Source organism: Stenotrophomonas sp. 1337 (genome assembly GCF_031455455.1).
GTDB lineage: Bacteria > Pseudomonadota > Gammaproteobacteria > Xanthomonadales > Xanthomonadaceae > Stenotrophomonas > Stenotrophomonas indicatrix.
In genome coordinates this window covers 56553-111409 of the sequence record NZ_JAVDSR010000012.1, presented here as the reverse complement: position 1 = coordinate 111409, position 54857 = coordinate 56553, and the positions used below count along the sequence as shown (strand labels likewise).

General features: G+C 66.4%; 55 protein-coding genes (2 of these 55 cut by a window edge). 36 read left to right on the top strand and 19 right to left on the bottom strand.

Going from position 1 to position 54857, the window contains the following annotated elements; genetic code table 11:
• Together J2X70_RS16390 and J2X70_RS16385 are read left to right on the top strand one after the other, a co-directional pair.
• Positions 1 to 884, top strand: partial view of an MBL fold metallo-hydrolase gene (locus J2X70_RS16390; RefSeq protein ID WP_105164699.1) — the 3' portion only. Its footprint begins 37 nt before the window's first position; only the last 884 of its 921 coding nucleotides appear in the window; its start codon lies beyond the left edge, outside the window; it ends in the stop codon at positions 882 to 884.
• 91 nt (positions 885 to 975) lie between these two features.
• The gene (locus J2X70_RS16385; RefSeq protein ID WP_032976695.1) at positions 976 to 1929 is read left to right on the top strand and encodes an alpha/beta hydrolase; all 954 of its coding nucleotides are present in this window, start codon (positions 976 to 978) and stop codon (positions 1927 to 1929) included.
• A gap of 197 nt (positions 1930 to 2126) precedes the next feature.
• Here J2X70_RS16385 and J2X70_RS16380 read toward each other — a convergent pair whose 3' ends face one another.
• The 3 genes from J2X70_RS16380 to J2X70_RS16370 form a co-directional block, all read right to left on the bottom strand.
• Positions 2127 to 3008 (bottom strand): RNA polymerase sigma-70 factor, encoded by an 882-nt coding sequence (locus J2X70_RS16380; protein WP_025879027.1) that lies wholly within the window; start codon positions 3006 to 3008, stop codon positions 2127 to 2129.
• An 83-nt stretch (positions 3009 to 3091) separates the two neighbouring features.
• The gene (locus tag J2X70_RS16375) at positions 3092 to 3499 is read right to left on the bottom strand and encodes a cupin domain-containing protein (RefSeq protein WP_025879026.1); all 408 of its coding nucleotides are present in this window, start codon (positions 3497 to 3499) and stop codon (positions 3092 to 3094) included.
• A 35-nt stretch (positions 3500 to 3534) separates the two neighbouring features.
• Positions 3535 to 4014, bottom strand: a complete 480-nt coding sequence (locus tag J2X70_RS16370; RefSeq protein ID WP_309911245.1) for a carboxymuconolactone decarboxylase family protein — start codon at positions 4012 to 4014, stop codon at positions 3535 to 3537.
• 144 nt (positions 4015 to 4158) lie between these two features.
• On the opposite strand from J2X70_RS16370, the gene J2X70_RS16365 reads away from it, so the two are divergent.
• The 5 genes from J2X70_RS16365 to J2X70_RS16345 all read left to right on the top strand — a co-directional run bounded on the left by J2X70_RS16365 (position 4159) and on the right by J2X70_RS16345 (position 7519).
• The gene (locus J2X70_RS16365) at positions 4159 to 4416 is read left to right on the top strand and encodes a sigma factor-like helix-turn-helix DNA-binding protein (RefSeq protein ID WP_227416521.1); all 258 of its coding nucleotides are present in this window, start codon (positions 4159 to 4161) and stop codon (positions 4414 to 4416) included.
• Positions 4413 to 5444, top strand: a complete 1032-nt coding sequence (locus J2X70_RS16360; RefSeq protein ID WP_051501663.1) for a LysR family transcriptional regulator — start codon at positions 4413 to 4415, stop codon at positions 5442 to 5444. The genes J2X70_RS16365 and J2X70_RS16360 overlap by 4 nt, the downstream gene beginning before the upstream one ends.
• Before the next feature lie 115 nt (positions 5445 to 5559).
• Positions 5560 to 6327: an SDR family oxidoreductase gene (locus J2X70_RS16355; RefSeq protein ID WP_309911241.1), complete on the top strand. Its 768-nt coding sequence runs from the start codon at positions 5560 to 5562 to the stop codon at positions 6325 to 6327.
• A gap of 32 nt (positions 6328 to 6359) precedes the next feature.
• The gene (locus J2X70_RS16350) at positions 6360 to 6857 is read left to right on the top strand and encodes an Ohr family peroxiredoxin (protein WP_025879021.1); all 498 of its coding nucleotides are present in this window, start codon (positions 6360 to 6362) and stop codon (positions 6855 to 6857) included.
• Between the two features lie 209 nt (positions 6858 to 7066).
• A complete protein-coding gene (locus J2X70_RS16345; RefSeq protein WP_032952113.1) occupies positions 7067 to 7519 on the top strand; it encodes a PA2169 family four-helix-bundle protein in 453 nt (150 codons plus the stop codon).
• Between the two features lie 84 nt (positions 7520 to 7603).
• Here the strand turns inward: J2X70_RS16345 and J2X70_RS16340 are convergent, their stop codons facing one another.
• On the bottom strand, positions 7604 to 9070 hold the full coding sequence (locus J2X70_RS16340; protein ID WP_238582213.1) for an MFS transporter: 1467 nt from the start codon (positions 9068 to 9070) through the stop codon (positions 7604 to 7606).
• A gap of 109 nt (positions 9071 to 9179) precedes the next feature.
• Here J2X70_RS16340 and J2X70_RS16335 point away from each other — a divergent pair, with 109 nt between their 5' ends.
• From J2X70_RS16335 to J2X70_RS16315, 5 genes are all read left to right on the top strand, one after another.
• The gene (locus J2X70_RS16335; protein ID WP_059065226.1) at positions 9180 to 10085 is read left to right on the top strand and encodes a LysR substrate-binding domain-containing protein; all 906 of its coding nucleotides are present in this window, start codon (positions 9180 to 9182) and stop codon (positions 10083 to 10085) included.
• 216 nt (positions 10086 to 10301) lie between these two features.
• Positions 10302 to 11483: a CmlA/FloR family chloramphenicol efflux MFS transporter gene (gene cml, locus J2X70_RS16330; protein ID WP_309911236.1), complete on the top strand. Its 1182-nt coding sequence runs from the start codon at positions 10302 to 10304 to the stop codon at positions 11481 to 11483.
• A gap of 36 nt (positions 11484 to 11519) precedes the next feature.
• A complete protein-coding gene (locus tag J2X70_RS16325; RefSeq protein WP_223486721.1) occupies positions 11520 to 12143 on the top strand; it encodes a Rossmann fold nucleotide-binding protein in 624 nt (207 codons plus the stop codon).
• A gap of 83 nt (positions 12144 to 12226) precedes the next feature.
• Positions 12227 to 12427, top strand: a complete 201-nt coding sequence (locus J2X70_RS16320; RefSeq protein WP_309911234.1) for a hypothetical protein — start codon at positions 12227 to 12229, stop codon at positions 12425 to 12427.
• Between the two features lie 99 nt (positions 12428 to 12526).
• The gene (locus J2X70_RS16315) at positions 12527 to 12877 is read left to right on the top strand and encodes a VOC family protein (protein ID WP_309911233.1); all 351 of its coding nucleotides are present in this window, start codon (positions 12527 to 12529) and stop codon (positions 12875 to 12877) included.
• Positions 12878 to 12980: 103 nt separating this feature from the next.
• Here J2X70_RS16315 and J2X70_RS16310 read toward each other — a convergent pair whose 3' ends face one another.
• Entirely contained in the window at positions 12981 to 13277 is a 297-nt protein-coding gene (locus J2X70_RS16310) for a KGG domain-containing protein (protein WP_025879016.1), read from the bottom strand.
• Between the two features lie 329 nt (positions 13278 to 13606).
• Between J2X70_RS16310 and J2X70_RS16305 the strand changes: the two genes are divergently transcribed.
• Positions 13607 to 14500 carry an NAD(P)-dependent oxidoreductase gene (locus J2X70_RS16305; protein WP_080149788.1) on the top strand — a complete coding sequence of 298 codons (894 nt, stop codon included), beginning with the start codon at positions 13607 to 13609 and terminating at the stop codon, positions 14498 to 14500.
• A 222-nt stretch (positions 14501 to 14722) separates the two neighbouring features.
• A complete protein-coding gene (locus J2X70_RS16300) occupies positions 14723 to 17257 on the top strand; it encodes a methyl-accepting chemotaxis protein (protein WP_309911230.1) in 2535 nt (844 codons plus the stop codon).
• A 72-nt stretch (positions 17258 to 17329) separates the two neighbouring features.
• Here J2X70_RS16300 and J2X70_RS16295 read toward each other — a convergent pair whose 3' ends face one another.
• Entirely contained in the window at positions 17330 to 17716 is a 387-nt protein-coding gene (locus J2X70_RS16295) for a DUF2628 domain-containing protein (RefSeq protein ID WP_025879013.1), read from the bottom strand.
• A gap of 216 nt (positions 17717 to 17932) precedes the next feature.
• Between J2X70_RS16295 and J2X70_RS16290 the strand changes: the two genes are divergently transcribed.
• Positions 17933 to 18103, top strand: a complete 171-nt coding sequence (locus J2X70_RS16290) for a hypothetical protein (protein WP_162887695.1) — start codon at positions 17933 to 17935, stop codon at positions 18101 to 18103.
• Positions 18104 to 18160: 57 nt separating this feature from the next.
• On the opposite strand, the gene J2X70_RS16285 is transcribed toward J2X70_RS16290, so the two are convergent.
• Positions 18161 to 20197 (bottom strand): TonB-dependent receptor, encoded by a 2037-nt coding sequence (locus J2X70_RS16285; RefSeq protein WP_309911227.1) that lies wholly within the window; start codon positions 20195 to 20197, stop codon positions 18161 to 18163.
• Between the two features lie 495 nt (positions 20198 to 20692).
• Here J2X70_RS16285 and mdoH point away from each other — a divergent pair, with 495 nt between their 5' ends.
• The 5 genes from mdoH to hemC all read left to right on the top strand — a co-directional run bounded on the left by mdoH (position 20693) and on the right by hemC (position 26605).
• Positions 20693 to 22618 (top strand): glucans biosynthesis glucosyltransferase MdoH, encoded by a 1926-nt coding sequence (gene mdoH, locus J2X70_RS16280; protein WP_051501661.1) that lies wholly within the window; start codon positions 20693 to 20695, stop codon positions 22616 to 22618.
• 50 nt (positions 22619 to 22668) lie between these two features.
• The gene (locus tag J2X70_RS16275) at positions 22669 to 23328 is read left to right on the top strand and encodes an alpha/beta hydrolase (protein WP_059065212.1); all 660 of its coding nucleotides are present in this window, start codon (positions 22669 to 22671) and stop codon (positions 23326 to 23328) included.
• 3 nt (positions 23329 to 23331) lie between these two features.
• Positions 23332 to 24375: a sensor histidine kinase gene (locus J2X70_RS16270; protein WP_032976712.1), complete on the top strand. Its 1044-nt coding sequence runs from the start codon at positions 23332 to 23334 to the stop codon at positions 24373 to 24375.
• A 10-nt stretch (positions 24376 to 24385) separates the two neighbouring features.
• Positions 24386 to 25114: a LytTR family DNA-binding domain-containing protein gene (locus tag J2X70_RS16265; RefSeq protein WP_025879008.1), complete on the top strand. Its 729-nt coding sequence runs from the start codon at positions 24386 to 24388 to the stop codon at positions 25112 to 25114.
• Between the two features lie 579 nt (positions 25115 to 25693).
• Positions 25694 to 26605, top strand: a complete 912-nt coding sequence (gene hemC, locus J2X70_RS16260; RefSeq protein ID WP_309911222.1) for a hydroxymethylbilane synthase — start codon at positions 25694 to 25696, stop codon at positions 26603 to 26605.
• 71 nt (positions 26606 to 26676) lie between these two features.
• Here the strand turns inward: hemC and J2X70_RS16255 are convergent, their stop codons facing one another.
• On the bottom strand, positions 26677 to 27453 hold the full coding sequence (locus tag J2X70_RS16255; RefSeq protein WP_025877391.1) for a DUF481 domain-containing protein: 777 nt from the start codon (positions 27451 to 27453) through the stop codon (positions 26677 to 26679).
• 107 nt (positions 27454 to 27560) lie between these two features.
• Complete coding sequence (locus J2X70_RS16250) at positions 27561 to 28163, bottom strand: hypothetical protein (protein ID WP_032976576.1); 603 nt, start codon at positions 28161 to 28163, stop codon at positions 27561 to 27563.
• An 81-nt stretch (positions 28164 to 28244) separates the two neighbouring features.
• Between J2X70_RS16250 and J2X70_RS16245 the strand changes: the two genes are divergently transcribed.
• Together J2X70_RS16245 and J2X70_RS16240 are read left to right on the top strand one after the other, a co-directional pair.
• Entirely contained in the window at positions 28245 to 29216 is a 972-nt protein-coding gene (locus J2X70_RS16245) for a YafY family protein (protein WP_025877388.1), read from the top strand.
• A 26-nt stretch (positions 29217 to 29242) separates the two neighbouring features.
• Positions 29243 to 30037, top strand: coding sequence for a MetQ/NlpA family ABC transporter substrate-binding protein (locus J2X70_RS16240; protein ID WP_059065208.1), 795 nt, complete (start codon positions 29243 to 29245; stop codon positions 30035 to 30037).
• A gap of 86 nt (positions 30038 to 30123) precedes the next feature.
• Here J2X70_RS16240 and glpK read toward each other — a convergent pair whose 3' ends face one another.
• The 3 genes from glpK to J2X70_RS16225 form a co-directional block, all read right to left on the bottom strand.
• Positions 30124 to 31623: a glycerol kinase GlpK gene (gene glpK / locus J2X70_RS16235; RefSeq protein WP_088101921.1), complete on the bottom strand. Its 1500-nt coding sequence runs from the start codon at positions 31621 to 31623 to the stop codon at positions 30124 to 30126.
• Positions 31624 to 31686: 63 nt separating this feature from the next.
• On the bottom strand, positions 31687 to 33171 hold the full coding sequence (gene glpD / locus J2X70_RS16230; RefSeq protein WP_309911216.1) for a glycerol-3-phosphate dehydrogenase: 1485 nt from the start codon (positions 33169 to 33171) through the stop codon (positions 31687 to 31689).
• Between the two features lie 120 nt (positions 33172 to 33291).
• A complete protein-coding gene (locus J2X70_RS16225; protein WP_309911213.1) occupies positions 33292 to 33927 on the bottom strand; it encodes an OmpW family outer membrane protein in 636 nt (211 codons plus the stop codon).
• Between the two features lie 186 nt (positions 33928 to 34113).
• Here J2X70_RS16225 and J2X70_RS16220 point away from each other — a divergent pair, with 186 nt between their 5' ends.
• The 3 genes from J2X70_RS16220 to lpdA all read left to right on the top strand — a co-directional run bounded on the left by J2X70_RS16220 (position 34114) and on the right by lpdA (position 38443).
• Entirely contained in the window at positions 34114 to 34683 is a 570-nt protein-coding gene (locus J2X70_RS16220) for a DNA-deoxyinosine glycosylase (RefSeq protein WP_025877378.1), read from the top strand.
• A 113-nt stretch (positions 34684 to 34796) separates the two neighbouring features.
• Positions 34797 to 36527 carry a dihydrolipoyllysine-residue acetyltransferase gene (gene aceF, locus J2X70_RS16215; RefSeq protein ID WP_309911211.1) on the top strand — a complete coding sequence of 577 codons (1731 nt, stop codon included), beginning with the start codon at positions 34797 to 34799 and terminating at the stop codon, positions 36525 to 36527.
• A 107-nt stretch (positions 36528 to 36634) separates the two neighbouring features.
• Positions 36635 to 38443, top strand: a complete 1809-nt coding sequence (gene lpdA, locus J2X70_RS16210; protein ID WP_180831950.1) for a dihydrolipoyl dehydrogenase — start codon at positions 36635 to 36637, stop codon at positions 38441 to 38443.
• 463 nt (positions 38444 to 38906) lie between these two features.
• Here the strand turns inward: lpdA and J2X70_RS16205 are convergent, their stop codons facing one another.
• Positions 38907 to 39725: a hypothetical protein gene (locus J2X70_RS16205; RefSeq protein ID WP_025877373.1), complete on the bottom strand. Its 819-nt coding sequence runs from the start codon at positions 39723 to 39725 to the stop codon at positions 38907 to 38909.
• 496 nt (positions 39726 to 40221) lie between these two features.
• On the opposite strand from J2X70_RS16205, the gene J2X70_RS16200 reads away from it, so the two are divergent.
• The 9 genes from J2X70_RS16200 to J2X70_RS16160 all read left to right on the top strand — a co-directional run bounded on the left by J2X70_RS16200 (position 40222) and on the right by J2X70_RS16160 (position 47387).
• Positions 40222 to 40554, top strand: coding sequence for a hypothetical protein (locus J2X70_RS16200; RefSeq protein ID WP_032952006.1), 333 nt, complete (start codon positions 40222 to 40224; stop codon positions 40552 to 40554).
• 31 nt (positions 40555 to 40585) lie between these two features.
• Positions 40586 to 41374: a F0F1 ATP synthase subunit A gene (gene atpB, locus J2X70_RS16195; RefSeq protein ID WP_025877369.1), complete on the top strand. Its 789-nt coding sequence runs from the start codon at positions 40586 to 40588 to the stop codon at positions 41372 to 41374.
• Between the two features lie 64 nt (positions 41375 to 41438).
• The gene (atpE, locus tag J2X70_RS16190) at positions 41439 to 41741 is read left to right on the top strand and encodes a F0F1 ATP synthase subunit C (RefSeq protein ID WP_025877367.1); all 303 of its coding nucleotides are present in this window, start codon (positions 41439 to 41441) and stop codon (positions 41739 to 41741) included.
• Positions 41742 to 41855: 114 nt separating this feature from the next.
• A complete protein-coding gene (locus J2X70_RS16185) occupies positions 41856 to 42326 on the top strand; it encodes a F0F1 ATP synthase subunit B (RefSeq protein WP_025877365.1) in 471 nt (156 codons plus the stop codon).
• A 2-nt stretch (positions 42327 to 42328) separates the two neighbouring features.
• A complete protein-coding gene (locus J2X70_RS16180; protein ID WP_025877363.1) occupies positions 42329 to 42856 on the top strand; it encodes a F0F1 ATP synthase subunit delta in 528 nt (175 codons plus the stop codon).
• A gap of 44 nt (positions 42857 to 42900) precedes the next feature.
• Positions 42901 to 44448, top strand: a complete 1548-nt coding sequence (atpA, locus tag J2X70_RS16175; protein ID WP_025877361.1) for a F0F1 ATP synthase subunit alpha — start codon at positions 42901 to 42903, stop codon at positions 44446 to 44448.
• A 95-nt stretch (positions 44449 to 44543) separates the two neighbouring features.
• Positions 44544 to 45407 (top strand): F0F1 ATP synthase subunit gamma, encoded by an 864-nt coding sequence (gene atpG, locus J2X70_RS16170; protein WP_025877359.1) that lies wholly within the window; start codon positions 44544 to 44546, stop codon positions 45405 to 45407.
• A 38-nt stretch (positions 45408 to 45445) separates the two neighbouring features.
• Positions 45446 to 46852: a F0F1 ATP synthase subunit beta gene (atpD, locus tag J2X70_RS16165; RefSeq protein WP_025877357.1), complete on the top strand. Its 1407-nt coding sequence runs from the start codon at positions 45446 to 45448 to the stop codon at positions 46850 to 46852.
• Between the two features lie 112 nt (positions 46853 to 46964).
• Positions 46965 to 47387, top strand: coding sequence for a F0F1 ATP synthase subunit epsilon (locus J2X70_RS16160; protein ID WP_025877355.1), 423 nt, complete (start codon positions 46965 to 46967; stop codon positions 47385 to 47387).
• 77 nt (positions 47388 to 47464) lie between these two features.
• Here the strand turns inward: J2X70_RS16160 and J2X70_RS16155 are convergent, their stop codons facing one another.
• Positions 47465 to 47848: a GtrA family protein gene (locus J2X70_RS16155; protein WP_100436938.1), complete on the bottom strand. Its 384-nt coding sequence runs from the start codon at positions 47846 to 47848 to the stop codon at positions 47465 to 47467.
• A gap of 79 nt (positions 47849 to 47927) precedes the next feature.
• Here J2X70_RS16155 and glmU point away from each other — a divergent pair, with 79 nt between their 5' ends.
• Both glmU and J2X70_RS16145 read left to right on the top strand, forming a co-directional pair.
• The gene (gene glmU / locus J2X70_RS16150) at positions 47928 to 49295 is read left to right on the top strand and encodes a bifunctional UDP-N-acetylglucosamine diphosphorylase/glucosamine-1-phosphate N-acetyltransferase GlmU (protein ID WP_032976569.1); all 1368 of its coding nucleotides are present in this window, start codon (positions 47928 to 47930) and stop codon (positions 49293 to 49295) included.
• Complete coding sequence (locus J2X70_RS16145; protein ID WP_309911202.1) at positions 49264 to 49797, top strand: GNAT family N-acetyltransferase; 534 nt, start codon at positions 49264 to 49266, stop codon at positions 49795 to 49797. The genes glmU and J2X70_RS16145 overlap by 32 nt, the downstream gene beginning before the upstream one ends.
• A gap of 468 nt (positions 49798 to 50265) precedes the next feature.
• Here the strand turns inward: J2X70_RS16145 and J2X70_RS16140 are convergent, their stop codons facing one another.
• The 5 genes from J2X70_RS16140 to J2X70_RS16120 form a co-directional block, all read right to left on the bottom strand.
• Positions 50266 to 51627, bottom strand: coding sequence for an ATP-binding protein (locus J2X70_RS16140; RefSeq protein WP_025877347.1), 1362 nt, complete (start codon positions 51625 to 51627; stop codon positions 50266 to 50268).
• The gene (locus J2X70_RS16135) at positions 51624 to 52970 is read right to left on the bottom strand and encodes a sigma-54 dependent transcriptional regulator (RefSeq protein WP_223483519.1); all 1347 of its coding nucleotides are present in this window, start codon (positions 52968 to 52970) and stop codon (positions 51624 to 51626) included. The genes J2X70_RS16140 and J2X70_RS16135 overlap by 4 nt, the downstream gene beginning before the upstream one ends.
• Before the next feature lie 140 nt (positions 52971 to 53110).
• Complete coding sequence (locus tag J2X70_RS16130; RefSeq protein ID WP_218788011.1) at positions 53111 to 53500, bottom strand: PDZ domain-containing protein; 390 nt, start codon at positions 53498 to 53500, stop codon at positions 53111 to 53113.
• 1 nt (position 53501) lies between these two features.
• Positions 53502 to 54716 (bottom strand): FtsX-like permease family protein, encoded by a 1215-nt coding sequence (locus J2X70_RS16125; RefSeq protein ID WP_309911198.1) that lies wholly within the window; start codon positions 54714 to 54716, stop codon positions 53502 to 53504.
• 21 nt (positions 54717 to 54737) lie between these two features.
• Positions 54738 to 54857: the 3' portion of an ABC transporter permease gene (locus J2X70_RS16120; RefSeq protein ID WP_025877340.1), read on the bottom strand. The gene runs 1185 nt beyond the window's last position; 120 of the gene's 1305 nt are visible here — the last part of the coding sequence; its start codon lies off the right edge, out of view — the gene reads right to left on this strand; it ends in the stop codon at positions 54738 to 54740.

Below are 54857 nucleotides of genomic sequence, written 5' to 3'. Positions count from 1 at the left end.
CCGCGCTCGACGAGCTTGTTCCCTCGCGCTACGCCCTGAAAGTCGGTGATATCGATGTGCTGGTGGTCAGCGACGGCGTGCTGCCGCTGCCGACGCAGATGCTCGGCCACAACGTGCAGGCGTCCGAGCGCGCCGAATGGTTCGACGAGATGTACCTGCCACAGGATGCGTTCGACTGGGCGTTGAACGTGATGGTGGTGCACAGCGGTGAGCGCACCATCCTGATCGATGCCGGCCTGGGCATGGACCCGGACCTGCAGCTGCCGCGCGCCGGCCAGTTGATCCGCCGCCTCGGCGCTGCCGGTATCGATCTGCGCGAGATCACCGACGTGGTGATCACCCACATGCACATGGACCACATCGGTGGCCTGCTGGTGGACGGAGTGAAAGCACAGCTGCGGCCGGATCTGAAGATCCATGTCGCGGCGTCGGAAGTGGCGTTCTGGAAGTCGCCCGACTTCACCCGCACCAACATGCCACAGGGGTTCCCGGACGCGCTTCGCGCAACGGCCACGCATTTCTGGGCCGAGTACGGCAGTTTCGTGCACACCTTCGAGGATGAGCATGAGATCGCACCGGGCGTAGTCGCGCGCCGCACCGGCGGCCACACGCCGGGCCACTGCGTGGTGCGCGTTGCTTCGGGGGGCCAGGCGCTGACCTTTGCTGGCGATGCCGTGTTCGCCGTCGGTTTTGATCAACCGAACTGGCACAACGGTTTCGAGCACGACCCGGAGGAAGCGGCGCGGGTGCGCATTGAACTGCTCAATGCGCTGGCCGGCACCGGCGAGATGCTGGTGGCCACGCACCTGCCGTTCCCGTCGGTGGGCCGGGTGTCCCGCGAGGGCGAGGCGTTCCGCTGGGTGCCGGTGTTCTGGGATTTCTGATCAAGTTTTATGGACTTCAGGTCACCAATGGTCCCGGGCAGGGGCGCAAAGTAGCCCCTGTCGAAACCCACCCATCCGCTGGAGGTCCACCATGAACACCGTTACCCGCACCCTCGCTGCAACTGCCCTGGCCCTGTCGATGCAGGCGGGCCTGTCCGCCCAGGCCGCCGCGCCGGCACACCCGTCCGCACCCAGCGCTGTCACGCGCACCGCCAGCACCATCACCACCGCCGATGGTGTGCAGCTGTACTACAAGGACTGGGGCCCGAAGAACGGGCCGGTGGTGACCTTCAGCCATGGCTGGCCACTGGATTCGGACAGCTGGGAATCGCAGATGATGTTCCTGGCGGACCACGGTTACCGGGTGGTCGCACACGACCGCCGTGGCCACGGTCGTTCCAGCCAGCCTTGGGATGGCAACGACATGGATCACTATGCCGATGATCTGGCCACGGTGATCAATACGCTGGACCTGAAGGACGTCACGCTGGTGGGCTTCTCCACCGGCGGCGGCGAAGTGGCGCGCTACATCGGTCGCCATGGCACGGGACGGGTGAAGAAGGCCGTGCTGATCAGTTCGGTGCCGCCGTTCATGCTGAAAACCGCAGACAACCCGGGTGGCGTTCCGATCGAAGTGTTCGACGGCATCCGCAAGGCGCAGCTGGAGAACCGCTCGCAGCTGTACAAGGACATTCCGTCTGGTCCGTTCTATGGATTCAACCGACCGGGCGCGAAGGTCAACCAGGCGATGGTCGATGCATGGTGGGCGCAGGGCATGCTGGGTGGGCAGAAGAACACCTACGACTCGATCGCCGCGTTCTCGGCGACCGACTTCCGCGCTGACCTGCAGAAGTTCGATGTGCCGACCCTGGTGATCCACGGCGACGACGATCAGATCGTGCCGATCGACGTGGCGGGACGGATGTCGGCCAAGCTGATCAAGGGCGCCAGGCTGATCGTCTACCCGGGCGCGCCGCATGGTCTGACCGAGACCCACAAGGACAAGGTCAACCAGGACCTGCTGGCCTTCCTGCAGCAGAAGTAGCCACAAGGGCAGCCGTCAGCCAGCACGGAGACCGGTAGAGCCACGCCATGCGTGGCTTTGCCGTGCATGAAGGCAACCGCATCCACGCATGGCGTGGATCTACTGGATTGACGCAGGGTGGAGAGCCCGCCGGCAGAGCCACGCCATGCGCGGCTTTGCTGTGCATGAAGGCAACCGCATCCACGCATGGCGTGGATCTACTGGATCGAGGTTGGCTGGTTCAGGCCCTGCAGCTTGTGCGGGTTGCGCTGCACCAGGATCTGCACGATCTGCTCGCCGTTGGTATCGAAGGCCATTGCCGATTCCAGCACGTCGTCGAAGTAACGCAGCAGCCCCAGGCGTCCGTTGATCATACTCGGCACCATGCGCAGCTGGTCCTTGCGCCGCAGGTGCGGAGCGTACAGCAGCTGTGCGATGCGTGCGCCGCCGACCATCGGTTTCGGGAAGCTGGTGACGATGCCGCCGCCATCGCCGATCAGCACGGCCGATTCGGCCATCAGGGTTTTCATCGTCCTGAAGTCGCCATTGGCGATGGCCTCTGCGAAACGCCGCATCAGTTTCTGGTGCACGTCCTGCGGCACGTTGTAGCGCGGTCGCTCCTGCCGCAGCTGCAGGCGTGCGCGGTGCACGATCTGCCGGCAGGCGGCTTCGGTCTTGTCCAGCGTGCGTGCCACCACGTCGTAATCCTGGTCGAACACATCGTGCAGCAGGAACGCGGCACGCGCGTCCGGGGCCAGCCGCTCCAGCACGTTGAGGAAGGCCACCGACAGATCACTGGCCGTTTCCAGCATGTACTCGGGTGTGCCGGTGTCTTCGGTGAGCAGCGGCTCGGGCAGCCACATGCCGACATAGTGCTCGCGCGTGCGCCGAGCCAGGCGCAGGCCATCGATGGCGCGGCGGGTGGTGGTGGCCACCAGCCAGGCTTCGGCGTTCTCGATGTCCTGCTGGTTGGCGCCATGCCAGCGCAGCCAGACATCCTGCACCACGTCCTCGGCCTCGTGCGAGGAGCCGAGCATGCGGTAGGCCACGCCGAACAGGCGCGGGCGTAGTCGGGTGAACAGTGCGGTGGGGTCGTCCATGCCAGCAGAGACGGGACAGGTCCGCCGATTGTGACACCGGCGGACCTGTGGGAGTGGCGGGTACTGCCCCGGACCGGTGGCGGTCAGCGTGGTGGCAGTACCGCCGGCTTGCCGATGTCCTTGATCAGGAACACGACGAATGTCGCCGGTTCGGTCTGGCTGGCATTGCGGCCGACGGTATGCAGATCGTCCGGGCCCTCATGGAAGGCCTCCCCCGGGCCGAGGGTAACCTCGCGGCCGCCAGCCACGCCCATCACGATGCGGCCCTGCAGCACATAGACGAAGCCGTGGGCATCGTGCCGGTGTACGGGATCGGCGCCGCCGGGTGGGTACTGCACCGTCAGGATCAGTGCTTCCTTGCCCGGCTGTTCCGGCAACGGACGGGTCATGACCTCGCGCACGATGGGCTCGGGCGCGGTGGGCGGCGGCGTGGCGGCGATGCTGGTCAACGGCAGCAGGGCCAGCAGCGCCAGGGAACGGAGAGAACGCATGGCAGGTCTCCAGCAGGGAAGTGTGCAGTCGACGCTCAGGCCAGACCGGCCTTGTCCAGGCCAAAGGCCTGGTCCAGCGAGCCGGGTTGCGTACGGAAGGCGACGTTGGCGCGGTTCCAGGCATTGATCGCCATCACCGCGTAGGTCAGATCGACGATTTCCTGTTCGGACAGCTGACTACGCACGCGCTCATACACGTCGTCCGCAACCCCCTGCGCAGGGAGGTGGGTGAGTACGTCGGTCCACGCCAGGCAGGCCCGTTCGCGCGCACTGAATAGGTTCGATTCGCGCCACGCCGCGACATGGTGCAGGCGCAGCGCGCGCTCGCCACGGATCGTCGCTTCCTTCACGTGCATGTCCAGGCAGAACCCGCAGCCGTTGAGCTGCGAGGCGCGGATGTTGACCAGGTCGATGATGGCCGCTTCGATCGAGCTGTTGTGCGCGGCGTGGGAGAAGGTGCCGAGCTTCCTGAAGAGTTCCGGCGACTGTGCGGCGTAGTCCAAGCGTTGGCTCATGACGGTGTTCCGATGGGAGTTGAGGGACGCAGCGAGGCTAGGCCCGCTGCATGCGGGGCGGTAGGCGAGGGCAGGGCTGCACGGTGTTGCACGAAAAACACCAATGGACTGTCACAGCGGCGGATGCTCGCCCGTCTGCCGGGCATGGACACCTCATCCGCCCCGAACCGCGCAGCAGCCTGCCCCGCCAGTGAGCGGGTCTGGCAGGCCTTCCTTGCCGCATTGCACGAACTGCCACCGGACATGCGGGCCGTGCTGTTGCTGCATGACGTGCTGGGCGCGGGCTTTGAAGACATCGCGCCGCTGCTTGGGCTGGAGCTGCCGGCATGCCGCCAGCGACTGGCCCGTGCACGCGCCCACCTGCTTGCCCGACGCGACTTCCAGGAGCCCGGAACACCATGAATGTCATGCCGCAGTCCTGCCTGGCCAGCGACGGCCGCGATTCCCTCACGGCGTCCTTCTCCGCCAGCTATGCCGGGGTCCTGGCATTCATCGCGGTAGCCGCCGAGGGCAGCTTCGCCCGCGCCGGTGATCGCCTCGGCATCGGTCGTTCGGCCGTCAGCCGCAGCGTGCAGAAGCTGGAGGGACAACTGGGCGTGCGCCTGTTCCTGCGCACCACGCGCTCGACAACACTCACCCGCGAAGGCGAGCTGTTCCTGGAGGGCTGCAGCCCGGGCGTTGCCAGCATCCTGCAGGCGCTGGATGAAATGCGCGACCTGCGCGAAGGACCGCCGCGCGGGCATCTGCGGATCAGTGCGACCCATGGCTTCGGACGCCGGGTGATCGCGCCGCTGCTGTCTGCGTTCCGCGCGGAGTATCCAGAGGTCTCTGTGGAGTTGCTGCTGGACGAGCAGGCACCGGACCTGGCCGCCGATCGCATCGATGTGGCGTTCCGCGATGGCGTGCTGGAAGACAGCCAGGTGATCGCCAAGCAGCTGGTGCCGATGCAGCTGGTGGTCTGTGCATCGCCCGCGTATGTGCAGGCGCATGGCCTGGCAGACACCATCGAAGTGTTGTCCACCCATGCCTGCATCGGTCGACGCCTTCCCGGTGGGCGCCTGCAGCGCTGGGACTTCCGTGTGGACGGCCAGGATGTGAATCTGCAGCCGCCGGCGGAGGTGGTGTTCAATGATGCCGATCTTGTCCTGCAGGCAGTGATCGACGGGTTGGGGATCGCCCAGCTGCCCAGCTACCAGGTAAGTGATGCGTTGCGCGCAGGCGCTGTAGTGACCTGCCTGGACCGCTACGCGCCGCACGATCGTGGCCACTATCTGTGCTATCTCAGCCGACGCCAGCTGCCCAAGCGGATCCGCGCGTTCATCGATTTCAGCACCCAGCGCATACGCGCGCTGGATCTGGATGTGTTCTCGCACTGGGAAGCGCGGCAGCAGGCGGCAGCGCAGCGCGATGCGGCCCCGGCATGGGCATGACCGCATTGGTGCCGATGCGGCAACAGTGCGTGGCCCGCTGCGGATCTACTGCGCCGGCCAATGCGTTCCTAGCATGCAGCCACATCCGAACTTTCCACGTTCCAGGAGACCTGTCATGAAGATTCTCGTCATCGGTGGCACCGGCCGCATCGGCAGCAAGGTGGTTGATCGCCTGCATGCGGCCGACCATGACGTCGTCGTCGCTGCACCCTCCACCGGTATCGATGTGCTGAGCGGCGAGGGCCTGGCCGCTGCGATGGCGGGCACCGAGGTAGTGGTCGACCTGGCCAACTCGCCCTCGTTCGAAGATGCGGCGGTGCTGTCGTTCTTCGTGACGGCCGGCCACAACATCCTGGCGGCCGCGGCGCAGGCAGGCGTACGCCATCATGTCGCGCTGTCGGTGGTGGGTACCGACAAGCTGGCGGCCAGCGGCTATTTCCGCGGCAAGATCGCCCAGGAACGCCTGATCCGCGATTCGGGCCTGGCGTACACGATCATCCACTCGACACAGTTCTTCGAGTTCCTGCCGGGCATCCTCCAGGCAGCCGGTGACGGCCAGACCCTGCAGCTGCCGACCGCCGCAGTGCAGCCGATCGCCGCCGAGGATGTGGCCGATGCGGTTGCGCGCATCGCGCTGCAGGCACCAGCCAATGGCGTGGTGGAGATCGCCGGCCCGGAACGCGAATCGATGGCGGTGCTGGCGCAGCGCTTCCTGCAGGCAACCGGTGACGCGCGTGAAGTGGTTGGCGATGCCCAGGCGCGCTACTTCGGTGCGCAGCTGCAGCAGGACACGCTGGTGCCGGTGGGCCAGGCATGGTTCGGCACGATCGGCTTCGAGCGCTGGTTGCAGCAGTCCGGGCTGGCACAGGGCCAGCCGGCCTGATCGGCGGTGGACGCTGACAGCAGGAACCTGCGATGACCGGGCTGAAACCGCCTCCGCACACGGTGCTCGACAAGTACCACGGTGATGAGGTGCGCCCGCTGTACACCGGGCGGGTGCGGGTCAGTGGTGGCGTGGCACAGCATGGCCGCGCGTCGGGCGTGGTGCGGTCCGATGATGGTGCGCTGTCAGTGGACCTGCGGTTGCCTGCTGAGCTGGGTGGACCCGGTGGCGGTACCAATCCCGAGCAGTTGCTGGCGGCGGGCTACGCCGGCTGCTTCCACGGTGCGATGGTGCTGGTGGCTGCGCGTGCGGGAATGGAACTGGTCGAGCCGAGCATCGAGGTAGCGGTGACGTTCGCGCGAGATCCCGTGGACGGCCTGTACCTGCTGTCGGCCGAGATCGTGGTGTGCCTGCCTGGCATGGACCCGATACGTGCAGCCGAACTGGTGCGCAACACCGAGCGGGTCTGTCCGTACGCGAAGATGTTCCATCGGGGCATCAGCCACGTGGTGCGGGTAGCGGTGGACTAGACATGCGGTGCGGATGATCGGGCAGGTCATTGCCAGGATTCAGATGCGGTGAAGACGCCGCGTCGCCCGTGTGAGTGGGTGGGGCGCCGTTGGGCAGCATGATCACCGCATCAATCGATGCTCACCCGCGAACCACACCCGGTCGGCCAGTCTGGGCTCGCAGGCAACGGATTCCACTGTTGCCCTTTTTCCCCCAGAGGAGACTACACATGAGCACCCAGTCCACCATCGAGCATCGCCTCAACGACCTGATCGAGATCGCACGTGATGGCAAGTCCTTCTACGAGGAAGCCGCAACCAAGGTGAAGGATGCCGAGCTGTCGGCATTGTTCGTCCGCATCGCCGGCGTGAAGGGCCGCATCGTGTCCTCGCTGAGCAGCTCGGTGGCCGCTACCGGCGGCAAGCCGGCCGAGCACGGCACCATGGTCGGTTCCATGCAGCAGTTCTACGGCAAGGTGCGCGCGGCCTTCGGTGACACCAACTACGGTTACGTGGCCGAACTTGAAGAGTCCGAGGATCGCCTGCTGGGCGCGTTCAAGGACGTGCTGAAGGACAACGACCTGCCGCCGGCGGTGCGCCAGGAAGTGACCCAGTGGCTGCCGGAAGTGCAGGAATGCCACTCGGTCATGCGCGATCGCAAGCATGCGATGAAGGCTGCCTGATCGCATCCGGCGATCGTCCCCCACATCGCCGCGACCAGGGCAGCCCAGTGCTGCCCTGGTCGTTTCTGCGTCTGCCATCTGCGATCAGGCGCGTGGCCTGAGCAGGGCAACGGCCAGGCTGGCCAGCGTCGCTGCTGCGGCGGCAGTCCACAGGGACGCGGCAAAGCCCTGGCTGTAGATCGCCCGCGCCAGATCAACCTGGGCTCCTCGGGTCAGTGCACCGGTGGCGATGGTGTCGGCCAGACGCATGACTTCATCTGCAGGAACGCGTGCTGAGAGTCCGGCGCGGATGCCGACGGTCAGGGCGCTGGAGAGGACCGTGAAGCCGAGCAGGATGCCGACGAAGCGCGTCGTCGCACTGATGCCCGAGGCCATGCCTGCGCGGTCGCGGGGCGCCGAACCGATGATCGCCTTGGATGTTTCGCCGTTGAGGATGCCACCGCCTGCGCCGATGATGACCATCGCCAGCAGCGCCACCGTCGGCTGGTTGTGCCATGCACCGACACCGGCCAGCGCATTGCCGGCGGCAGTGATGGACAGGCCGATGGCCAGCACCATCCCGCTCGACAATCGTCTGCCCAAGCGCCTGCCCACGCTGGGGAACAGCAGCATCGCCGCAGCGAACGGCAGCATGCCGGCGCCCGTGGCCAGCGCACTCAGGCCGACGCCGTTCTGCAGGTACTGCGGCAGCATCGAGGCCATCACCTGCGCACTGACCGCGTAGCCGACCATGGCGATCAGTGCACCGACAAAGCGCGGGCTGGCAAGCAGCCGCAGGTCGACCATCGGATGCCGACGCGTGAGCTCGATGCAGGTGAACAGCGCGGCCATCGCGATGCCCAGGCCCAGGCCGGCCAGCGCCACCGCTGATGTCCATCCCTGCGCGAGTCCTTCCACGAGGAAGAACACGATGCCGAAGATCGCCACGCTGAAGGTGATGATGCCGGGCGGATCGAGCGGGCGTACCACCGTGTCGGCAGTGTCGGGAACCCAGCGGATCGCACCATAGGCCAGGAAGGCGAGGAAGGGCAGGATCGCGATGAACACCGAGCGCCATCCCCACAGCGAGGACAACAGCCCACCGATAAGCGGCGAGAGCACCATCATCATGCCCATTGCCGTGCCCCAGAAGGCCCAGGCATCGTCGCGTTGCTTGCCCTCGTGGAATTCGTGGCCGATCACCGACAGTGATGGGGCCAGCAGGAAAGCGGCACCCACGCCCTGCAACGCTCGGGCCACATACAGCGCACTGGCCGTGGGGGCCAGCGCGCAGGTCAGCGATGAGAGGGCGAACAGTGCGATGCCGATCAGCAGCACCCGCCTGCGGCCATGACGATCGGCGATGGCACCGGCGGGCAGAAGCAGCGAGGTGAAGGTCAGGATGTAGCAGCTGATCACCCATTCGATGTCGGCGAAGTCAGCCTGCAGATCCCGCGCGATGGTCGGCAGGGCGACGGCCACGGCGTTGGTTTCCAGCACCGTCATCGTGCAGCCGAGCGAGGCGATGATCAGGATCCAGTTGGGCGGTCTGCGGCGGGGGAAGAGAGACACCGGGCACTCGGGTGGGGAAGGAAGAAGGCCCATTCAAGCAACTTCGACTGTTTGTTTCATTGCCGGTGTTCTTCAAGTACGTTAGGCCAAAGCTAACGAGCCGGTGCGCATGGACCGTCGACATCTGCAGTACTACGTCGCACTGGCCGAGGAGCTGCATTTCGGGCGCGCCGCGCTGCGCCTGGGCATCGCCACGCCGACGCTGAGCGTTCAGATCCAGCAGATCGAGCGTCGCCTGGGCACCCCCTTGTTCGATCGCAGTAGGCGCGAGGTCACGCTGACCTCTGCCGGTGCGATCTTCCTGGCCGAAGCACGCAACGTGCTGCGCCAGTTCGAGCAGGCAGAGGCCGTGGGCCGCCGCGCTGGTCGCGGGGAAATCGGCAGGATCGAGATCGGCTACGTAGGTTCGGCGGTCCATGCCGGCGCGCTGCAGGAGCAGTTGCAGCGGTTCCGCAGCGCATCGCCCGACGTGGAGCTGAAGGTCGGCGAATGGCCGATGGCCGACCTGCCGGACCTCCTGCTGGACGGTCGCATCGATGTGGTGTTCTGCCGGCTTCCGATGGAGGTGCCCGATGCGCTCGGTTCGCACATCCTGATCGAAGATCAGTTCTGCGTGGCGTTGCCGGCATCGCATGCGCTGGCCCACGCGGGGGTGCCGGTGCAGCCGGCGCTGCTGGCGAAGGAGGCGTTCATCATGCCGGAGCAGCCCGCCGGCACGCTGGAAGTCGCCCGCCGTGGCGGATTCGTGCCGGACATCCGCTCCCGTCCCGGTCATCTTGTCGCGGTGCTCGCGCAGGTCTCGGTGGGCGATGGCGCCGTGGCGATCGTGCCGTCGGTGCTGCAGCGGACGCTGCTGCTGCCAGGCGTGGTTTATCTGCCGATCGCCGGGCCGGTCATCGCCTCGACCATCGCTGCGCTGTACCGAGAACAGGAAACATCGCCAGCGGTCCGCCGGCTCATCGAGCAGGTGCGGCGTACCCCCTCCCGGCGCATCGACATGCTGCCCTTGCCCTGAGGCCCTGCCGGACGACGTTGCCGGGCTGCCCCGCAATGGCCTTGCTACACTGGCCGCACTCGATCTTCCACCGGATCATCAGATGAACGGGAACGGTCCGCAGACAGTCCGCTGAGCCGCAACAACGGTACGCACGTTGTTGCGGTGATCTTGTCCTGCGATTTCCACGCACTGGGTTGATCACCGCCGGATTCCCTCCTGAGCGGATGTTTCCCCATGTCTGATCGAAAAGCCCTTCGCTGGGCCCATTCCCTGCCGGGCGCCATCGTGTTGATGGCCCCCTTCGACCTCCTGGCCTCGCTGGCCATGGATATCTACCTGCCGGTCGTATCGGCCATGCCGCAGGCACTCGGCACGTCGCCCGCCCTCATCCAGTTGACGCTGAGCCTGTACATGCTCGTGCTGGGGCTGGGCCAGCTGATCTTCGGCCCGCTGTCGGACCGGATCGGGCGACGGCCGGTGCTCCTGATGGGCGCGCTGTTGTTCACGCTGGCGTCGTTCGCGCTGGCCGCGTGCAGCGGTGGTGCGGCATTCCTTGCGTGGCGCGGCGTGCAGGCGGTTGGGGCGTCGGCCGCACTGGTGGCCACCTTCGCCACGGTGCGCGACGTGTATGCCGACACGGCCGAGGGCGCTACGCTCTATGGCCTGTTCGCCTCGATGTTGGCGTTCGTGCCGGCGCTCGGTCCGATCCTCGGCGCATTGATCGCCTATACGCTGGGCTGGCGGGCCATTTTCATCGCGCTGGGTGTGCTGGGATTGCTGGCGGGTGCACGCGCATGCCGCGGCTGGCAGGAGACACGGCCACCGCAGCATGTCCACGCATCGCCAGCCTTCGCGCGCATCCTCGGCAATGCCGGCTTCTGGGTTCATGCATTGGGATTCAGTGCGGCGATGGGCACGTTCTTCGTGTTTTTCTCGATCGCCCCGCGGGTGCTGATGGGGAGGGCCGGCTATTCGGCGATGGGCTTCAGCCTGGCCTTCGCGACGGTGGCACTGGTGATGATCGTCACCTCGCGCTTCGCTGCTCGATTCATCGGGCGATGGGGCATTGGTGGCAGTTTCCAGCGTGGGCTGATGGTGATGATCGGCGGCGCGCTGGTCATGGCGATGACGGCGATGCTGCCGCCATCCTTTGCCAGTGTCGTGTTGCCGATGTGGCTGGTGGCCATCGGCATCGTGATGGTGGCTGCGGTGGCGGCCAACGGTGCGCTGCGCGATTTTGCCGATGCCTCCGGCACGGCAGTGGCGCTGTACTACGCCGTGCAGAGCCTGATCGTGGCAACGCTTGGCACGCTCGCGACGCTGCTGCTGCCGGGCGATACGGTCTGGCCGCTGGTGGCCTTTGGGCTGCTGCTGCCGTCGCTGAGCCTGGGTGGCCTGGTGATGCTGAGGCGGTGAACTGTGCAATCAGCATCAGAAAGACAAACTGCTGGCGTGATACGTTCCCGCGTCGGGCAATTGAACAGTGGCTGCCCGGATCGGTTCCGTCTCCATGCTGTCCTTCCGTTCGGTCACCCAGGTCGCTTCATGACACCAACCTCCCGCAAGTCCTTCCGCAAGCCCCAGATCGCCATCCTGGGGAGTGCCGATCCTGGCTCACCGGCGTTCGACCTCGCTGCACAGGCGGGCAGGTTCCTCGCCGAAAATGGAATCACCCTGGTCAGCGGCTGTGGCAGCCCAGCCACGCGGGTGGCAGCCGAGCATGCAGTCGCAGCCGGCGGCACGGTGCTGAGCGTGATTCCGGAAGGCAGCATGCCCGCAGCAGACTGGCCGGCAACGGTGGTGGTGCCATGCGGCATGGGCGATGCCCGCAACCTGATCATGGCCTTGGCCGGCGATGCCTGCATTGTCATCGGCGGGCGCGCGGGCACGATTTCCGAAGTGTGTCTGGCCTGGCTGCACAAGCGGCCTTTGCTGCCGCTGGTGGGCGCGGGTGGCTGGTCGGAGGGGCTTCCGGGCAACCCTCCCGATGAGCGCGGGAACTCGCCGATACTGCCGTGGCATGACCTCGCGGAGCTGCGCGCGCAGCTGCGTGATCTGCAATTGCTGGCAGGCTGAACCGGCGCCTTCACTTCCTATCCCGCACGCACGGCTACGGTGATGCAGCCTGGAATCACCAGGCCTATCAGGGAGTGATATCGATGCGAGCCATCAGGAAAGTGATCGTTGCTGCAGTGTTTGCACTTGCGTGTACCGGTTCGGTGGCGGTGGCCGGTCCGGTCCAGCCGTGCGACTTCCCGTGCTGGAAGGCCTACCAGGCCTGCGTTTCCGGCGGCGGCGATGCCATGGAGTGCCAGTTCGAATACGATCGCTGTGTCGTGGACAGGTGCGGCGCCGTCTGAGGCCTGCATACCGTTCGCAATGGGGGGCCGGATCCAGGGGCCCCTTTTCACCTGGCCGCAGGCACGAAGTCCGCGGTCCTGATCGTCTGGAGCCGCAACATGGCCGTCAAACGTGTCGTCGCCAACATCGCCAGTGCCGATCCTGCGCAGGCGGCCGCGTTCTACGGCGACATCCTCGGCATGGACATCGTGATGGACCACGGCTGGATCGTCACCTACGGTGGGCAGGGCACTGCGCTGGCACAGCTCAGCGTTGCCAGCGAAGGCGGATCGGGTACCCCGGTGCCGGATCTTTCGATCGAGGTGGATGATCTGGACGACGTGCTCGAACGCCTGCGACACGCGGAGATTGCGCTTGAATATGGCCCGGCCGAAGAGCCATGGGGTGTACGTCGCTTCTACGTGCGCGACCCGTTCGGGCGCCTGTTGAACATCCTCGCCCACACCTAGCCGGCGCGCGCCAGCTCAGCGGCGCTTTCCACTGTGCTGGCAGTGCTGAGTGCTGATCGACGTCGGCCGCACCGCCGGTACGCGGCGCAGTGACCGCAGCACGTCAACGTTGTTGACCGCTGTCAGGTTTGTCGGCCATGTCCTGCTGTTGCTGTTGCTGGCGGCTGCTGGCGTGCCGCGCATGGCCGCCCTCACGGCCGATCGCGGCCATGTGTTGGCGGTCCTGGCTGATCGCTTCACCGCCTTTCCGGCCCGCCACCCGGGCCTCGGCCGGGCTGAACTGGTGTGCATTGCCGGATGCGTGGGCAGCACGTCCCCCTTTGGCCGCGATCGCGCGCTGTTTGTCTTCGTCCATCGAGGCAAAGCCCCGATTGCTGTTGCCATTGCGTGAGTTGGTCATTACCGGTCTCCGGTGTGAACATGGGTCGCTGCCATCAGTGACGGTCCCATGTTGCACAGTGCAGGCTAAAGACAGGTCGAAGTGGGCTGTACGAGGCTCACATGGCCTGCGCACGCGTTTGACAACCGGTTACCGTGCAGGAAGCGCCGGGCTCTGCAATCGGTCGTCACGGCAGCCACCCGTAGCGCCCTGGCAAGGGAGAGTCCAAGCGGTTGGCCGGATGTGGATGGCATGCAGAATGTCATCGTCTGCTATCGCCGATGCCATCGTGCATGCCTAGAATCAAGTCATCCCGGTAGGTCCCGGGCGCTGTCGAGTGAATGGATTCAATGAAGATTCTGTTGACCGGAAGTTCCGGGCGGATAGGGCGGGCGATCTTTGGTGCGCTGGCCGCTGCCAATGAGGTGGTGGGGCTGGATCGCAGTCCGTTCGCCACCACGCGCGTCATTGCCGATGTCACCGATCGCCGGGCGCTGGAACGCGCCGTGCAGGGGGTCGACGCGGTGATCCACACCGCGGCCCTGCACGCCCCGCACGTGGGCCTGGTACCTGACGCGGTGTTCCAGCAGATCAACGTGGAGGCCACCGCGAACCTGCTGCAGCTGGCGCGCGAGGCCGGCGTGCAGCGCTTCGTGCTGACCAGTACCACGGCGTTGTACGGCCATGCCGTGGTGTCCGGCGGCTGCCGTTGGATCGACGAGGACACCGAGCCGCTGCCGCGCACGATCTACCACCGCACCAAGCTGCAGGCTGAGGCGGCTGCCGAAGCGGCGGCCAGTGCAACATTCACCGTGCGCGTGCTGCGGATGGCACGTTGCTTCCCCGAACCGCCTGACCGCATGGCGATGTTCCGCCTGCACCGTGGGATCGACGCGCGCGATGTGGCCAGCGCGCATGCCGCGCTGCTGCACGATGAAGGCGCGGCCTTCCAGCGTTACCTCGCCTGTGCGCCGACGCCCTTCCGGCGCGAGGACTGCCTGCAGCTGGCCGCCGATCCGCGCCAGGTGCTGGCGCGCCGCGCACCGCAGCTGCTGGCCGAGTTCGAGCGCCGTGGCTGGCCACTGCCGCTCAGCATTGATCGGGTCTATGACAGCAGCCGGATGCGTGCAGCGCTGGGCTGGCAGCCACGTTTCGGTCCGGAGGACGTGCTGCAACAGTACGCCGCGGGCAGCATCGAGGTCCTGCCCCGTGCGGAGTGGATCCGCGACCGCGTCGCCGAATAGCGCAGGCGAGCAGCACAGGCCTGGGTCGACGGCCGCAGCTGAGCGGGTTCAGGTTTTGTGCGTGCGGCGAGCCTCAACCTCGCCCGGCCATGGCCGCTAACCCGGTGCGCGCCTTCCCGCGCCGGGTTCCGATCCGGCGGGCAGGCGGCCCGCGCGACGGATCGCGCATCTGCGCGGTGCCCTGGTGGCACCGGTCGACCTGAACTGCCTGCGGATCCTCCCATGTCTTCTTCCCGTTCCGTCGCTGCCCGTCGCCCCGGCAGCATCGCCCACAAGCTGATGCTGGGCACCGCGGTGATCGCGTTGCTGTGCTTCGGCGCGACCGCGTTCCTGATCTATCACCAGGCCAGTTCGGCGCTGGTGTCGTCCTCGCGGCAGACCATGGCCAGCGAAGCCCGTGCCGAGGCGCGGCAGGTGGCTGCCGACCTGGGCACGGCCTTTGCCAGCAACGATGCGATGGTGGAAACCGTGCTGGCCCAGCGTGCGCGCGGTGATGCCCCTGATCGCGCCAGCCTGGCCAATGTCATCGGCGAGCAGCTGCACGCGCACCCGGAATGGCTGGGCAAGAGCACCATGTGGGAGGCCAATGCCTTCGACGGCAAGGACGCCGAGTTCGTCAACAGCGAGGCGCACGACGCCACCGGCCGCTACATGAGCTACTGGGCCTGGCAGGACGGCAAGCCGCAGCAGTCGACGATGACCGACTACACCGAGACGCCCAGCGGCTCGGGCAACTGGTACATGGTGCCCAGCCGCGACAAGCTGCCGCTGGTCAGCGAACCGTATGCCTACGACATCGGCGGCAAGCAGGTGCTGATGAGCACGCTGAGCACGCCGATCGTCGAGAACGGTACCTTCCTCGGTGTCTTCACCGTCGACTTCTCGCTGGACGCGCTGCAGAAGCACCTGGCCACGCTGACGCCGATGGGCGCCGGCCGCGTCGAACTGCTGTCGCCGAAGGGCGTGGTGCTGGCCTCGGCCGACGCTGCCGAGATCGGCAAGCCGCGTACCGATGCCGCCACCCGCGGCATGCTGGCGCAGATCGCCGCCGACAAGACCTACGAAGCGTTCGAGCCCGACGCTGCCGGCAACGTCCGCCTGTACGTGCCGCTGCAGGTCGGTGACGCGCCGCAGCGTTTCGCGCTGGGCGTGGTGGTGCCTCATGCGGTGATCATCGCGCAGGCCCGCGAGCTGCTGTGGATCATCCTGCTGGTGGGTGTGGTGGCTGCGCTGGTGCTCAGTGGTGGTGTCTACCTGCTGCTGCAGCGCCTGGCCGTGCGACCGCTGGCGCAGGCCGTGCGCATCGCCGGCGACGTGGCTGCGGGCAAGCTGGATACCGCCATGCCGGCGCTGGGCAACGACGAAGTGGGCCGCCTGCTGGACGCCATGCAGGGCATGCGTGGCCAGCTGCAGGCAGTGATGGCCGCACAGGCGGAGATGGCGCGCCGCCATGATGCCGGTGAAATCAGCTACCGCATGGATGCCTCGGTGTTCCCGGGCGAATATGGCCGCATGGTGGCCGACAGCAACCAGCTGGTGGCCGACAGCAATGCAGTCACCCAACGCCTGGTCGAGGTGATGCAGCGCTACGCGGTGGGTGACCTGAGCGTGGACATGGAGGCACTGCCGGGCGAAAAGGCGATATTCACCGCTGCCATGGCAACCACCAAGACCAACCTGGCGGCGATCAACGAGCAGATCCAGCAGCTGGCCGCTGCGGCGGCGGCAGGTGATTTCGCCGTGCGTGGCGATGCCCAGCGCTTCGAGCATGACTTCCGCCGCATGGTGGAAACGCTCAACACCATGATGCAGGTCAGCGACCAGAACCTGGCTGCGCTGTCGACGCTGCTGCGCGCCATCGCCGCCGGTGACCTGAGTACACGGATGGAGGGTGACTTCCACGGCGTGTTCGCGGTGATGCGCGACGATGCCAACAGCACCGTGCAGCAGTTGACCCAGATCGTCGGCCAGATCCAGCAGTCTGCGGCCAGCATCCGCCTGGCCGCAGGCGAGATCGCGTCGGGCAACAGCGACCTGTCACGCCGTACCGAGCAGCAGGCGGCCAACTTGGAAGAGACCGCCGCGTCGATGGAGGAACTGACCTCCACCGTGCGCCAGAACGCCGATCATGCCCTGCAGGCCAACAAGCTGGCGGCCTCGGCCGCAGGCGTTGCCAGCGAAGGCGGGCAGGTGGTCAGCCAGGTGGTGCAGACCATGGAGCAGATCGAGACCTCTTCCCAGCGCATCGCCGAGATCATCTCGGTGATCGACGGCATCGCTTTCCAGACCAACATCCTGGCCCTGAACGCAGCGGTGGAAGCGGCGCGCGCCGGTGAACAGGGCCGTGGCTTTGCGGTGGTCGCCAGCGAAGTGCGCGCGCTGGCACAGCGCTCGGCGGGCGCGGCCAAGGAGATCAAGGAGCTGATCGACGCTTCGGTCGGCCATGTCGGCGCCGGCGCGCAGCTGGTGCACGGTGCGGGCCGCACGATGCAGGAGATCGTCGGCCAGGTCGGCCGGGTCAACGAGATCATGGCCGAGATTTCGGCCGCCTCGCGCGAGCAGTCGGCCGGTATCGAGCAGGTCAACCAGACGGTGGTGCAGATGGACGAGACCACCCAGCAGAATGCTGCGCTGGTGGAAGAAGCCACCGCTGCGGCGCGGGCGATGGAAGAACAGGCCGAGCAGCTGGCGGTGGCGGTGTCCCGCTTCCGCCTGCAGGCCGACACCCGACCGGCTGCCGCGTTGCGCGCCGCCTGAGCCGGGGCATGAACGACGACGCCCGGCCAAGGCCGGGCGTCGATGTGCCACTGCGTGTGTGGTGCGCTGGGCTTAGAACATGCCTTCGAAGGGGTTCCAGCTGGTGTTGCCCTTCACCTGTTCCAGGTAATAGCTGTAGTTGGTGCTCGAGGCGACCAGGAAGTTCATTGCAATGAACAGTGCGCGGGCCACGATGTCCGGCAGCACCAGGCTGACCGCGATCAGCACGATGTTGATGCCGATCACCACCAGCGCCTTGCGCCACATGCCCAGGATGAACAGATAGATCGCGCCGAAGAAGAAGGCGAAGAAGTTCAGGTTGATCTTCAGGCGGTCGCCGAAGGACAGCGCCTTCCAGGCTTGCTTGAAGCCGGGCTCCTTGGGAGCGCCGTGCTGCTGGAAGAAGTTGAAGCGGAACTGCCACTTCGGGCTGAAGCGGGTCAGGTCAACGGTGTTCATGTATAGGGACTTCCCTGTTAGGAAAACGTTTTCATGATAAGTGAGTCACATTCAGCAAACCAGCTTGGAGCGTCAAAAATGTGACGTTCCTACGGCAAAGGGCTTGCGTCCCGGTGCCGCACCGTCACCCATCCGCCTTGTTTTTAGGATAGGGTGCGCAGTTCCGCTGCCACCCCGGTTGTTCACGGGTAGCAGCGGTATGTCCATGGAGGTTGCATGACCACACCAGCTACACCGGAAAACGCACCCGGACCGGTGCTCCTGCCGACACCCGAAGTGGTGCAGGCACAACAACTGCTCGCCCGCCAGCAACTGGCGGTGGCGATGGACCGTGCACGCATCGCGGCCAGCCGCGACGCTGCGCCGGCGGTTCTGGAAAACGACTGAGCCTGGGAAACCAGCCGCGATCGCGCTGGCCTGCTGCCAGCGCGATCGCAGTGCGCATCAGAAGCGCGCGGTCATGCTGAGGAAGTAGCTGCGGCCGGCGACGAAGTAGTCGGTAGAGCCGTCGGCGTACAGCTTCTTGTCGGCCAGGTTGCTGACGCCGCCACGCAGGGTCAACACCTCATTGACGTTCCAGGCAGCGGTCAGGTCATACAGCGTGTAGGCCTTCAGGAAGGTATTGACCACGCCGGTCTGCTTGCCGGTGTACTGCGCCGACAGGCTGCTGGAGAACGTGGTGTTCGGGGTCCAGTCCAGCGACGAATAGCCTGAGAACTCCGGGGTGTCGATCAGGTTGCGGCCAGTGGTCAGGTTCTTGGCTTCCTTCATCCAGGTCGCCGACGTGCGCCAGCGCCAGTGATCGCCGAAGCGGAAGTTGAGGTTGCCTTCCATGCCGCTGGTGCGCGCGCGCTGCACGTTGCTCATGCGCGTCCACCAGTAGCCGTTGAAGAAGCCCAGCGCTTCATACTCGATCTTGTTCCTGAAGTCGGTATGGAAGTAGGTCAGGCCGGCGTCGACCAGGTCGTTGTCGAAGCTGATGCCGATCTCGCGGTTGGTGCTGGTTTCCGGGTCCAGGTCCGGGTTGCCGGCCATGTAGCAACCGCCGCGGGTATAGCCCAGCGGGATCAGCGAGGTGCAGCCGCGGCCGCCGGACTGGGTCGCCGCGCTGGGCGAATTCTCGGTCAGGCTCGGCGCGCGGAAGCCCTTGGACACGCCGCCACGGATCGTCCACTGCTCGCTCGGGTGCCAGACCAGGTAGGCACGCGGACTGACATGGCTGCCGAACTGTTCATGGTGGTCCAGGCGCGCGCCCAGGGTCAGTGCCAGGGTACGGTGCAGCTTCAGCTCGTCTTCGACAAACAGCGCCCAGGTGTCCACTTCCAGGCTGGAGCCGACCACCGGGTTGCCGGCATAGTCCACCGGCGCCTGGCCGATGGTGTCGGTGTTGGTCAACTCCTGGCGCTTCCACTGGCCGCCCACCGCGAACTGGTGGTCCACGCCCAGAGTGAAGGGCGTGCTCAGGCTGCCTTCGATGATCGTATCGGTTGCCTCGGAGCGACCGGTGGCGCCGATGTCGTTCTTGTACTCGGTCCAGTACGCGCTGAGCTTGGAAGTACCGAAATCCCACTTGCCGTCGTGGTTCAGCGCCAGCGAACTGCGCTTGAGCTCACTGGCACCCCAGGCGCCTTCGTCCTGCTTTTCCAGCGCCTGGGCGATGAAGGCCTGCTGCACACCGTGGCCAGCTTCCAGTGACACTTCCTGTGCCTCGCTCAGCTTCCACTGCAGCAGCGCGTCGACATTGCGGTCCTTCTCGCCGGCGTAGGCGTTGCCATACACGCCGCCGTTAGAGCGGTCCGAGTCGCGGCGCATGCTGTTGGCACCGATGCGCAGGCCGAAGCGCTCGCCCAGCGGGCCGGAGAAGGTCGCGCCGATCTGCTGGGTGTCGCCACGGTCGCCATCCTGCGGCCGGGTGTAGCTGTGGGTCGCGCTGCCGTTCCAGCTGTCACCGATGCGCCTGGTGATGATGTTGATCACCCCGCCCATCGCGTCCGAGCCATACAGCGAGGACATCGGGCCACGCACCACTTCGATGCGCTCGATCTGGTCGGGGGAAATCCAGTTCAGGTCCTGGCGGCCCAGGTCGGGGCGATAGTTGGTCGAGGCCGAGCTGCCCATGCGCTTGCCGTCCACCAGCACCAGCGTGTAGTTGGACGGCATGCCGCGCAGCTTGATCTTGGACTGCTCGCCAATGGCGCTGAGCCCACCGGTCACGCCCGGAATACGGCTGAGCAGGGTAGCCAGGTCGTGCACCGGCTGGCGTTCGATGTCTTCGCGGCTGATCACGCTGATGCTGGCCGGGGCATCCTTGATCCACTGCTGGTTGCCCGAGGCGGTAACCACCACGGTATCCAGGTCCTTGGTCGAGGCATCGGCGCTGGCTTCAGCGGCGGCGAGGGCAGGCAGGGCCAGCAGGCAGGCGGCGGCCAGGGCGCTGGCCAGGCGGGTGCGCGACAGGCGCGCGGAACGGAGAGGGGACATGACGGCTTCCAAGGGAGAGGAGAGACCCGGTGGAAGCAGCAGGCGCACGCAGACAGCAGGCAGCCAACCCCTTCCCTGGGTCGTCGGGCGCGCGGAGGGTCCGGCGCAGCTGGGTGGGTCCGGTGCGCGGAGCACGGCGACCTGCCTGGTTAACGTAATGATAACCGTTCTCGTTTGTTACGATCCAGTACTTTCCGGGATGGATCGACACCCGCGGGGCGCACGGCGTGGTTCGCCTGCTGATTGCTGAATGGGGAGATTTTCCGGCGTAGACCTTCGCACCCGGCTTACATTCGGGGCCATAGACTGGGCCGCATTTTTCGATTCCGCCCCGTTGGAGATCGTGTGGGTTCTGGTAGTGACAGACAGCGACTGCGCGGCATGACGCCGTGGCAGACAGGACAAGTGCGGACGCCTGGAATGCGGGCTATGAACCTTGGTGCATGCAGCCTGGCCGGGACGGCCGGTCCTGCGGCCTGCAGGGAGTAGGCGGCCATGGGGAGTGAAACCATCGACACGGAACCGGTCACGGCCGGTCCCGACGCGGGCTGGGCCCTGCTGCCGGCCGAAGCACCGCTGGTGATGCCCGAACAGACGCTGCGGCAAGGCTCGCTGAAGGTCCGGCGCCATCGCACCTCGCCACGCATGATCGGCCTGCGTCGCCTGTACATCCTCGGCGGCACCGTGGCGATGACCGCCGTGGCCACCCGGATGATGTGGCGGGTGCTGTCCGGCAATGGCATCAGCGTGCTGGAGGCCTGCCTGCTGGTGCTGTTCGTCGGCCTGTTCGCCTGGATCGCGCTGTCCTTTGCCAGTGCGGTGGCCGGCTTCCTGACGGCCGTGTTCGACCGGGGCTACCGCCTGGGCATCGATCCGGACAAGCCGCTGCCCACCGTGCACAGCCGCACCGCGCTGCTGATGCCCACCTACAACGAAGACCCGCGCCGGCTGCTGGCCGGCCTGCGCGCGATCTACGAATCGGTGGCGGCCACCGGCCAGCTGCAGCGGTTTGATTTCTTCGTGCTCAGCGATACCCGTCGCGAGGACATCGCGCGGGCCGAAGAACAGGTGTTCGCCGAACTGCGCGAGCTGGTGCCCGATGGGCGTGCGCGACTGTTCTATCGCCGCCGTGGCGACAACAGCGCGCGCAAGGCCGGCAACATCGCCGACTGGGTACGCCGTTTCGGCGGTGCCTACCCGCAGATGCTGATCCTGGATGCCGACAGCCTGATGACCGGTGACAGCATCGTGCGCCTGGTCGCCGGCATGGAGCACAACGCCGACGTCGGCCTGATCCAGACCCTGCCGTCGGTGATCGGCGGCCGCACCCTGTTCTCGCGCATGCAGCAGTTCGGCGGGCGCGTGTACGGGCCGGTGATCGCCCGTGGCGTGGCCTGGTGGCACGGTGCCGAAAGCAATTACTGGGGGCACAACGCGATCATCCGCACCCGTGCCTTCGCCGACCACGCTGGCCTGCCGGAGCTGCCGGGGCGCAAGCCGTTCGGCGGCCACGTGCTCAGCCATGATTTCGTGGAAGCGGCGCTGATGCGCCGTGGTGGCTGGGCCGCGCACATGGTGCCCTACCTGGGCGGCAGCTACGAGGAAGGCCCGCCGACGCTGACCGACCTGCTGGTGCGCGACCGCCGCTGGTGCCAGGGCAACCTGCAGCACGGCAAGGTGGTGGGCAGCCGTGGCCTGCACTGGATCAGCCGCGTGCACATGCTGATCGGCATCGGCCATTACTTCACCGCACCGATGTGGGCGATGCTGATGCTGATCGGCATCGCCATCCCGCTGTTCCAGGAAGGCATCGATTTCAACGCCCTGCTGCACCTGTCGCCCAGCGTGTACTGGCGTGCGCAGGATGAAGAACAGGTGGTGCGCCTGTTCGCCGCCACCATGGCGGTGCTGCTGATGCCCAAGGTGCTGGGTTACTTTGCGATGCTGCTCGATCCGGTTGAACGCCGTGGCTGTGGTGGCGCGATCCGGGCGTTCCTGTCGATGCTGGTGGAAACCGTGCTGGCCGCGCTGATGGCGCCGGTGGTGATGTACGTGCAGTCGCGCGGGGTGGCCGAAGTGCTGTCCGGGCGTGACTCGGGCTGGGATGCACAGCAGCGCGATGACGGTGGCATCTCGTGGATTTCGCTGGTGCGCGGCTACGGCGGCCTTGGCGTGTTTGGCGCCTTCATGGGCGTGCTGGCGTGGGCGGTGTCGCCGTCGCTGGCGGCCTGGATGGCGCCGGTGGTGATCGGCATGGTGCTGGCGGTGCCGGTGGTGGCACTGACCTCGCTGCGCGGGCCGGGCGCCTTCCTGCATCGCCTGGGCCTGCTCGACATTCCCGAAGAGAACATCCCGCCGCCGGTGCTGGTGCGCGCCGCACAGCTGCGCCGGGAAGCGGCCGAGCAACCGCCGCTGTACTGATCGCACCGTGCCAGCGGCATAATGCGGCTCGAACGTACAGGAGCCGCAACATGCTGCAAACGGTGGAACAGGAAACCGGCGCCTCGCCGCAGTGGTCGGTGATCTGGCTGCACGGCCTCGGTGCCGACGGCCATGATTTCGCGCCGATCGTGCCCGAACTGGTGCGTCCGCACTGGCCGGCGCTTCGCTTCGTGTTCCCGCACGCACCGGTGCGGCCGATCACGATCAACAACGGCGTGCCGATGCGTGGCTGGTACGACATCGTCGGCATGGACTTCCGTTCGCGCGCCGACATGGCCGGCGTGCAGGAGTCGGTGGTGCAGCTGGATGCGCTGATCGCCCGTGAGATCGAACGCGGTGTCGCCGCTGATCACATCTTCCTGGCCGGCTTCTCGCAGGGCGGGGCGGTGATCCTCAGCGCCGCGCTGGCACGCACTGCCCCCTTGGCCGGACTGATCGCACTGTCGACCTACCTGCCGGAGGCCGAAACCGCGTCGCGCGTTGATGGTGCGGTGGATGTGCCGGTGTTCATGGCCCACGGCAGCAGCGATCCGGTGATCCCGCAGGCGGTGGCCGCGCACAGCGCCGAGACGTTGCGCACGCTTGGGCTGGACGTGCAGTGGCACAGCTACCCGATGGCCCACCAGGTCTGCGCCGAGGAAATCGACGCGCTGGGCGACTGGCTGCAGGCACGCCTGGGCGTCGCCTGACCCATGGCCGCGAGCGCTGCCACCCCGTGGATGCCGGAACTGTGCCGTTTGCCGCGGTTGGCAGCGATGCTCGGCCTGGCCGAACTGGTGGTGGTGGTGCTGGCGCTGGCGCCCGATGGCAGCCGCCACTGGACGATGGGGGAACTGGCCTCGGCCAGCGGTTTCGCGCTGTGGCTGGCGCTGGCGGTCACCGCCAGCCTGTGCCTGCTGCGGCAGGCGCTGTCGAAGCTGCCGGAACTGCTGGGCGCCGTCGCCGCCGTTGGCCTGGCTGCGCTGATCGCCATCCTGTGCGCGGGCATCATCCATGCCCTGTATGGCGTGCTGGGCGACAACTTCGCGCGCGGCATCGGCTTCTGGCGCTTCACCCTGGGCAGCGCGGCCACCACGGCGCTGATTACCGCGTTGGCGCTGCGCTACTTCTATGTCAGCGACCGCTGGGCGGCGCAGGTACAGGCCAATGCCCGCGCGCAGGCCGACGCCCTGCAGGCGCGCATCCGCCCGCACTTCCTGTTCAACAGCATGAACCTGATCGCCAGCCTGCTGCATCGCGACCCAGCGGTGGCCGAGCGTGCCGTGCTCGACCTGTCCGATCTGTTCCGTGCCGCGCTGGGTGCCGGCGAGGGCGATTCGACCCTGCGCGATGAGTGCGAACTGGCCGAACGCTATCTGTCGATTGAATCACTGCGCCTGGGCGACCGCCTGCGGGTGCATTGGCAGCGCGATGAACCCCTGCCCTGGGACCTGCCGATGCCGCGGCTGGTGCTGCAGCCGCTGGTGGAAAACGCGGTGCTGCACGGCATCTCGCGCCTGCCCGAAGGCGGCACCATCGAGCTGCATCTGGCCTGTGTGGGCAGCGAGCTGCAGATCCGCGTACGCAATCCTGCACCGGATCCGCAGGTGCCCGGGCTGGCCCTGGCCCAGGGAGCGGGCCACGCCCAGCACAGCATCGGCCATCGCCTGAGCTGGCGCTTCGGCCGCGCCGCGCGGATGACGGCTGGCTGGAGCGAGGGCTACTATGCCTGCCAGGTGACAGTGCCGATCCAGTGAGGGGACGATCGTGAGGGTAGTCATCGCCGATGACGAACCGCTGGCGCGCGAGCGCCTGCGCAGCCTGTTGGCCGCGCAGGAAGGGGTGGACGTAGTGGCCGAGGCCGGCAACGGCGAGCAGGCCCTGCACGCGTGCGCCGAACTGCAGCCGGACCTGGTGCTGCTGGATATCGCCATGCCCGGCCTGGACGGGCTGGAAGCGGCCCGCCACCTGGCCAGTTTCGAGCCCAGGCCGGCGGTGGTGTTCTGCACCGCCTACGATGCGCACGCGCTGTCGGCGTTCGAGGCAGCGGCCATCGATTACCTGATGAAGCCGGTGCGCGCCGAGCGGCTGGCAGCGGCGATCGCACGCGCCCGCACCTTCCTGGCCGGCCGTGACGGGCAACCCCAGCACACCGGCGGCCAGGCCCGCAGCATGCTGTGTGCCCGCCTGCGCGGCAGCCTGCGATTGATTCCGCTGGACGATATCCACTATCTGCAGGCCGAAGAAAAGTACGTGGTGGTGCATCACGCGCGTGGCGAGGACCTGATCGAGGAATCGTTGAAGTCGCTGGAGGAGGAGTTCGCCAGCCGCTTCGTGCGCATCCATCGCAACTGCCTGGTGGCGCGCCACGAGCTGGTGGAGCTGCGGCGTGGCAGCGGAGGCCAGGTGCAGGCGGTGCTGCGGCATGGCAAGCAGCCGCTGGAAGTGAGCCGGCGCTGCGTGGCGACGCTGAAGCAGGAATTGCGGCATCTGTAGGTTTTCCGCGCGGCCTGCGGCCGCGACTGCTTCGACATCAACAGCAACAGCAACAGCAACAGCAACAGCGGGTTGTCGGCTCTGTGTTGTTGCGTGTTGGGTGAGGCGGGATGGGCGGGCGGGACACGCCGTAAACCCATCCATGGGGGCTCGATGGCGCCATCCATGGCGCCAACGGTCCCGCCCGCCCATCCCGCCTCGCCCTCGCGAATTTCCCGGTGACGGACAGCAAGAGCGTTGGTGTTATCGGGTGGGGAAAGAGGGGTCAGATCCCTTTTCCTGCGGAAAAGGGATCTGACCCCGGAAGTCGCCGGCTGTTGCTTCTGCTTCTGCTCTTTCTTTTTTCTTTTGATCTTCCGTGGCTGACGCACACGGAAACTGTCAGAGGCCGGGCGGGATGGGCTGCGTGGGGGTGTCCGCGGCATGGATGCCGCGGCCAAGCCCCCAGGGATGGGTTTACGGCGTCCCCCGCGCAGCCCACCCCGCCCGGCCAAGCGCAGCTGTTGCTTGCACGACCACACCAGCCACGAGGGGCTCCGCCGTTGGCCGTATCCCGCCGATAGGCGCGATAATGAAAGGATGGAAACCGTCCGCATCGCCACCCGCAAGAGCCCGCTCGCCCTCTGGCAGAGCGAACACGTCGCCGACCGCCTGCGCCAGGCACATCCCGATCTGCACGTGGAACTGGTGCCGATGAGCACCCGCGGCGATGAAGTGCTTGACCGCTCGCTGGCTGCCATCGGTGGCAAGGGCCTGTTCCTCAAGGAGCTGGAACTGGCCATGCTGCGTGGCGAGGCCGACTGCGCGGTGCACTCGTTGAAGGATGTGCCGATGGAACTGGATGCGCCGTTCGCGCTGCCGGCAATGCTGACCCGCCACGATCCGGCCGATGGTTTCGTCTCCAACCTGTATGCCTCGCTGGATGCACTGCCGATCGGTGCGCGCGTCGGTACCTCGTCACTGCGCCGCCAGGCCCAGCTGCGTGCGCTGCGCCCGGACCTGGAACTGCTGGACCTGCGCGGCAACGTCAACACCCGTCTGGCCAAGCTCGACAACGGCGGCTACGACGCCATCGTGCTGGCCGTGGCCGGGCTGGAACGGCTGGGCCTGGGCAATCGCATCGTCGCCCGCCTGCAGCCGCCGCAGTGGTTGCCGGCGCCGGCGCAGGGCGCGGTGGCGGTGGAGTGCGATGGCGGCAATGCCGCGCTGATGGCGCTGTTTGCAGGCCTGGATGACGCCGCCACGCGCGCCTGTGTGGAAGCGGAGCGGGCCATGAACCGCGCGCTGCATGGCAGCTGCCATGTGCCGGTGGCGGCGATCGCGCAGTGGCATGGCCAGGACCTGCATCTGCAGGGGCTGGTCGGCAGCGCCAGTGACGGCCGCGCGGTGCGTGCCGACGCCGTGGGCCCGGCCAGCGACCCGGAAGCGCTGGGCCAGCGCGTGGCGAAGATGCTGCTGGATGCGGGTGCTGGCGAGCTGTTGAACGTCTGAGCCACCGCAGGTAATGCCGGCCGGCGGCCGGTACTACCAAAAGCAGAACGGGCGCCAGGCGCCCGTTTCGCTTATTTGAACTTGTAGACCACGTTCATCGTGGTCAGCGTATCGGTCTTGCGCTTGTCCTCGGCGACGTCGCTGTTGTAACGCGCCTGCCAGCCGGCCTTCAGCGCCAGGTGCTCGTTCATGCTCACCGAGACACCGAAATCGTTCTGGCCGAAGGTGTTGTACGAACCCGATTCGACCAGCAGCGTGTTGATCAGGTCGGTGTTGTCGGTCAGCGAGTACTTCAGGTCGAACAGGCCGCGACCGATCAGGCCGGTGCGGGTGCGGTCGTCCTCGGTGCTGTGGGTGCGGCGCACACCGGGGCCGATCTGCGCATCGAACGAGAAACGCTCGGTGTTCCACAGCCGGGTGCCGTAACCCAGACCGAACGAGCTCTGCCGGTCGTAGGTGGCGAAATCATCACGCTCGGTACGTACCGTGGCCGTCAGCTGGCGATGTTCGCCCAGCTGCAGCGCGCTGCCTGCACTGCCGGTGTAGCGGTTGGCGGTGGTGTTGTTGCGGCGCGTGGTGGTGCCGTCGTCGCTGGTTTCGGTCACCTTGGAGCTGGAGCGCAGGCCGAACAGGTCCATGCTGTGCACCCAGTCGCCATCGGTGTAGCGCAGCCGCAGGCGGCCGTTGAAGCTCTCGGTGCTGCTGTTGCCACGTGCCGACGCGAAGCCGAGTTCGCCACCACTGCCGCTCCACGGCGAGGACATCGCCGCCAGTTCGGAGGCATCCTGCGCATACGCCAGCGGGGCGCAGAGCAGCAAGGGGACCAGCAGGGACACGCGCAGGGACATCGAGGCTTCTCCGAAGCGGTTGGCAGCCGGTGATGATACTGGAAGCGTGATGACCGTCCGAATCGCCCGTCCCGCCTGCTTCAGCAGGCGTTGTCGGCAAGGCCCATTCAGGGCAGGTCGACCTGCAGGGCAGGATCGTTGAAGCGCGAGTACCGCAGCCGCAGCTGGAAGGGCTTGCCGTTGTTGTGGCCGCTGCGCACGATCTGCCGCGGCAGGCCCTGCGCATCCACCCAGTACTCCAGGCGCTCACCGGCCGTGGCGCCACGCAGGCGGTAGTGGCGGGTGCTGACGCCGTCCAGCGTCTGCTCGCCCAGGTCTTCGGCCTGCAGGGCCTGTGCAGGGATATCGGCGGGCAGCGGGCTGCGCCATTGCTCCAGCAGCCCCGGCGGGGTCGGCACCTGGCGGATCGCATCGTCGGCCTGCAGGAACATGGTGTCGCCGATGATCACCTGTGGTCCGGCAGGGGTCTGCACGCGGAACCGGTCCGGGGCGACGAAGTCCATCGCGGTACGCACCGGCTGCTGCGCGCCCAGCACCTCCAGCTCGGCATGGAAGCTGCGCAGGGCGGCAAAGCGCTGGCTGGCAGACAGCACCGCCTGCGCCGGATCGGCAGCGGGGACGGGCGTCGCAGCGTCGGTGGGCGCCGGTGCGCGGTCGCAGGCGGCCAGCAGCAGGCAGGCCAGCAGGGGCAGGACAGACAACCGGCGCATCGGGCGCTCCACGGGGCAGGGGGCGCCCACGATAGCCCAATCGTCCGCCACAACGCCCGAGACTCGGACATAATCGGGGGCATGGACCGATACGAACGCATCACCGCCCTGCATCGTCTGCTCAAGTCCGCACGCTATCCGGTGACGGTGGCGACCCTGCAGGACAAGCTCGGTTGCTCCCGGGCCACCGTCTACCGCGACCTGGCGTTCCTGCGCGATGCGCTGATGGCGCCGATCGAGGGCGATGGCGAGGCCGGCTTCCGCTACCTGGCCGACGAGAGCGACCGCTTCGAGCTGCCCGGCCTGTGGCTGAGCTCGGAGGAGCTGCACGCCCTGCTGGCCTCGCAGCACCTGCTGGCCCGTACCGGCGGCGGCGTGCTGTCTTCGGTGCTGGCGCCGCTGCAGCAGCGCATCGAGAGCCTGCTGGCCGCCCAGGCCGGTGTTTCCAGCTGGCCGGTGGATCGGGTGCGGGTGATTCCGCACCGTGGCCGCAAGTTCGATGAAGCCAGCTTCCGTTCGGTGGCCTCGGCGGTGCTGGAGCGCAAGCAGCTGGGCTTTGAGTACCGCGCCCGCTCGACCGACGAAGCGACCAAGCGCACCGTATCGCCGCAACGGCTGACCCATTACCGCGACAACTGGTACCTGGACGGCTGGGACCATGATCGCGAGGCCCTGCGCAGCTTCGCGGTGGACCGCATCTACAAGGCGCGGGTGATCGACAGCACCGCCCGCGATGTCGCCGACAGCGAACTGGACGAGCAGCTCGGCGCCAGCTACGGCATCTTCTCCGGTGCGCCCAAGGGCTGGGCAACCATCCTGTTCAGTGCCAAGGCCGCGCGCTGGGTGGCCGACGAGCACTGGCACTCCAAGCAGCAGGGACGCTTCCTCGCTGATGGCCGCTACGAACTGAAAGTACCCTACAGCGTGTCGCGCGAACTGTTGATGGACGTGTTGCATTACGGGTCCGATGCCGAGATCGTCGAGCCGATGATGCTGCGCGAGCAGGCCAAGGCACTGCTGGAACTGGCCCTGACCAACTACGAAAAATCCTGATACCTCCCCCGAGATCGATTGCGCCCATGAAGAAGACCCTGTTGCTGCCCCTGTTCGCCGCTGCGCTGGCCCTGACCGCCTGCGGCAAGTCCGGTGAGCCTTCGCAGAAGCTGGTGGTGGCCGCCACCGCCGTGCCGCACGCCGAGATCCTGGAAGTGGTCAAGCCGATCCTCAAGCAGGAAGGCGTGGAGCTGGACGTGCGCGTGTTCAACGACTACGTGCAGCCCAACGACCAGCTGGTGCAGAAGCAGGTGGATGCCAACTACTTCCAGACCGAACCGTACCTGGACGCCTACAACCGTGATCGCAAGACCGACCTGACCAAGGTGGTGGGCGTGCACATCGAGCCGTTCGGTGCCTACTCGCGCAAGATCAAGTCGCTGGCCGAACTGCGTGAAGGGGCCGATGTGGTGATCCCCAACGACCCCAGCAACAACAGCCGCGCGCTGATCCTGCTGCACAAGGCCGGCGTGATCGAGCTGAAGGACCCGACCAATGCGCTGGCCACCCAGCGCGACATCGTGTCCAACCCGAAGAACCTGAAGTTCCGCGAGCTGGACTCGGCGATGCTGCCGCGCGTGCTCGACCAGGTCGATCTGGCCCTGATCAACACCAACTATGCGCTGGATGCCGGCCTCAACCCGACCAAGGACGCGCTGGCGATCGAGAGCAAGGACTCGCCGTACGTGAACTTCCTGGTCGCCCGCCCGGACAACAAGGACGACGCCCGCGTGCAGAAGCTGGCCAAGGCGCTGACCGGCCCGCAGGTGAAGGCCTTCATCGAGACCCAGTACAAGGGCGCGGTGCTGCCGGCGTTCTGACTCTGGGGTAGTGCCGGCCGCTGGCCGGCAACCCAGCAGGTGTACCCGAAGATCACGGTGTTGCCGGCCAGCGGCCGGCACTACCGTCAGTCGACATGGAAGGCGAGGGTGGCGGCCACGGCCTGCTGCCACCCGGCGTAGAGTTTCTCGCGCCGGGCCACCGCCATCTGCGGTTCGAAGCGGCGATCCAGCCCCCACTGTGCCGCGATCTGTTCGCGGCTCTCCCAGAAGCCGACCGCCAGCCCGGCCAGGTAGGCCGCACCCAGCGCGGTGGTCTCGGTCACCCGCGGTCGCAGCAGGGGGACGCCGAGGATGTCGGCCTGGAAGCTGGCAAGGAAGTCGTTGCCGATCGCGCCGCCATCGGCGCGTAGTTCACTGAGCGAGATGCCCGCATCGGACTGCATCGCATCCAGAACGTCGCGGGTCTGGTAGGCCATCGCCTCCAGCGCTGCGCGCACGAAGTGGGCCTTGCCGGTGCCACGGGTCAGGCCGAACATCGCACCGCGCACGTCGCTGCGCCAGTACGGTGCACCCAGGCCGACGAAGGCCGGCACCAGGTACACCCCCGCGCTGTCCGGCACCTGTGCGGCCAAGGCCTGGCTGTCAGCAGCGCGATCGATCATGCGCAGCCCATCGCGCAGCCACTGCACCACCGAGCCGGCGATGAAGATCGACCCCTCCAGCGCGTACTCCACCTTTCCCTCCAGGCCCCAGGCAATGGTGGTCAGCAGGCCATTGCGCGAGCGCACGGCCTGCGTGCCGGTGTGCATCAGCATGAAGCAGCCGGTGCCATAGGTGTTCTTGACCATGCCTGGCTGGAAGCAGGCCTGGCCGAATAGCGCGGCCTGCTGGTCACCGGCGATGCCGGCAATCGGGATCGGATGGTCGAAGAAGAACTGCGGGCGCGTGTGCGCGTACACCGAACTGGAATCGCGCACCTGCGGCAGCATCGCACGCGGAATGTCCAGCAGGGCCAGCAGGTCCTCGTCCCATTCCAAGGTGTGGATGTTGAACAGCAGCGTACGTGCGGCGTTGCTGTAGTCGGTCACGTGCGCCTGGCCGCCGCTGAGATTCCACACCAGCCAGCTGTCGATGGTGCCGAACAGCAGCTCGCCACGTTCGGCCCGCTGCTGCGCGCCTTCCACGTGGTCGAGGATCCAGCGGATCTTGGTGGCCGAGAAATAGGCATCGATCAGCAGGCCGGTACGCTCGCGGATCAGCGCTTCGTGGCCGTCAGACTTCAGCCGCTCGCAGATCGCCTGGCTCTGCCGCGACTGCCAGACGATGGCGTTGTGGATCGGCTGGCCGCTGGCACGGTCCCAGACCACGGTGGTTTCGCGCTGGTTGGTGATGCCCAGTGCGGCGATGTGGCGGGGATCGATCTGTTCGCGGCTGAGCAGTTCGGTGATCGTGGCATAGACGCTTGTCAGGATCTCGCGCGGGTCATGCTCGACCCAGCCCGGCTGTGGAAACAACTGGGCAAACTCGCGCTGCGCGCTGCCGACGATGTCGCCGGCGCGATCGAACAGGATCGCGCGCGAACTGGTGGTTCCCTGGTCGATGGCCAGCACGTAGCGGGGCGTCATGCAGCGTCTCCGGTGGCGATGTTGGGATCGTAATGCATCGGTGGCGCCGGGCCGCGCGCGGCATTACCGGCGACGTGAATCCATCCAGGCCTGCAGCCGTGCCGCCTGTGTCGCGTCCATCTGCAGCCCCAGCTTGCTCCGCCGCCACAGTACATCCTCGGCGCTGCGGGCCCACTCGTGGTCGCACAGGAACGCCACCTCGCGTGCGTGCAGGCCCACGCCAAAGTCTTCGCCCAGATCGAACAGGCTGCGTGCGCCGTGCAGCAGATCGATGCTGCGACTGCCATAGGCGCTGGCCCAGCGCCGCAGCGTGGCCTCCGGCAACCAGGGGGCCTGGTGCCGAAGCTGTTCCCGTGCCTGCCCGGCATCGCCCCAGTCGCTGCCGGGCAGTGGCTCGCCTGCCGCCGTCCAGGCGGGGCGGGCGTGCGGCAGATAGGGGCGCAGCAGGTCCAGTGCCTCCTCGGCCAGTACCCGGTACGTGGTCAGCTTGCCGCCCAGCACGTGCAGCGCAGGCGCACCTTCGGCGTCCAGTTGCAGGCGATAGTCACGGCTCAGTTTCGCCGCGCGCGGGTCCGGGTCGGCCAGCAACGGGCGCACGCCGGCAAACTGCCAGACCACCTCGGCAGGTGCGACCGGATCGCGCAGGTAGCCGTTGGCAGCGCTGCACAGGTAGTCCACTTCCGCGGGCAGCACACTGCAGCGTGCGGGGTCGCCGCGATAGTCGGTGTCGGTGGTGCCGATGAGCAGATGGTCGTGGAAGGGCAGCAGGAACACCACGCGGCCGTCGGGCTGCTGCAGCAGGCAGGCGCGGTCGTTCGGCCAGGCGCGGCGCAGCACGATGTGGCTGCCCTGGACCAGGCGCAGCGCAGGTCCGCCGCTGCGGGCGTGCATGCGCTCCAGCAGACCGCCGGCCCAGGGGCCTGCGGCGTTGACCACCGCCTGTGCCTGCACGGTCTGCTGATGGCCTGCGGCGTTTTCCAGTACGGCGTGCCAGCGTCCGTGCCCGCGTTGCAGGTCCACGCAGCGCGTGCCGGTCAGGATGCATGCACCCCGCTGCGCAGCATCGAGCGCGTTGAGGAGGACCAGCCGCGCATCATCCACCTGCGCGTCGGCGTAGCTGAAGGCGTGCTGCAGCTGTGGCGACAGCAGCGCGCCGAGTGGATCGGCGTGCAGGTCCACGGCGCGCGACGCGGGGAAGGCGGGACTGCGCCGGCCCAGATGGTCGTACAGCCAGAGCCCGAGCCGCAGCATCCAGCGCGGGCGCAGGTGCGGCTGCCACGGAAGCACGAAGCACAGCGGCCGCACCAGGAACGGCGCCTGCCGACGCACCACTTCGCGCTCGCCCAGCGCCTTGCGCACCAGGCCGAACTCGCCCTGTTCCAGGTAGCGCAGGCCGCCATGGATCAGCTTGCTGCTGGCGCTGGAGGTGTGTGCTGCCAGGTCGTGCTGTTCGCACAGCAGCACCTTCAGGCCGCGGCCGCTGGCATCACGGGCGATACCGGCGCCGTTGATGCCACCGCCGATCACCAGCAGGTCGACCTCGTGCATCGCGCCTCCGCATCCCGTCTGTGTAGATCCGACTGTCAGTCGACTCTACAGAACCCGGGTGACGGAAACGACGACGGGCCCCGAAGGGCCCGTCGCGGTACAACAATGACGCAGAAGCGCTTAGAAGCGGGCGCCGATGCCGAAGCCGACGGTCCACGGATCCATCTTCGCTTCGCCGATCTTCTCGCCGCCGACCTTCACGTCCGGACGCGAGCGCATGTAGCGGGCGTCGGCACGGGCGAACCAGGTGGAGTTGATGTTCATGTCCACACCGACGGTGCCGATCACGCCCTTGGCGTCCTTCAGGCGGATGTCGGAGTCGCTGCCGTCGGCCAGGGTTTCATTGCTGAAGGCCGACTGGAAATAGCCCACGCCCACGAACGGACGGAACACGTTGTCAGCCTGGCCGAAGTGGTACTGGCCGCTCAGCGCGACCGGCTGCTGCTCGACGCTGCCGAGGCGGGCATTGCCCGGGCCCTTCACCTTGTGGTCGAACTTGTCTGCAGCGCCCCACAGTTCAACGGCCCAGTTGTCGTTGATGTAGTAGCTGAAGCTGACGGTCGGTGCCGGGCCGCCATCGACCTTCTTGATGCCGTCAATCGGGTCATTCTTCGACTGCAGCAGCGAGACGCCGCCAACCACGGCAAAATGCTTGCCCGAGGCGGTATCGGTGGTGCTGCTGTCCTGCGCGAAGGCAGCCGGTGCAAACGCGGCAGAGGTCAGCAGGGCGAGGCTCAGGATACGGATGGAGCGCATGGGGGAATCTCCTAATGTTTCTTGTTTTGGGCCCCCGGTTGCGGGGCGAGCACACCGTAGTCGCCCCAACATGAATCGAATCCGACGCGCGTTAAAAATTAGTTCGCACTGTTCAGCGAACAGCGCGAAATCCCTGTTTCCATGCGGTTTCTGCCCTCCTGGAATATTCATGCAGTTGGAGAAGATGTGAGCGCTGCAACGTTGTGCATCGGCCTGCCTGCGCAGGTGAACGCGGATTGCCGGGTGTTGCTGCTGGGTTCAATGCCCGGTATCGCTTCGTTGCAGGCACAGCATTACTACGCGCACCCGCGCAATCGTTTCTGGCCCTTGCTCGGCGATCTGTGCGGCTTCGACCCGGCAATGCCGTACGCGCAGCGACTGCAGGCGCTGGCAGCCAATGGTGTCGGCCTCTGGGATGTGATCGGCCGCTGCGAACGACGCGGAAGCCTGGATGCGGACATCGTGCGTGGCACGGAAGTGGCCAATGCACTTCCCGCACTGATCGCCGCACTGCCTGACCTGCAGCTGATCGGCTGCAACGGTGGCGCGGCCATGCAGGCCTTCCAGCGCTGGGTGCAGCCGCAGCTGGCCACGTCGGCCAAGGTGCTGGCGCTGCCGTCCACCAGTCCGGCCAACGCAGCGTGGTCCTTGCCGCGCCTGCGCCAGGCCTGGCAGCCGGTGGCCGTCGCACTGGCGACATCAAGCGGACATCGGCAGGACAATACGCTACCGACTGGAAGCGCCGGCGGGCCATGAGCAACAGCGTGTCCCGGCTGCGTGCGTACTGAAAACACCTGTAACGGTTGGCGCTGGCTCCCGCTGGCCGCACAATAGACGTTTCCCTACACCAGATTGCCGGAGTTCTCCCCATGGCCGAAATCAAGGAAGCACGTGTCCCCGATATCGGTGACTACAGCGATATCCCGGTAATCGAGGTGCTTGTTGCCGTCGGCGATACGGTGAAGAAGGACCAGGGCCTGGTCACGCTGGAAAGCGATAAAGCGACCATGGAGGTGCCGTCCTCGGTGGCCGGCGTGGTCAAGGAAATCAAGGTCAAGCTGGGCGATAGCCTGTCCGAAGGCAAGGTCGTGGCACTGATCGAAGTGGCCGACGGCGAGGCTGCCCAGCCGGCCGCTGCCGCTGCACCCGCCGCTGCACCCGCACCGGCCAAGGCCGCTGCTCCGGCCGCTGCCACCCAGGCCGCTCCCGCTCCGGCCGCTGCTGCCGCCCCCGCTGCCAGCGGTGGCGCGGTGGAAGCCCTGGTGCCGGATATCGGCGATTACAGCGGCATTCCGGTCATCGAAGTGCTGGTCGCCGTGGGCGATACGGTGAAGAAGGACCAGGGCCTGGTCACGCTGGAAAGCGACAAGGCCACCATGGAAGTGCCGTCGTCGGTCGCCGGCGTGGTCAAGGAGATCAAGGTCAAGGTCGGCGACAACCTGTCGCAGGGCAACGTGGTCGCCATCATCGAAGCCGAAGGCGCTGCCGCCCCGGCCCCGGGCAAGGCTGCCGCCGCTGCTGCCCCGACCGCCGCCGAGACCGCTACCAAGGTCGAGCCGGTCGCCGTGCCGGCCCAGCCGGACAAGCTGGCCGCCCGCGAGATCGCCAGCGCCCCCTCGGCCGGCGCGCCGACCAGCCCGCCGGTACAGTTCAACGCCGATGGCGTGCTGCCGGCCAAGGTGCCCTACGCATCGCCGGTGGTGCGCGTGTTCGCCCGTGAGCTCGGTGTCGACCTGCTGCAGGTCAGTGGCAGCGAGAAGGGCGGCCGCATCACCAAGGCCGACGTGCAGAAGTTCGTCAAGGCCGCGCTCAGCGGCGGCGCTCCGGCAGCTGCCGGTGGCACCGTGGCTGCCGGCGGTGGCCTCAACCTGCTGCCGTGGCCGAAGGTTGATTTCAGCAAGTTCGGCGACGTTGAAGTGCAGCCGCTGTCGCGCATCAAGAAGATCTCCGGTGCGAACCTGGCCCGCAACTGGGCGATGATCCCGCACGTCACCCAGTTCGAGCAGGCCGACATCACCGACCTGGAAGGCCTGCGCGTGGCGCTGAACAAGGAGAACGAGAAGGCCGGCATCAAGCTGACCATGCTCGCCTTCCTGATCAAGGCCAGCGCCGCGGCGCTGAAGAAGTTCCCGGAGTTCAACGCTTCGCTGGATGCCAGCGGCGAGAACCTGACCCTGAAGAAGTACTTCAACATCGGTTTCGCTGCCGATACCCCGAACGGCCTGGTCGTCCCGGTCATCCGCGACGTCGACAAGAAGGGCGTGGTGCAGATCGCGCAGGAAACCGGCGAGCTGGCCAAGAAGGCGCGTGACGGCAAGCTGGGCCCGGCCGACATGAGCGGGGGTTGCTTCTCGATCAGCTCGCTGGGCGGCATCGGCGGCACCGCGTTCACCCCGATCGTCAATGCGCCGGAAGTGGCCATCCTCGGCGTCTCCAAGTCGTCCATCCAGCCGGTCTGGAATGGCAAGGAGTTCGCACCGAAGCTGATGCTGCCGCTGTCGCTGAGCTACGACCACCGCGTCATCGATGGCGCCCTGGCCGCACGCTTCACCACGTACCTCTCGCAGGTGCTGGCCGACATGCGCCGCGTGCTGCTGTAAGGCGCCGCTTCGCCCCCACCGTGCGGCCGCTGCCCCTGGCGCGGCCGCCTGTCGAAACGCAGTGACAGCCCGCCGGCCACGCCGGTCGGGCACGAGGAAAACCCACCATGGCCACGATTGAAATCAAGGTTCCCGACATCGGCGATTACAGCGATGTGCCGGTGATCGAAGTGCTGGTCGCCGTTGGCGATACGGTGAAGAAAGACCAGGGTCTGGTGACCCTGGAGTCTGACAAGGCGACCCTGGAAGTGCCGTCCTCGGCAGCCGGCGTGGTCAAGGAAATCAAGGTCAAGCTGGGCGACACGCTGTCCGAAGGCGCGGTCGTCGTGCTGCTGGAGACCGAAGGCGCCGCTGAAGCGCCGGCCAAGGCCGCTGCGCCGGCCCCAGCGGCCGCCGCCCCGGCCAGCAAGCCGCCGGTGACGCCGTCGCACCGCGCCCCCGCCGAGCCTGCAGCACCGAAGCCGGCGCTGGCCAGTGGCAAGGCCGCCGACATCGAATGCGAAATGGTCGTGCTGGGCTCGGGCCCGGGCGGCTACACCGCCGCCTTCCGCGCCGCCGACGTCGGCCTGGATACGGTGCTGGTCGAGCGCTACGCCAGCCTCGGCGGCGTCTGCCTCAACGTGGGCTGCATCCCGTCCAAGGCACTGCTGCACGCCGCTGCGGTGATCGACGAAGTCGCCCATGCCGGTGATTTCGGCGTCGAGTTCGGCAAGCCGACCATCACCCTGGACAAGCTGCGCCAGTACAAGGAAAAGGTCGTCAACCAGCTGACCAAGGGCCTGGCCGGCATGGCCAAGCAGCGCAAGGTCCGCAATGTGCAGGGCGTTGGTAAGTTCGTGTCGGCCAACGAGCTGCTGATCACCGCTGAAGACGGCAGCACCCAGTTGCTGCGCTTCCAGAAGTGCATCATCGCCGCCGGTTCGCAGGCGGTGAAGCTGCCGAACTTCCCGTGGGACGACAAGCGCGTGATGGACTCCACCGACGCACTGGAACTGGCCGAAGTGCCGGGTTCGCTGCTGGTCGTCGGTGGTGGCATCATCGGCCTGGAAATGGCCACCGTGTATGGCGCGCTGGGCAGCAAGGTCACCGTGGTCGAGTTCATGGACCAGCTGATGCCCGGCGCTGACAAGGACCTGGTCAAGCCGCTGGCCGACCGCCTGAAGAAGCAGGGCATTGACGTGCACCTGAAGACCAAGGCCTCCGGCGTGACCGCCGATGCCAAGGGCATCACCGTGACCTTCGAAGCCGCCGAGGAAGGCCAGGCGCCGGCATTGGCGCAGGGCACCTTCGACCGCGTGCTGGTGGCCGTGGGTCGTTCGCCGAACGGCAAGAAGATCGATGCTGAAAAGGCCGGCGTGCAGGTGACCGATCGTGGCTTCATTCCGGTCGACCGGCAGATGCGCACCAACGTGCCGCACATCTTTGCCATCGGCGACATCGTCGGCAACCCGATGCTGGCCCACAAGGCCACGCACGAGGGCAAGCTGGCGGCCGAAGTGGCTGCCGGGCACAAGAAGGAGTGGGTCGCGCGGGTGATTCCGTCGGTGGCCTACACCAACCCGGAAATCGCCTGGGTTGGCGTCACCGAGACCGAAGCCAAGGCCAAGGGCTTGAAGGTTGGCGTGGCCAAGTTCCCGTGGGCCGCCAGCGGCCGCGCGATCGGCATCGGTCGCACCGAGGGCTTCACCAAGCTGATCTTCGACGAGGACAGCCACCGCATCATCGGCGGCGCGATCGTCGGCGTGCACGCCGGTGACCTGCTGGCCGAGATCGGCCTGGCGATCGAGATGGGTGCCGAGGCCGAGGACATCGGCCACACCATCCATGCGCATCCGACGCTGAGCGAGTCGGTGGCGATGGCCTCGGAAATCTACGACGGCACGATCACCGATCTGTATCTTCCTAAAAAGAAGTAGCACCGGGCCATGCCCGGCGAATCGGAAAACCCGGCGCAAGCCGGGTTTTTTGTTGGTCGTCTGCGCGAGTCTTCGATCATTCTCACTGCGAGCGTTCGGGCCGCTGCGCGGGCGGCAGGCGTTTCGACAAATGTCCCCCGTCGCCCGCCTTCGGCGGTCGCCTCCTCCTTTACTTTGTCGAAATGCCTGCCGCCCGCGCAGCGGCTCGGCTTGCGGAAGGCGGAGCCACAACCACCGCAGCGGCTGCCTGGATGCCTGACACGCGGAGGGAGAGGGGGCTGGGTGCGAAGTAAAGGAGGAGGTGACGGCCGCAGGCCGGCGCCGGGGGACATTCGCACCCCGCCCCCTCTCCCTCAAGCGCTCGACCAACCCGCTTCTGCTCGACGATGCAAAGAAAAAACGCGGCCCCCGATGTTCCGGAGGCCGCGCCAGGAGAGAGAGTTCTGTGGAAGGGGAGCAGGGTTTAGAAGGTGACGCTGATACCCGCCACCGGGCCCTTGAATTCCTGCTTCAGGCCGATGGTGCCGTCGCTGCCCTTCTTGTCCGCATCCAGCTTGAACCAGTCGTAGCCGGCGAATACGCCGAAGTTCTGGGTGAAGCGGTAATCGACGATCGCGTTGGCGCGGCTGAGGTCACCCTTGTAGTCGTCGAAGCTGCCCCAGCGCGTGTTGAGGTACTGGCCCTGCAGGGTGATCATCCACTTTTCGGACGGGGTGAAGCTCAGGCGTGCACCGACCACCGGCGCCACACCGTCGGTCTTCTCGTCCAGGAACTGGCCTTCATACACCGTGCCCAGGTCGGCGTAGCCCTTGGTGCTGACCTTGGCGTATTCGGCACCCAGCTGCAGGCCGAGGTCGAACTTCTCGGTGTCCACCACCGAGTAGTCATACACCAGGCTGGCCACCTGGTACTTCAGCTCCGCCTTGACGAAGCTGTCGGCCGGCACGTTGACGTTGCCGAAGGAAATGTCCTGGCCAAGCGTCTCGCGGCGGTCCTTGTCGTACTTGAAGTAGTTGAACAGCAGGCGCTGGCGGTTGCTGATGCGGAACATGCCGTCGATGCGCGGCTCCCATTCCTTGCCGCCCAGCTTGAAGTCCTCGGAGAAGCCGATGTCCTGGCCGGCGACATTGGTGTTGCCGCGCAGGGTGTTGTCCGAGTCGATGTTCATCGCACCCAGGCGCAGGGCGAAGCGGTCATCGCCTTCGGCGGCATGGGCGGAGGAGGCGAACGACGCGCCGGCGGCGAGAAGCGAGAGGGCGAGCAGGGTGGGGACGGAGCGCATCGAAAGAGTCCTTGCAGTGGTTCATCGGAATGAAGGCCACTTTGCCGGACGTCGCTGTCCACCATTCGTGAAGGTATGGTCCACGCGATGTGGACGGTTCAGCGCTGTCAGCGCCCTGCGAAAAGATGGCCCCGGAGCGGCGCTTCGGGGCCATCATGGGGACCTGCAGGCGAAGCGTCGACGAGGTAGCTGCAGGCAGGTCGGAAGATGGGACCACGGCCGTCGGCGGAAAGTTCCGCCGCCTGCGACCAAAGTTCAATGCGTTGCACCGCAACATCGCGCAGATGGCATTGTCCCCGTGGTGGGCTGCAAAACCGCAGCCCTTACCGCAACTTGCGCTGTTCCGATATGAACAGGCAGCGGTTGTCTCGCAAATTGTCCCATTGCTATAATTTGGCGGCTCGATGAGGCCCCCCTGCTGTAGTCGCCTCAGCCATCCACTTGTAACCACGCGGGACGTCCTGTGCTGAACTCCGTAGAAACGGGTCGGCGACTGATGCTGCGCGCCGCGGTCTACCCGCTGGCCGCGGTGGCTGTCCTGGCTCTGGCCTTCCTGCTGGTGGGGCCGAAGTATGCCCTTGGTGCCCTGGCATCCGGTGTGGCGGTTTCGGCCGGTGGTTGGGTGGCGGCACGGATGGCGCTGGGTGGTGGTGCGCTGGGGGCCGGTTCGGCCATGGCACGCCTGATCGTTGCGATCGTGGCCAAGTGGGCGCTCGTTTTTGGTGTCCTGATGGTGGGGTTCCTGGTCTTCAAGCTGCCTGCACTGGCGCTGTTGGCCGGTATCGCCGTCGGGCTGATGTTCCAGGTCCTGGCCATGGCCAGGCGCTAATCGAATTCATTTAACTTAAGGTTCCGGACACATGGCAGGCGAGGCGCTTACACCCACCTCCTACATCCAGCATCACCTGCACAATCTGACGGCAGGTCATGGCACCCCGTGGGCGATCCACGTGGACACGCTGGTAACCTCGCTGCTGATGGGCCTGGTGATGGTCGTCGCCTTCTGGATGGCGACCCGCAAGGCCACCTCCGGCGTGCCGGGCAAGTGGCAGGCATTCGTCGAGATCTGCCTGGAGTTCGTTGACCGCCAGGCCAAGGACACCTATCACGGCACCAGCAAGCTGGTGACCCCGATCGCGATCACGATCTTCTTCTGGATCCTCCTGATGAACCTCATCAAGATGATCCCGGCCGACTTCATCGCCAAGCCGCTTGAACTGATGGGCGTGCCGTACTGGAAGCCGGTCCCCACCGCCGACGTCAATGCCACCCTGGGCATGTCGATCAGCGTGTTCTTCCTGATGCTGTTCTTCGCGTTGCGCGCCAAGGGTATTGGTGGTTTCACCAAGGAATTCCTGACCGCACCGTTCGGCAAGTGGATGATGCCGTTCAACCTGATCCTGAACATCGTCGAGTGGCTGAGCAAGCCGATTTCGCTGGCGATGCGACTGTTCGGCAACATGTTCGGCGGTGAAATCGTGTTCCTGCTGATCTGGGTGCTGGGCGGTGCAGGTATCGCCGGCATGTTTGCAGGCGCGTTCGCCGGCTTCGGCTGGATGCTGTTCCACCTGCTGGTGATCCCGCTGCAGGCCTTCATCTTCATGATGCTGTCCATCGTGTACCTGAGCCTGTCGGAAGACGCTCACTGAGTTTCGCTTCACCCTTCATCCGTTTGTTTCTAAACCCTTAGCAATCAAGTTCCTGGAGAAAACCATGTACTTCGCCGTCCTGACCAATCTCGCCCAAGTTCAGAGCTCCACCGTCCTCGCCGTCGGCATCATGATCGGCCTGGCCGCGCTGGGCGCCGGTCTGGGTCTGGCCATCATGGCCGGTAAGTTCCTGGAGTCGGCCGCGCGCCAGCCGGAACTGATCCCGGTCCTGCAGGTCCGCATGTTCATCACCGCCGGCCTGATCGACGCCGCCTTCATCATCTCGGTCGCCGTGGGCCTGCTGTTCGCCTTCGCCAACCCGCTGGTCGGCGAGTTCGTCTCGCGCCTGCCGGCAATCGCTGGCTGATCCAGCGAAAGTGAAACGACCGGGCGCCGCAGGCGCCTGGTCGCGGATGAAGGTTCGGAGGCGCCGCCCGTGTGGCGGCGCATCCATCCCGTCACAACCGACTGAGCGAACCCCATGGATATCGGTTTTACCCTCATCGCCCAGGCCCTGGCCTTTGCCGCCCTGATCTGGCTCATCGCGACCAAGATCTGGCCGCCGCTGATGAACGCGATCGAAGAGCGCCAGCAGAAGATCGCTGAAGGCCTCGCTGCTGCCGACCGCAGCCAGAAAGATCTGGCCCAGGCGCAGGACAAGGTCAATGAAGCGCTGAAGGAAGCCCGCACCAAGGCCAACGAGATCATCGACCAGGCCCACGCGCGTGCCAACCAGATCGTCGACGCGGCCCGCAACGAAGCTGTTGCCGAAGCCACCCGTCAGAAGGACCTGGCCCAGGCCGAAATCGACGCCGCCGCCAACCGTGCCCGTGAAGATCTGCGCAAGCAGGTGTCCGCGCTGGCCGTGACCGGTGCCGAAAAGCTGCTCAAGCGCGAAATCGACGCCAACGCCCACAAGGCGCTGCTCGACGAGCTGGCCTCGGAGATTTAAGGATGAGCCAGGCCCTCACGCTTGCCCGCCCGTACGCCCGCGCCGCCTTCGCGACCGCGCGTGACGAAGGCGCGTTCGCGCCGTGGTCGGACGCTTTGGCGTTCTCCGCCCACGTCGCCGCCGACCCGCGCGTGGCGGCCCTGCTCGCCAACCCGGAGCTGGGTCGCGATGACGCCATCGCCCTGCTGGCGCCGGAGTCCCGCGGCGAGACCTACTCGCGCTTCCTGGCTGTGCTTGCCGAGTCGCATCGTCTGCCGCTGCTGCCGGAGATCGCCGGCATGTTCGACGCCCTGCGCGCCGAGGCCGAGCACGTGGTCAAGGCCACGGTGACCTCCGCGGCCGAGCTGTCGGTTGCCGAGCTGGACGCGATCAAGGCCGCGCTGCGCAAGCGCTTCAACCGCGAGGTCGAAGTGGCCACCGCGGTCGACGCCTCGCTGATCGGCGGCGCTGTGATCGACGCCGGCGACGTGGTCATCGATGGTTCGCTGAAGGGCAAGCTGGCCCGTCTGCAGACCGCGCTCGCTAACTGAATTCATTTAACGTCCGGCCCCGCTGCCGGCACTAGGACTTGACGATGGCAACCACGCTCAACCCCTCCGAAATCAGCGAACTGATCAAGAACCGCATCGAGAAGGTCAAGCTGGCCGCGGAATCGCGCAACGAAGGCACCGTGACCAGCGTGTCCGACGGCATCGTGCGCATCTTCGGTCTGGCCGACGTGATGCAGGGCGAAATGATCGAACTGCCGAACAACACCTTTGCCCTGGCCCTGAACCTGGAGCGCGACTCGGTCGGCGCCGTGGTCCTGGGTGGCTACGAGAACGTGCGCGAAGGTGACGTCGCCAAGACCACCGGCCGCATCCTGGAAGTGCCGGTCGGTCCGGAACTGCTGGGCCGCGTCGTCAACGCGCTCGGCGAGCCGATCGACGGCAAGGGCCCGCTGGCCACCCAGCTGACCGCTCCGGTGGAGCGCGTTGCTCCGGGCGTGATCTGGCGCAAGTCGGTCGACCAGCCGGTGCAGACCGGTTACAAGTCGGTCGACTCGATGATCCCGATCGGCCGTGGCCAGCGCGAGCTGGTCATCGGTGACCGCCAGACCGGCAAGACCGCACTGGCCATCGATGCGGTGATCAACCAGAAGGGCACCGGCATCAAGTGCGTGTACGTAGCGATCGGCCAGAAGGCTTCGACCGTTGCCAACATCGTGCGCAAGCTGGAAGAGAACGGCGCCCTGGCTCACACCATCGTGGTGGCTGCCACCGCGTCCGAATCGGCCGCGATGCAGTACATCAGCGCCTACTCGGGCTGCACCATGGGCGAGTACTTCATGGACCGCGGCGAAGACGCGCTGATCGTGTACGACGATCTGTCCAAGCAGGCCGTGGCCTACCGCCAGATCTCGCTGCTGCTGAAGCGCCCGCCGGGCCGTGAAGCCTACCCGGGTGACGTGTTCTACCTGCACTCCCGTCTGCTCGAGCGCGCTGCCCGCGTGTCCGAAGAGTACGTCGAGAAGTTCACCAACGGTGCGGTGACCGGCAAGACCGGTTCGCTGACCGCGCTGCCGATCATCGAGACCCAGGCGGGCGACGTTTCCGCGTTCGTTCCGACCAACGTGATCTCGATCACCGACGGCCAGATCTTCCTGGAAACCGATCTGTTCAACGCCGGCATCCGCCCGGCCGTGAACGCCGGTATCTCGGTGTCGCGCGTCGGTGGTTCGGCGCAGACCAAGATCATCAAGAAGCTGTCCGGCGGCATCCGTATCTCGCTGGCCCAGTACCGCGAGCTGGCTGCGTTCGCGCAGTTCGCCTCGGACCTGGACGAAGCCACCCGCAAGCAGCTTGAGCGCGGCCAGCGCGTCACCGAGCTGATGAAGCAGAAGCAGTACGCGCCGATGTCGATCGCCAACCAGGCGCTGTCGATCTACGCCGTCAACGAGGGTTACCTCGACGACGTGCCGGTCAGCAAGCTGCTGGCGTTCGAAGAAGGCCTGCACGCGCATTTCGCCAACACCCAGGGCGAACTGATCGGCAAGGTCAACGCCACCGGCGGTTGGGACAACGACATCGAAGGTGCCTTCAAGAAGGGCATCGTCGAGTTCAAGACCACCGGCAGCTGGTAATCGAGGTCCTGTAGAGCGGAGCGATGCTCCGCTGGACCAGACGATCAAACGGTTGAACAACGCGGGGCCCCGGCCCCGCGCCACGGGAATAAAAGATGGCAAGCGGACGCGAAATCAAAACCAAGATCAAGAGCGTGCAGAACACCCGCAAGGTGACGCGCGCCTTGGAAATGGTCTCGGCCTCCAAGATCCGCAAGGCGCAGGATCGGATGAAGACCTCGCGTCCGTACGCGCAGGCGATGAAGCAGGTGATCGGCCACCTGGCGCAGGCCAGCACCGACTACCAGCATCCGTTCCTGGTCGAGCGTGAGCAGGTCAAGCGGGTCGGTTTCATCGTGATCTCCTCCGATCGCGGTCTGGCCGGCGGCCTCAACAACAACCTGTTCCGCAGGATGCTTGGCGAAGCCAAGGCCTGGCAGGACAAGGGCGCCGAAGTGGACCTGGTGACCATCGGCCAGAAGGCATCGACCTTCTTCCGCCGGGTCAAGGTGAACATGGTCGGCACGGTGACCCACATCGGCGACACGCCGAAGCTGGAATCGCTGATCGGTGTGATCAAGGTCATGCTCGACGCCTTCACCGAAGGCAAGGTCGACCGCGTGTACCTGGTCTACAACCGCTTCGTCAACACGATGACGCAGAAGGCCAGCTTCGATCAGCTGCTGCCGCTGCCGGCCGCTGAGAAGCAGGTTGCGCACCACGACTGGGACTACCTGTACGAACCCGATGCCGCGACCGTGCTCGAGCACGTGATGACGCGTTACATCGAGTCGCTGGTGTACCAGGCGCTGCTGGAAAACGTCGCTTCCGAGCATGCCGCGCGCATGGTGGCGATGAAGTCGGCCAGTGACAACGCCAACAAGCTGATCGGAACCCTGCAGCTGGTCTACAACAAGGCCCGCCAGGCAGCGATCACCCAGGAAATCTCCGAAATCGTCGGCGGCGCGGCAGCAGTCTGACCGCGTTCGTTAAAAGCACACATTTAGAGGATGCAGCAATGAGTCAGGGCAAGATCGTTCAGATCATCGGCGCCGTCGTCGACGTCGAATTCCCCCGCGAGTCGGTGCCGAAGGTGTACCACGCGCTGAAGGTGGACAACACCGAAATCACCCTGGAAGTGCAGCAGCAGCTCGGTGACGGCGTGGTCCGCTGCATCGCGCTGGGCTCCACCGATGGCCTGAAGCGCAACCTGGTGGCCACCAACACCGGCCGCGGCATCTCCGTGCCGGTCGGCGCTGGCACCCTGGGCCGCATCATGGACGTGCTCGGCCGCCCGATCGACGAAGCCGGTCCGGTCGCCTCCAGCGACACCTGGGAAATCCACCGCGCTGCTCCGTCGTATGAAGACCAGTCCCCGGCCACCGAGCTGCTGGAAACCGGCATCAAGGTCATCGACCTGATGTGCCCGTTCGCCAAGGGCGGCAAGGTCGGCCTGTTCGGCGGCGCCGGCGTCGGCAAGACCGTCAACATGATGGAACTGATCAACAACATCGCCAAGGCGCACAGCGGTCTGTCCGTGTTCGCCGGCGTGGGTGAGCGTACCCGTGAGGGCAACGACTTCTACCACGAGATGAAGGACTCCAACGTCCTGGACAAGGTCGCGATGGTGTACGGCCAGATGAACGAGCCGCCGGGCAACCGTCTGCGCGTCGCCCTGACCGGCCTGACCATGGCCGAGTACTTCCGCGACGAGAAGGACGAGAACGGCAAGGGCAAGGACGTGCTGCTGTTCGTCGACAACATCTACCGCTACACCCTGGCCGGTACCGAAGTGTCGGCACTGCTGGGTCGTATGCCGTCGGCAGTGGGTTACCAGCCGACCCTGGCCGAGGAAATGGGCGTCCTGCAGGAGCGCATCACCTCGACCAAGAATGGTTCGATCACCTCGATCCAGGCCGTCTACGTGCCGGCCGATGACTTGACCGATCCGTCGCCGGCGACCACCTTCGCCCACCTTGACTCGACCGTGACCCTGTCGCGTTCGATCGCTTCGCTGGGTATCTACCCGGCGGTCGATCCGCTGGACTCCACCAGCCGCCAGATGGACCCGCTGGTCATCGGCCACGAGCACTACGACACCGCCCAGCGCGTCCAGCAGACCCTGCAGAAGTACAAGGAACTGAAGGACATCATCGCCATCCTGGGCATGGACGAACTGTCCGAAGAAGACAAGCAGGCCGTGTCGCGCGCCCGCAAGATCGAGCGCTTCTTCAGCCAGCCGTTCCACGTGGCCGAAGTGTTCACCGGCTCGCCGGGCAAGTACGTGTCGCTGAAGGACACCATCCGTGGCTTCAAGGCCATCGTCGATGGCGAGTACGACCACCTGCCGGAGCAGGCGTTCTACATGGTCGGCAGCATCGAAGAAGCGGTCGAGAAGGCCAAGAAGATGGCCGAGAAGGCCTGATGCGGCGGGGACGGGCACACGCCCGTCCCGACCGTGACACGGGGTGGGCCTGCGCCCACCGCTGCGGAATCCCTGCGGTGGGTTCGACCCGCCCCCTAGCGAAGAGAGTTACATGAGCACCATCCGTTGCGACATCGTCAGCGCCGAGCAGGAAATCTTCCGTGGCGAAGCGACCCTGGTCGTGGCCACCGGTGAGCTGGGCGAACTGGGCATCGCGCCCAAGCACGCACCGCTGATCACCCGCCTGAAGCCGGGCAAGGTGGTAGTGACCACGCCGAGCGGCGAGCAGCTGGATTTCGCCATTTCCGGCGGCATCCTGGAAGTGCAGCCGCAGGTGGTGACCGTGCTGGCCGACACCGCGATCCGCGCACAGGACATCGACGAAGCCTCGGTCCGCAAGGCCAAGGAAGAAGCCGAACGTATCTTGGCCAACCGCGGCGAAGCGATGGAAGTGGCTGAAGCCCAGCAGAAGCTGGCAGAGGCCGTTGTCCAGCTGCAGGCGCTTGAGCGCCTGCGCAAGACCCTCAAGCACTGAGGTCCAGCGCCATCAAGCAGGAACGCCGGCCATGTGCCGGCGTTTTTGTATGTGTCGACAACGCAGCGGAAACGCCGTTACCGGTACACGACATGGCGCAGCAGCAGGAAAGACACCACCGCCAGGCCCGCTTCCACCAGCGGCTTTGCCAGCCAGGCGTACCGCAGGCCCAGCGCATGGTCGGCGGCGGCCACCAGCAGCGTGCTGGCCATGGTCAGCAGCAGCCACAGCGGTAGGAATCGTGCGAAGCGGCGCCAGCCCAGGCGCTGCCCGTTGGCGTCGGCGAAGGTGATGCGTCCATTGAGCCAGAAACCCAGCAGCATGCCGGCCACGCGTCCGCAGACGTTGCCGGGCGCAGCCGGCATGCCGGCCGCCGTCGCCAGCACGAACACCGCCCAGTCCAGCAGCAACTGCAGCAGGCCGATGACGAGATAGGAACGGCCTTGGCGGAGCAGGCTCATGGTGCCGGGGTCATGATGGGGGCTCCATGTTAACGGCCTCCGTTCTAGAATCACCGCCATCGAATCGTGGACCGCCCGCATGACCCAACCCCTGCACGTGATCATCCTCGCCGCTGGCGCCGGCAAGCGCATGAAGTCGGTGCTGCCCAAGGTACTGCAGCCGATTGCCGGGCAGCCGATGCTGGCGCATGTGATCGCCACGGCGCGGGAACTGCAGCCGGCCGCCATCCACGTGGTGTACGGCCACGGCGGGGATCAGGTGCGGAGCTACTTCGCTGACCAGCCGGACCTGTTGTGGGCGGAACAAGCGCAGCAGCTGGGTACCGGTCACGCCGTTGCCCAGGCCATGCCGGAGGTGCCCGACGCCGCCCAGGTGCTGGTGCTGTACGGCGATGTGCCGTTGATCCGTGCGCAGACCCTGCGCGACCTGCTGGCCCAGCCGGGCCGGCTGGCCGTGCTGGTGGCCGATGTCGACGATCCCACCGGCTATGGTCGCGTGCTGCGCGACGCCGAAGGCAAGGTCGGGGCGATCGTCGAGCAGAAGGACGCCGATGACGAACAGCGCCGGGTGCGCATCATCAACACCGGCATCATCACTGCCGAATCGACGGCGCTGCGCCGCTGGCTGTCGCAGCTGTCAAACAGCAACGCGCAGGGCGAGTACTACCTGACCGATGTATTCGCCTTTGCCGCCCGCGAGTTCACTCCGGCGGAGATGGCCCTGGTGGCCGATGCGCAGGACGCCGAAGGCGCGAACGATCCGTGGCAGCTCTCGCAGCTGGAACGGGCCTGGCAACGGCGCGCGGTGCGCGCGCTGTGCATCCAGGGCGCGCGCGTGCGCGATCCGGCGCGGGTGGATATCCGGGGTGAGGTGGTCGTCGGCAGCGATGTGATGATCGATGTCGATGTGATCCTTGAAGGCAAGGTGGTGCTCGGCGATGGCGTGACCATCGGCCCGTTCACCCGGCTGAAGGACGTCACTCTCGGCGCGGGCACCGAAGTGCGTGCGCACTGCGATGTGGAAGGCGTGATCAGCGAGGGGGCGGCCCAGATCGGCCCGTTCGCGCGCCTGCGCCCGGGCACCGTGCTGGCTGATGGCGTGCACGTGGGCAACTTCGTGGAAACCAAGAAGGTCACCCTGGGAGTGGGCAGCAAGGCCAACCACCTCACCTATCTGGGCGACGCGGTGATTGGCAGCAAGGTCAACATCGGCGCGGGCACCATCACCTGCAACTACGACGGCGTGAACAAGTCGACCACCACCATCGGCGACAACGCTTTCATCGGCTCCAACAGTTCGCTGGTGGCGCCGGTGCTGATCGGTGAAGGCGCGACGATTGCTGCCGGTTCGGTCATCACCCGCACTGCGCCGGACGGCAAGCTGACCGTAGCCCGTGCGCGCCAGGAAACCATCGATGGCTGGCAGCGCCCCATCAAGAAAAGCTGAGCCGAGGCCACCGCGCGTCGATGAACTGAGTGCGCTGCCCCGCATCGAACAGCGTGCGGGTGAACTGCTGCGCGGGCACGAGGCGTACCCGGTGTTCGCCGGCCATGGACTGGACCTTCCCACGTTGCAGGCCGGACTGCGGCGTGGCCTGTTGTGGATCATCGAAGGCGCCGATGGCGGCATCGCCGGCTATCTGCTGGGCGGTACGCTCGACGGCGATTTCCATGTGCTGCAGATGGATGTGGATCCCAATCATGCTCGCCGTGGCTACGGACGGGCGTTGCTGCAGCATGCACTCGCCGAGGCCAAGGTGCTTGGCTATCCGGCGGCGGTGCTGACCACGTTGTCCGATGTACCGTGGAATGCGGCGTTCTATGCCAGCGAAGGATTCACCCTGCTGCCGGAGCCAGAGTGGAGCGCGGGCCTGCGAGGGGTGATGGCCGAGGAAGCCGCGTTGGGATTCCCGATGCACCTGCGGGTGGCGCTGCGACGGGTGCTTTAGTTTTGCTTCCCCTGTTGATTGCTGAAGGTTGATCACGGTTCATGGGTGTCACTTTTCTTTTCGCGCGAAAAGAAAAGTAACCAAAAGAAACGCGCCGCCAGTCCGCGAGCCGTCGTGCTGCGCACGCCGGTACCCTGCGCTCCTCGGTCCGTCGAGGGACGGCGCGGGAACTCGCTGCGCTCAGACACCCGCGCCTCTTCGCCCTCGCCGGCCCTGCGGTGCTCGGCTCGCTTCAAGGCGGACCCAAGTCAAAGGCCACAGCTGCACCCAGTAGGTCCACGCCATGCGTGGATGCTTTTGCTCTGCTTCTCGAGTCCGTCTTGAAGCGAGCCGAGCACCGATGCGCAGCACGACGGCTCGCGGCCGGCGGAATGCTTCTTTTGGTTACTTTTCTTTGCGTACAAAGAAAAGTGACACCCATGAACCGTGATCAACCTTCAGCCATCAACAGAAGAAGGAAGAACAAACCTACCCCACCGGCAACAGGATCGACACACACAGCCCGCCCTCGGTGCGGTTCTGCAGTGACACGCGACCACCGTGCGCCTCGACGATCTCGCGGGTGAGGGCCAGCCCCAGCCCGGTGCCGTTGCGCTTGGTCGAATAGAACGGCATCAGCGCATTCTGCAGCACCTGCTCGTTCATGCCCTTGCCGCGGTCCAGCACATCCAGCCGCAGCCACTGCGGCAGCCGGGTCAGCTGAACCTGCACGTCGTCGTTGGGCGGATCGGCTTCGGCGCAGGCCTCGTGTGCATTCTTCAGCAGGTTGAGCAGGGCCTGGCCGAACTGGGCGATGTCGATCCGGCTGCTCAGTTCCTCGTCGGGTGCACGCTCCATCGTGAACGGAATCTGCTGGCACAGGCTGGACAGGAACGGCGCCCAGTGCACGGTCTGCAGCTGCGGCTGCGGCAGCTTGGCGAAACGTGCATAGCCGCGGATGAAGCCTTCCAGATGGCGGGCCCGGTCTTCGATGGTGGTGAAGATCTCCGGCAGCCGGTCGAAGCGTTCGCGCTTGACCAGTTCGCCGCCGGAGTGCGCCAGCGATGCGATCGGCGCCAGCGAGTTGTTGAGTTCGTGGCTGATCACCCGGATCACCTTCTTCCAGGTCTGTACTTCCTGCCGGCGCAGTTCGGCAGTGAGCTGGCGTACCAACAGCAGGTCATGCGGGCGGCCGTTGAGCTGGAACGCGCGCCGCGACAGGTGATAGACCTGTTCGTCGTCCTCGTCGCCCTCCACACCGTCTTCGCTTTCCGACTTCACCGCAAACAGGCTGTCGCCGCCGCGGCCGATGGCATCGCGCAGTTCCACCGGCAGCTGCTCGAGCACGTCTTCCATGCGCTGGCCTTCCAGCTTCCAGCCGCTGTGCAGCAGCTTGCGCGCGGCCAGGTTGGAGAACACCACGCGGGAAATGCCATCGCCACCGGCGGCGATCAGCAGCATCGCCACCGGGGTGTTCTGCACCATGGTATCCAGCAGCAGTTCGCGCTGCACCAGGCCCTGGCGTTGTGCGCGCAGCACTTCCCCCAGCTCGCGGTGTGCCTGCACCAGGTCACCCAGTTCGTCATTGCCGGGCCAGTAGATGCCGAAGTTGTACTCACCGTCGCGGTAGCTGCTGGTGGTCCCGGACAGCGCCCGCATCAACGAGCGCACCGGTGCGGTGGCGCGGCGCAGCGTCCACCACATCAATGACAGCAGGATGATCGTGGAGACCGTGGTCACCACCCAGCCATGGTCCATCCAGTAGGCCAGCAGCCACGGCAGCGCGGCAGCCAGCGCCAGCACCGGCAGCAGGCGCAGGAACAGGCGGAAGGTGAAGGAGCGTCGCTTCATTCGCGTGGGATGCCGTGACGGTCCATGCGCCGGTACAGCGCCTGCCGGCTCAGTCCAAGCTCGTTGGCCGCCTGTGCGATGACGCCGTGATTGCGCGCCAGCACTTCTTCGATGCGTGCGCGATCGGGATCATTGCCGGCGCTTGGCGTCGGGCGCGGTGCAGCAGATGCACGCGGCAGGTTGAGATCGGCCACTTCGATGCGGTTGCCGGTGGCCAGCAGCTCGGCACGCTGGATCACGTTGCGCAGCTCGCGCACGTTGCCCGGCCACAGGTGGCGCTGCAGTGCGGTGGCCGCCGTGCTGGACAGCGGCTTGCCGATGCTGAGGAAATGCTCGGCCAACGGCACGATGTCGCCGGGGCGGTCGGCCAGCGGCGGCAGCGTCAGTTCCACCGTGTTGAGCCGGTAGTACAGGTCTTCGCGGAACGTACCTTCGCGGATCATCGCCGGCAGGTCGGCATTGGTCGCGCTGACCACGCGCACCTTGACCTGGCGTTCGCGGTTGGAGCCCAGGCGTTCGAAACGTCCTGTCTCCAGCACGCGCAGCAGCTTCATCTGCCCACCCAGCGACAGGTTGCCGATCTCATCCAGGAACAGCGTGCCGCCGTCGGCTGCCTCGAACTTGCCTTCGCGCGCCTTGTTGGCGCCGGTATAGGCGCCGGCCTCGGCACCGAACAGTTCGGCCTCGATCAGTTCGGAGGGCAGGGCGCCACAGTTCACCGCCACGAACGGACCCTTGGCCACCAGCGAGTTGGCCTGGATGATCTGCGCGATCTTCTCCTTGCCCGCGCCATTGGGGCCAGTGATCAGTACCGGCAGCTCCGAGCGCGCGACCTGGCAGGCCAGGGCGATCACCCGCTCGCTGGCGGGGTCGGCGAACACCGCACCACACAATGCGTACTTGTCTTCCAGCGCATGCCGCTGGCGCTGTTCGCGCTGGCGTCGCTGGTCCAGCTCGCGCCGCGCTTCGGACAATTCCAGCAGGTTGTTGACCGTGGTCAGCAGCTTGCGGTCATCCCAGGGCTTGGCCAGGTAGTCGGCGGCACCGGCCTTGACCAGGTCCACCGCGCTGCTCAGGTGGGTCCAGGCCGTCAGCAGGATCACCGGCAGATCGGGGTGGCGTTCGCGGATCTGTGCGAACAGCGCCTCGCCTTCCTCACCGGAGGTGGTGTCCTCGCTGAAATTCATGTCCTGGATCACCAGGTCCACCGGCTGCGATTCCAGCAGCGCCAGCCCTTCGGCCGGGCTCTGCGCCAGCAGGGTGTCGATGTCGTGCAGGGAGAACAGCACGTCCAGCGCGGTTCCCACGCTGGCGTTGTCGTCGATGATCAGGATCGCAGGCATGGGTCGCAAAGAGGGTAGCGCCGGGCCATGCCCGGCGGGGCGGGTGCAGTTGCAGCGGCTGGAACCGCCGGGCATGGCCCGGCGCTACCGGGCCGCTCTGCAATATAGCGAAACCAGCGGTCGCGCAGGGGCGTCCGGACTCAGCGCCGTGGCGGCGGCGGCGGCGGAGCCGGAGGGGGGGGCGGCGGCGCCAGCGCGGGGCGCCACTGGGCCACGTTCACCGGTACCGTGAGCATCCGGCCATCGCGGCGCAGCAGCAGGTGGACGGTGGGCGTCGATGCCGCCCGCACTGCGTCGGCGAGCTGTTCGATCTGCCGCACCGGCGAATCGTCCACGCGCAGGATGCGGTCGCCATGGCGCACGCCGAAGCGCGCCTCCGGGCTGGCCGCATCCACCCTCACCACGCCTTCGGTCGAGCGCAGCGCCAGCCGCGCATCGTCCTGGCGCCACTCCAGCGTCTGCGCGCTGCTGCTGCCGGCGAGTACCGGCAGCGGCAGGGCCAGCAACAGCACCAGCAGGCTGGCGCGCATCTCACGCCCCCCGCGTGGCGACGGCCGGTGGCACCGCCGCAGCGCGGCGGGCCGGGCCGAACACGGCGATCTGCCCCAGCAGCCACAGCAGCGCTGCGCCCAGCGGCAGGTACAGCAGCGGCATGCGCGGCAGCTCGTACATGTTCATCAGGGCCAGGTTGATGGCGTACGCCGCCAGCATGCCCAGCACGATGCCCAGCGTGGCCAGCAGGAAGTTCTCGGTCTGGAAGTAGCGCAGGATCTGCCCGCGGGTGGCGCCCAATGCGCGGCGGATGCCGATCTGCTTGCTGCGCTGCTGCACCCAGAAGCTGGCCAGGCCGACGATGCCCAGGGCGGTGACAACCAGCAGCGCCACGCAGACCGTCACCAGCAGGCCGACCATCGAGCGGTCGTTCTTGAAGTAGTCGGCACGCTGTTCCTGGTAAGTCAGTTTCTCGCGCACCAGGCGGTTGGGGTCGTTGTGCTCCAGCGCGGCCAGCGCACCTTTCAGCACTTCATCGCGGCGTTCCGGCGAAGTGCGCAGCATGTACGGGCCGCGGGTGAAGTCGGTACGCACCGGCAGCATCATCGACAGGGTGCTGTTGTCGTTGTAGTCGGTGGGGGTGGCCAGATGGGCGACCACACCAACCACATGCAGGGCCTGGTTGCCCATGTAGAAGGTCTTGCCCAGCGCACTCTGGTCCGGGTACATCTTGGCGGCGACCTGCTGGTTGATGATCACCGGTGCGGCGCGGTCGGGCTTCGGATTCTTCTGTGCTTCTTCCAGGTCGATGTACTCGCTGGGCTGGAAGTCGCGGCCGGCGACCAGCTGCAGGCCGAGCGTGGACAACGCGTTCTCGCCAACCATGTACTGCGACACGAAGGCTGTCGGCCGTTCCTGGTCACGCTCGCGCGAGATGCTGGTGTTGCTCGAATTGCGGCGGAACGGCAGCTGGTTGACCTTGGCCACGCTGGTCACGCCGGGGATCGCGCGCAGCGATGCCAGGTCTTCGTTGGTGCGGGCCATGGCGTTGGTCTGCTTGCCGATGCCGCTGACCCGGACCATGACCAGTTCGTTCTCGGCCAGGCCGCTGGGCTGGCTGATCTTTTCCACGCGCTGGGTGACCAGGAACAGGGCATTGCAGACGATGGCGCAGGTCAGGGCGATTTCCAGCACGATCAATGCGGCTGCGGTCTTGTGCCGGCGCAGGGTGCTGAGGATGGGGCGGATGTCCATGGGAAGTCCTCGTTCTGGTGCTTACTGCGACTTGAGCTGGATGGCCGGGGTGACCTGCATCGCGCGCCAGGCGGGCAGGAAGCCGGCAGCAATGCTGGCCAGCAGGGTCAGGCCGAGGGCGAGCAGCAGCATGCTGCCGTC

Coding starts and splice junctions, on each gene's coding strand:
- J2X70_RS16385 (WP_032976695.1), top strand. CDS start 976: ATGAACACCGTTACCCGCACCCTCGCTGCAACTGCCCTGGCCCTGTCG.
- J2X70_RS16380 (WP_025879027.1), bottom strand. CDS start 3,008: ATGGACGACCCCACCGCACTGTTCACCCGACTACGCCCGCGCCTGTTC.
- J2X70_RS16375 (WP_025879026.1), bottom strand. CDS start 3,499: ATGCGTTCTCTCCGTTCCCTGGCGCTGCTGGCCCTGCTGCCGTTGACC.
- J2X70_RS16370 (WP_309911245.1), bottom strand. CDS start 4,014: ATGAGCCAACGCTTGGACTACGCCGCACAGTCGCCGGAACTCTTCAGG.
- J2X70_RS16365 (WP_227416521.1), top strand. CDS start 4,159: ATGGACACCTCATCCGCCCCGAACCGCGCAGCAGCCTGCCCCGCCAGT.
- J2X70_RS16360 (WP_051501663.1), top strand. CDS start 4,413: ATGAATGTCATGCCGCAGTCCTGCCTGGCCAGCGACGGCCGCGATTCC.
- J2X70_RS16355 (WP_309911241.1), top strand. CDS start 5,560: ATGAAGATTCTCGTCATCGGTGGCACCGGCCGCATCGGCAGCAAGGTG.
- J2X70_RS16350 (WP_025879021.1), top strand. CDS start 6,360: ATGACCGGGCTGAAACCGCCTCCGCACACGGTGCTCGACAAGTACCAC.
- J2X70_RS16345 (WP_032952113.1), top strand. CDS start 7,067: ATGAGCACCCAGTCCACCATCGAGCATCGCCTCAACGACCTGATCGAG.
- J2X70_RS16335 (WP_059065226.1), top strand. CDS start 9,180: ATGGACCGTCGACATCTGCAGTACTACGTCGCACTGGCCGAGGAGCTG.
- cml (WP_309911236.1), top strand. CDS start 10,302: ATGTCTGATCGAAAAGCCCTTCGCTGGGCCCATTCCCTGCCGGGCGCC.
- J2X70_RS16320 (WP_309911234.1), top strand. CDS start 12,227: ATGCGAGCCATCAGGAAAGTGATCGTTGCTGCAGTGTTTGCACTTGCG.
- J2X70_RS16315 (WP_309911233.1), top strand. CDS start 12,527: ATGGCCGTCAAACGTGTCGTCGCCAACATCGCCAGTGCCGATCCTGCG.
- J2X70_RS16310 (WP_025879016.1), bottom strand. CDS start 13,277: ATGACCAACTCACGCAATGGCAACAGCAATCGGGGCTTTGCCTCGATG.
- J2X70_RS16305 (WP_080149788.1), top strand. CDS start 13,607: ATGAAGATTCTGTTGACCGGAAGTTCCGGGCGGATAGGGCGGGCGATC.
- J2X70_RS16300 (WP_309911230.1), top strand. CDS start 14,723: ATGTCTTCTTCCCGTTCCGTCGCTGCCCGTCGCCCCGGCAGCATCGCC.
- J2X70_RS16295 (WP_025879013.1), bottom strand. CDS start 17,716: ATGAACACCGTTGACCTGACCCGCTTCAGCCCGAAGTGGCAGTTCCGC.
- J2X70_RS16290 (WP_162887695.1), top strand. CDS start 17,933: ATGACCACACCAGCTACACCGGAAAACGCACCCGGACCGGTGCTCCTG.
- J2X70_RS16285 (WP_309911227.1), bottom strand. CDS start 20,197: ATGTCCCCTCTCCGTTCCGCGCGCCTGTCGCGCACCCGCCTGGCCAGC.
- mdoH (WP_051501661.1), top strand. CDS start 20,693: ATGGGGAGTGAAACCATCGACACGGAACCGGTCACGGCCGGTCCCGAC.
- J2X70_RS16275 (WP_059065212.1), top strand. CDS start 22,669: ATGCTGCAAACGGTGGAACAGGAAACCGGCGCCTCGCCGCAGTGGTCG.
- J2X70_RS16270 (WP_032976712.1), top strand. CDS start 23,332: ATGGCCGCGAGCGCTGCCACCCCGTGGATGCCGGAACTGTGCCGTTTG.
- hemC (WP_309911222.1), top strand. CDS start 25,694: ATGGAAACCGTCCGCATCGCCACCCGCAAGAGCCCGCTCGCCCTCTGG.
- J2X70_RS16255 (WP_025877391.1), bottom strand. CDS start 27,453: ATGTCCCTGCGCGTGTCCCTGCTGGTCCCCTTGCTGCTCTGCGCCCCG.
- J2X70_RS16250 (WP_032976576.1), bottom strand. CDS start 28,163: ATGCGCCGGTTGTCTGTCCTGCCCCTGCTGGCCTGCCTGCTGCTGGCC.
- J2X70_RS16245 (WP_025877388.1), top strand. CDS start 28,245: ATGGACCGATACGAACGCATCACCGCCCTGCATCGTCTGCTCAAGTCC.
- J2X70_RS16240 (WP_059065208.1), top strand. CDS start 29,243: ATGAAGAAGACCCTGTTGCTGCCCCTGTTCGCCGCTGCGCTGGCCCTG.
- glpK (WP_088101921.1), bottom strand. CDS start 31,623: ATGACGCCCCGCTACGTGCTGGCCATCGACCAGGGAACCACCAGTTCG.
- glpD (WP_309911216.1), bottom strand. CDS start 33,171: ATGCACGAGGTCGACCTGCTGGTGATCGGCGGTGGCATCAACGGCGCC.
- J2X70_RS16225 (WP_309911213.1), bottom strand. CDS start 33,927: ATGCGCTCCATCCGTATCCTGAGCCTCGCCCTGCTGACCTCTGCCGCG.
- aceF (WP_309911211.1), top strand. CDS start 34,797: ATGGCCGAAATCAAGGAAGCACGTGTCCCCGATATCGGTGACTACAGC.
- lpdA (WP_180831950.1), top strand. CDS start 36,635: ATGGCCACGATTGAAATCAAGGTTCCCGACATCGGCGATTACAGCGAT.
- J2X70_RS16205 (WP_025877373.1), bottom strand. CDS start 39,725: ATGCGCTCCGTCCCCACCCTGCTCGCCCTCTCGCTTCTCGCCGCCGGC.
- J2X70_RS16200 (WP_032952006.1), top strand. CDS start 40,222: ATGCTGCGCGCCGCGGTCTACCCGCTGGCCGCGGTGGCTGTCCTGGCT.
- atpB (WP_025877369.1), top strand. CDS start 40,586: ATGGCAGGCGAGGCGCTTACACCCACCTCCTACATCCAGCATCACCTG.
- atpE (WP_025877367.1), top strand. CDS start 41,439: ATGTACTTCGCCGTCCTGACCAATCTCGCCCAAGTTCAGAGCTCCACC.
- J2X70_RS16185 (WP_025877365.1), top strand. CDS start 41,856: ATGGATATCGGTTTTACCCTCATCGCCCAGGCCCTGGCCTTTGCCGCC.
- J2X70_RS16180 (WP_025877363.1), top strand. CDS start 42,329: ATGAGCCAGGCCCTCACGCTTGCCCGCCCGTACGCCCGCGCCGCCTTC.
- atpA (WP_025877361.1), top strand. CDS start 42,901: ATGGCAACCACGCTCAACCCCTCCGAAATCAGCGAACTGATCAAGAAC.
- atpG (WP_025877359.1), top strand. CDS start 44,544: ATGGCAAGCGGACGCGAAATCAAAACCAAGATCAAGAGCGTGCAGAAC.
- atpD (WP_025877357.1), top strand. CDS start 45,446: ATGAGTCAGGGCAAGATCGTTCAGATCATCGGCGCCGTCGTCGACGTC.
- J2X70_RS16160 (WP_025877355.1), top strand. CDS start 46,965: ATGAGCACCATCCGTTGCGACATCGTCAGCGCCGAGCAGGAAATCTTC.
- J2X70_RS16155 (WP_100436938.1), bottom strand. CDS start 47,848: ATGAGCCTGCTCCGCCAAGGCCGTTCCTATCTCGTCATCGGCCTGCTG.
- glmU (WP_032976569.1), top strand. CDS start 47,928: ATGACCCAACCCCTGCACGTGATCATCCTCGCCGCTGGCGCCGGCAAG.
- J2X70_RS16145 (WP_309911202.1), top strand. CDS start 49,264: ATGGCTGGCAGCGCCCCATCAAGAAAAGCTGAGCCGAGGCCACCGCGC.
- J2X70_RS16140 (WP_025877347.1), bottom strand. CDS start 51,627: ATGAAGCGACGCTCCTTCACCTTCCGCCTGTTCCTGCGCCTGCTGCCG.
- J2X70_RS16135 (WP_223483519.1), bottom strand. CDS start 52,970: ATGCCTGCGATCCTGATCATCGACGACAACGCCAGCGTGGGAACCGCG.
- J2X70_RS16130 (WP_218788011.1), bottom strand. CDS start 53,500: ATGCGCGCCAGCCTGCTGGTGCTGTTGCTGGCCCTGCCGCTGCCGGTA.
- J2X70_RS16125 (WP_309911198.1), bottom strand. CDS start 54,716: ATGGACATCCGCCCCATCCTCAGCACCCTGCGCCGGCACAAGACCGCA.